Here is a 57,671-nt window from a genome sequence, read left to right as displayed (position 1 = left end):
GTACTCGAGCGGGACCTCGGTGGTACTGCCGTCCTCGTACTCCACCAGATATGCCCCGATGATGTTGGGGCCCAGGTCGAGGCTGTAGTAAGTCGGCGCGTGGACTGCCGGGATGGTGGTCGTGTGCAGGAAGCACAACGCCTCGGCCTCGGCGTTGATGGGCACCGGCGGCGTGGCGCGGATGTGCCAGTCCACGCTCGGCACACTGGCCTTGTCGCCATCGGGCAGCAGGAACGGCACGTCTCCGAGCGTCTGCTGGCCGACGGGCAGGAAGCGCAGATCGGCGCTGACGCCCTCGCCCAGGTACAACCCCCGCCGCCCGGCCGTGGTCATGTCTATGGGCTTGAACTTCAGCTTCGCCGGGGACTGGATGACGGACTTGAGCTGGCTGAGCTTCAGGCGGTCCTGCCGCATGACGGCGGCGATGTCGCTGACGATGCGCTCGCGCTCGGCGTCCGGGTCCACATCCGACCAGAGATCGTTCGCGCCCCACAGGATGTTGTGGAACGTCCCGTTGCGGCCGATGGAGTAGTCGTCCACGGCGCACCACAGCGAGGTCTCGCCGCCCAGCAGCGCCGGGTTCTGCCGGTGCTTCTGCCAGCCCTGGAAGCTCGGGCCATGGAAGTTGCCGTAGATCATCTGGTAGCCCATGTCGGCGAGCATCTGGGCGGACTCGTAGCTGAGGCTCCAGTACCAATCGAAGATGAGCACGTCGCGGGGGATGAGGTCCTTGCAGCGGTTGGTGGCGGGCTGGTGGAACTGGCGGCCGTAGCGCATCGTGTTGCGCTCGACCCCGCCGTACGTGTTGCCATTGGGATGGACGATGTTCAGCAGCTTGTCCCCCCAGATCGCCGTGCGGATGCCTCGCCCGGCGAGCCAGTCGTGGATCTTGGTGATGTCGGTCGCGTAGATCTCCGCCGCGTCGCGCTGCTTGCACCGGGGACAGAAGTTGAAGATGTACGCCTCGTCGTGGCCGATGTGGATCAGGCTCGGGTCGAAGACCTCGATGATCTCCTCGAGCAGCTCGAAGTACAGCTCGTAGCTCCTGGGGTTGGACGGGCAGTAGTTGTCCGGCCAGGGGTCTTCCTTGACCTCGGCGATCTCGGGGTGGGCCATGCACAGGTAGTACGAATGCGACAGGGACTGCACCTCGGGCATGACCGCGATTGCGTTCTCACGGCACCACTGGACGATCTGCCGGCACTCGTCCTGCGTCAGGAACGACCCGCCGGCGAGTTCGGTATGGGTGGAGTTCTTGGCGAACCACTGGCTGTCCTGCAGCGCGTCCGGCCCGCCGGGGTAGGCCAACGCTTCGCGGCAGAAGGCCTCCCACGCGCGGTTGACCTCCGGGTGGCGCCGGTACTCCATCCCGCCGCCGACTTCGAGGAAGATGGTGTTGATCTTGTGCCGGCCGAGCCACTCGACGAAGCGCTTGAAGAAGGGCAGGTTCTCGCGGGCGGGCAGGTACGTGTGGATCCCCCGGATGGGCTTGAGGGGGTAGTCGAGGATCGAGCATAACGGCAGCCGCACAGCCGCGCGTGTCCCCACGCGCGGAGCTTGGCCCCACGCCAACAGTTGCGCCAGCGTCTGCACCCCGTAGTACAGCCCCGCGTACGACGCCGCCCCGACGACCGCCCCGCTCTTCCCCACCTCCAGCGAGTACATCTCGTCATCGAGGCCCGGCTGGTCGAGGCGCACGAGGGAGACTGGGTAGCCGCCATCGGCGACGGGCAGGCCGAGAGCCTTCAACTCACGCTTCAGCACGCGGGCGGTGCGACGGGTGACGGCGTCAGCGGCGCGGATGGCAACCGCCTTGAGCGGCACACTGCCTCCGGCGAACTCCATCTCGCGAGGGTACGGCATGACAAGAGGCGCGGCAGAAGGCTTGAGCATGGGAGGCCCTCCCCTGGGTCGAGCGAGCGGGCTGCAAAGCCCGCGCCAACGTCAAGGCAGCCGGCTGGAGGCCGGCGCTCCTACGGCGCTACGGCAGCTTCGTCTCGATGGACAGGACCTCGAAGCGCTGCTGCCCGTTCGTCTCCATCTGGACCTGCTCGCCAACCCGCTTCCCCACCAGCGTCTGGCCCAGCGGCGCCTTGTACGAGACCACTTCGTGCCCGTACTGGCTGTCGCCTTCGCCCAGGATCCAGACGTTCTGCTCGTTGGAGGTGTCCAGGTTGCGCAGGCGCAAGAACTTGCCGACCCCGGCCACGCCCTCAGGCAGGTGCAGCTCCTCGATGGCCATGGCCGTCTCCATCTGCGCCAGAAGGCTGTCGTAGAGCGCCTTGGTGATGCCCTGGCGCTCGCGGGCGGCATGATACTCGGCGTTCTCGGCCAGGTCGCCCAGGGCCCGGGCCTTGGCGATCTCCTGCGGGATGTCCACCGCCAGCAGGCGCTCCATCTCCCGCAGGCGCTCGTTCTGCATCTCCAGCGTCGCCCGGGTCATCAGCGTGATGCGTGGGTCCAGCTCCGGCGGGCGCGATTCGTCCTCCGGCTCCTGCATGTTCATCGCCAGCATCTCGCTCGAGAGCTGCGGCTGGCCGATCTCGTCGAAGAACACCTGCAGTTGAAGCTGCACTTCGCCCTCGATGGGCCGGCGCCGGAAGGTGTCCAGCAGCTCGTTGGCCTCCTCATCCAGCGGTCGGTCCTTCAGGAACGGTGTGAGCGGGCCATTGGCCCGCAGGAGGCGGTGGGCCGTGCCGGCGCCGGCGCGGGCCGCCTTGCTGCCCACGACCGACAGCGCCGCCCGCATGAGCAGCCACGGGTCCACCGGCAAGTCGCTACCGTTGGCGTCGTCGCGAGTCAGCTCGCCCCGCAGGATCATGTCGGCCAGTGCCATCTTCTGCTGGTAGTGGCCCGGCATGGTCAGCAGGTCCTCGAAGTCCTCCCACAGCACGTCGCGGTCGCGCTCGCCGAGGGTCTGCAGCGCGCGCTCGCGGATGGACTGGAAGCGCGAGGCCAACGCGGCATAGGCGGCCTCCTTCCACACGCGCGTCTTGAGGCCCAGGTCCAGCAGCACCTGCTGGTCTTCCTCTGTGTTGGCGACGGTGAGCGCGGCCGAGGGCATGGCCTGCTCGGCGGCCGCCTGCCATTCCTCCTCGCGCTCGGGGTACCAGCGCATGAGCAGCGGGAGGGCGCGGATCCATTCGTCCATCTTGTGGGTGGCGGCGAGCCACTGGCGCAGGTCCGACCCGTAGTTCATGCGGGCGCGGTCGCTCACATGCGGGTGCTGGGCCAGGAGCTTGTTGAGGAAGGACATGGCGCCTTTGACGCCCTTGCGGCGATCGAGCGGCAGGAGCGGGACATCCACCTCCAGGCCCTGCTTCGCCTCACGGTACAGGTGCCGGAAGGCCTGCGAGCAGTCAATCCGCGGGTCCTCCTCCATGGCCTTGCGGGCGTTGCGCCACCAGCCGGCCCAGGCGCTCTCCTCGATGAGCCACGGCGACAGGCGCAGCTTGATGTCCGGGGTCACGATCTCCCCGCCACTCTCGACGATCAGCCGGTAGATGACCTCGGCAGGGGTGTCCTTCGCCTGTTCCTGCAGGGAGGACAGGTCCGTGGCGCGCTGGACCTGCAGGGAGTCGTGCGCCAGCGGCATGAGCACCTGCCTGGCCGGGCCGAGGGCCATCCGATGCGCCGGGTGGTCCTCGAAGTCCACGAAGAGGTCCTCGTCTTCCTTGCGCTTGATGAGGCCCACGCCCCACGAGCGGTGCATCACGTAGGCACCGGGGCTGAAGGCCGCCAACTCCCGGAAGGCCGCCAGGGCGTCCTCGACCGGTACGTCGGGGTTTGCCAGACCCGACTCGGCGATGGCCTCGTCGAGTTGGTCGCGATGGGCCAGCGGCCGGGCCACGGCCTCGGCATACAGGGCGCGGAAGCGGTTCAGCTCGGGCCGCCGCTCCAGCATCCAGGCCAGGGCCTCGGCCAACTCGTGAGGCATCCCGAGCGTGAAGAAGGTCTCCTCGGCCAGTTCGAGGGCCGTGGCCACCAGTTCGCACTGCCCGGCGTTTGCCATGCGGCGCAGGACTTGCAGGAGGTGGTCGTACGTCGCCCGTTCCTCAGTCGCCAGCACCCGCAACAGCGGATCCTCGGCGTGCTCGGGCTCCTTCACCGCCACGTAGCCTTCGAGCGCCGCGAGCGCCAGTTGCAGGGCCTGGGCGCCGTCGCCGTTGGCATCGGCCTCCTGGCTCTGCTCCCACAGCAGATCGGGGGAGTCGGCGCACTCCTCCTGCGCCAACGCCATGGCCGAAGTGATGTCCAGACTGTGCTCGCCTGCCCGGCGCACGATCCGCACGAGGCGATAGTCGCCGGTCAGCGGCATGGCCCGTACGGCCAGGTCCAGCATGCCCTCCCAGTTGCGTTGGGTGGCGCTGTGCTGCGCCAGTTGCAGGTACAGATTGCCGGCGACCTCCGCATGGCCCGACTGCTCCTCGATCAGCGCCCGGGCGAAGAGCCCCTGCAGGTGGCCGGCCTGCGCTTGCAGGACGCGGTCCACCACTGCGGCCAGCTCCAGCAGGTCTCCACTGGCGGCTTCGCCAATCAGGGCGGACAGTTCGTTGCGGTGTTCGGTTTCGAGGGCGGTGGCGGCGTCTGGCAACTCCAGAAGGCCGCGCAGGCGATCAGCTAGCTCCGACATGAACACGACTCCTTAGCAGCGTGGCAGAGAAGAGGACGGGACGAACCACGAGACTCCAGTATACCCGAAAACGGTGCAGAGGGGAGGACGTGTTCCCATGTTCGTCTGCAGGCGTCTCCACGCTCCGTGCAGGCCCCTAGCGCCGCTGCGGCGAACCAGCCACACAGACCATCCAGGGAGACTTCACACCATGGCAATCAGGATCGGCGCACAAGTGAACTGCTGGCCCGTAGGCCCCGACTTCGACGCGGAGTTGGTGCGGGCCATCCACGAGGCGGGACAGATCGGCTACGCGGGCATCGAGAGCAACTGGCGCGTCAGCCAGGTCTGGGCCGAGCGCAAGGAGGAGTTCGGCGGCGTCCTCCGCGACGCCGGGGTCGTGCTGGCGGGGCTGTTCTACATCGTGGGCACTCCGGCCGACGCGGCGGCCGCCCGCGAGGAAGTAGCCAACGCCGTCAGCACCGCGGCCTTCGTCAAGGAGTTCGGCGCCGGTCACATGATGGTCGGCGGCGGCACGTCCACCGACGACCCGGCCGCCTTCCGCGCCGCGTGTGAGCACTACAACGACCTCGGCCGCGCGGTCTACGAGCAGCACGGTGTCAAGGCCTGCTACCATCTACATGCCGGCGGCATCGCGGCCTCGCCCGACGAGATTGCCCGCATGATGGACCTCACCGACGAGCGATACTGGTTCCTGTGCCCTGACAGCGGCATCATGGTCAAAGCCGGACACGACCTGGTGGCCACTGTCGAGCGCTACTTCCCCCGCATCGCCTATCTGCACTTCAAGGACTACGACGGCGCCGAGGGCTGGACGATGCTCGGCGAAGGTGTCGTGGACCACGCCGGCGTCCTGCGCAAGCTCGACGAACTGGGCTATGATGGCTGGGTCGTGTCGGAGAACGAGTCCCGCAGGCAGGACCTGACACCCATGCAGCAGCAGGGCGCAGACCGGGAGCAGTTGCGGCGCTGGGGGTACTGAGCTCATCTAGGTGTGGGGCGGGGGCTTGTACCCCGCCCCCTCACGCCCGACAAGAGTGTCGGGTGTACCCGCGCCCTGCAGACGCGGCTGCCGGTTCTACAGGCTCCGCATGAACTCCAGGAACTGCCGGGCGTAGGCGTCCAGGTTCTCCAGCGACCCGCCGCCTAGCAGCGGGGAGCACATCTCGTAGGTGACGACGCCGTCGAAACCGCCGTCAGCCAGTGCGTTGAGGAACCCCCGGTAGTCAATCATCCCCTCCCCCATGCGCACCGCCTGCACGAGCGGCAGTTGCGGCTCGTAGTTCACATGCTGGGGCGAATACTTGAAGCGCGGGCGGTAGACGTAGTCCGCCACGGTCGTCTGCGCCGTCAGCGGGGCCATCTCGCGCGCGGCCGCCACGATGTCATCCCCGTGCAGAGTCGGCGCCCAGGCGTCGAAGGCCGCCCGGCAGTTCGGCTCGTCTATCTCCGCCAGCACATCCCGCAGCGTCTGCCAGTGGGCCGCGAAGTCGTGGTGGTTCTGCACCGCCAGCGCGCAGCCGTAGTCGGCGGCGCGGCGGGCGGCTTCCTTCAGGCACGACACGACGCGCTGGCGCACGGCACCCTCGGTGAGGGACGGGTGCTGGTACGCCGTGAACACCCGGATGATGCTGCCGCCCAGCGCCGCCGTCATCTGCGCCATGCGCTCGATGTAGCCAATCTGCAGCTCGTTGACCGGGATGTCGGAGTGCTCGGCATCCGCGCTGAAGTTGTTGTATCCCGCCAGGCACGCCACGCCGACTCCGGCCGCATCCAGTTCCCCGCGCACGCGCCTGAGGGTCTCGTCGTCGGTGTCCAGGACAGACAGGTGCGGGCGCTTGGCGGCGATCATGAGCGCGTCATACCCCAGCTCGGCGGCGCGGCGGATGATCTCGCTCAGGCTCAGCGCGGCCTGGCCGGGCCAGACCCCAGCATAGCTGATGGTGTGCAGGGCGGTCTTCATGCGCGGTTCTCCTTCGTCTGCCGTGGGGCAGGGCGTCGCTAAGCATTCGGGGAAATGACGGGCATGTCCTTCCTGCATCCGTGGCTGCTGCTCGGGGCCCTGGGGGCGGCAGTGCCGGTGCTCCTGCACCTCTTCGGCCGCCGCCGGCCCCGCCGGGTGCAGTTCTCGTCGCTCATGCTCATCCAGCAGGCCCAGCGCGAGCGCACGGCGCTCATGCGCGCCCGACAGCTCCTGCTCATGGTCCTGCGCGCCCTGGCGATCGTGCTGTTGAGCCTGGCCGCGGCGCAGCCGGTCTGGCGCGGACACGGGAGGCCTGGTCATCCCGTCGTGGTGCTGGACGATACGCCCTCCATGCGGGCAATGGACACGCAGGGGCTGTTCCCCAGGGCGAACGGGGACCCGCGCGCCGCGCTGCAAGGAGCAGTACGGCTGGTTCCGGGCGAGCCGCGCGGGGTGCTGCTCATAGACATGGCGTACCCGACTGGGGACGAGGCTGGGGTGGGAGACCGAGGGCGCTACAGAGCGGTGGACAATGCGCCGGTCCTCGCCGGAGCGGGTGCACGGGCCGGGGGCGACGACGAGAGCGTCGTCTTCTTCACCGACCTGCAGGCCACTTCGTGGCTCACCCCCGCGACACTGCTTCTGAGCCGACAGGTCGTCATCGTGGACTGCGGGCGCGACACGCCCAACCGCAGCCTGATCGGCCTGGAGACGCGAGAGCCAACGGCCATCGCCGGGCGGCCCACTGACATCGTCGTGACAGGGCGGGCCACTACAGGCCCGTCGGGGCCGGTGCCTGTCCGGGTTCTCGTGGACGGCCGCGAGATCGGCACGGTGGCGCTGAACATGGACGTCGAGCCGGCACAGGCCATCTGCGAGTGGCGGCCCGACCGCCCCGGCCTCAAGCGCGTCGAGGCCGTGCTCCCCGAGGATGCCATGGCCGGGGACAATCGCTTCTATGCGGTTGTGCCGGTGCGGCAGCGGCTGCAGGTGCTCATCCTCGGGGACGGTCCCGCAGAGCGCCTCATGCGGCTCGCGCTCGCGCCGACGGCGCAGTCGCCGGTGGCGGTGCGCAGCGTGGCCGCCCTGCCGGAGGCACTGGACGCAGACGCCATCGTCGTCAGCAAGCGCCCGACGGAGGACGAGACGAAGCGCCTGCAGCAGGCGAAGGCTCGGGGCCTCGGTCTCGTGCTGCTGACCCCGCAGCTCTCGTCGGCCATCGTGCAGGCGCTCACCGGCGACGCGGAGCTGGCTCTCGGGCCCGTCCGGCCTGGCCCACTGCACATCAGCGAGTTCGACGTGTTCCGCCCGCCGCTGCGGCCGTTCGCCAACCCGCAGGCCGGCGACCTGAAGCAACCTGAGTTCCGACACGTGCCCGATCTGCAGGTGCGACCGACGCACTGGCGGGTCGCTGCCCGCTTCGAGGATGGCTCGGCGGCGATGGCGGCGCGGGCCCATACCGTGCTCGTCAACCTCCCGCTGGACCCGCAGCAGACAAACCTGCCGCAGCAGACGGTGTTCGTGCCGCTGATGCATCGGCTGGTGGGCTTCGCCGCCGGGGACGATGCGCAGGCTGGGAGTGCGCTCGTGGGACAGGCGCTCGGGTCCTCCCCCGCTCCAGCCAGGCCGGGCTTCCAGCGCCTCGCAGCGGCGACCGGCGCGCAACGTGAGTCGGTGTATGCCGTGGACCTCGACCCGGCCGAGGGCGACCTACGCCGCACCACGCCCGAGCATGTCCGCCGCTGCCTGCAGGGGAATGTGATCGTCGTGCGGCCGGGCCCGGATGGCGCGGTGAAGCTGCCGCCCCTGACCGCCGCCGGTCTCCATCTGGCAGGCCCGTTGCTGGTGCTAGTATTCTTGCTGCTTCTGGCCGAACTGGCCCTGTCGCAGGGCCTGCGCTGGCCCATCTTCAGCCGTCGAGGGAAGCCATGACCACATGCGTGGCCGTCAACACCGACGCGCTCGCCCACAATGTCCGCGAGGCGCAGCGTCACCTGCAACCGACTGCGAAGCTCATGGCCGTAGTGAAGGCCAACGCCTACGGCCACGGTCTCGTCGAGACCGCCCGCGTGTTCCTGGCCGCCGGGGCGCAATGGCTGGGCGTGAGCAACGTGGCCGAGGGCGCGGCGCTGCGCGAGGCCGGCCTGGATGCCCCGGTGCTCGTGTTCATGCCCCCCCTGCCAGACGAGTACGAGGCGATCGTGCGCCACCGGCTGACGGCGACGCTGCTGTCCACGGCGCACGTCAGCGGCCTGGGCGACACCGCGAGCAGGCTCGGGCAGAGCGTCTACGGGCATCTCTATGTGGATGGCGGGCTGGGGCGTATCGGCTCGGATGACCCGCTGTGCGCGCTGCTGCAGGCCGCGACCGTCTTCCCGTCGCTGCACCTGACGGGGGCGTACACGCACTTTGGCCCGCCCGGATCGGGCCGGATGCTGGAGGAGATTGACACGCTCAAGGAGGGGGCCTCGACGAAGGCCTTTGCCGGGCTCGTGCGGGACGCGGTGGCGCAGGCGGCGGCCGCGCGCCCCCTGCTGCATGTAGCGGCCAGCGCCCTCTTTGTCGAGGACCGCAGCAGCCATCTCGACATGGTGCGCCTCGGGACGATCCTGTACGGCCAGTACCCCGACCACGTGCGGGAGCGGCCCCTGAACCTGCGCGAGGATACCTTCAGCCTGCGCTCGCGGGTGGTGGCCGTGCAGACGCTTCCGGCGGGGAGCCGCATCGGCTACGGTGGGGACTTCATATGCGCGCGCGACACGCGCGTCGCGACGGTGCCCGTGGGCACGGCACAGGGCCTCGGCATGGCGCCGCAGTCGGTCGGCGGGCGGCTGCGGTCGGTCGTCAAGGCGTGGCTGGTGAGCCGGGAAGGCCGCAGAGGACGCAGCGAGCACGCTCCGCGCGCGCATGCAGGCGATCTCGCCCTCCCGCTGATCGGCCGCATCTCCATGGACCAGTGCTGCCTCGACGCCACCGATGCCCCCGACCTGCAGGTCGGCGACGAGGTGGCGCTCCCGGTGCGACGGCTGGCCGTGGACAGCGCTGTGCCGCGCGTGTACCGCAAGGATGAAGCGTGAACGGCGAACGCGGAATGGTGAATCATGGGTGATGAATGGGGTGCGACACGGGGAGTGGTGCTTGCGGCCGTAGTGACTGACTAAGACCGAACCACGGCACACGACCTCGACCGGGGGCGGGCTGGAAGCCCGCACTACCCCCATCATCGGCGTCTGGCGCCCCCCCAATCCCCAATCCCCACTCCCCACTCCCCAATCCCCAATCCCCAATCCCGCCTCACGCCTCAGGCCAACACCCAGATCGCCCCGCGGCCCTTGAGGCCGTAAGGGCGCTGCTCCTTGCTGTACAGGTTCGCTACCGTTCCCGCGACCTCGACGATGATCTCGTTGCTGCCCCCGCGCGCCGCGCCGGAGATGTCTACCTCGTAGGGCGGCCAGAGGCGCGTGGCCACGAGCTTGCCGTTCACCAGCACCCGCATGCAGCCTGAGACCTCCCCCGGGTCCAGGATCAGCTTCTCTGCACCGAGGCCCTCGGGGATGTTCACGATCTGGCGGTAGCGGCCCACACCGGCGAAGTGCGGATAGCCCTGCTCGCTGAACAGTCCGCGGATGGTGCGCTGCGGCGCGAGCATGATGCTGTCGGCCACGCGGAAGTCGCCCACCAGGTAGGCCGGCTCACGCAGGCCGTGCATGGGCTGCAGGATCGAGATGGTGTGGATCTCGATGGTGTTCTCGCCCCCGACCAGCAGGTTGGTGATGTCAGTCCAGGCGTAGTCGGGGTCCTGCCATTCGGAGGGTGACAGCGGCGGGGCCTGGCGGCCGTTGACGTAGATCTCCAGGCTGCGGATGCCCGACAGGAAGCCAACATGGGCCGGGAGCCACTGCTCGGTGTCGTCGAGCACCAGGTGCACCTGCCCCGGCGTGCCCTCCACGATGAAGCTCGTGCGGTAGCTGTTGACCTTCTCCGGCACGCGCTCGGCGCGGCTGGCCTCCAGGTTGCGGGCAGTGAACTCCCACCGGTCGAGGATCATCACGTTCCCGCCCTCAGCGTCGAACTGCCAGGTCGGGCTGAGGTCAATGTGGTCCAGCACCGACGGCTCGGGCAGGTCGGCAATCTCCTCGGGCTCCTGGCCGGGTACGACCACCAGCAGGCGGGCCTCGGTGGGCTCGAATTCCAGCGGGGCCTGCAGCCCCCCCTCGGGCAGCAAGTGGCACACCGTCGGCCAGCGCTCGCCGGTCTCCAGCGACCACTCCTCCAACCGCCCGGCCGTGCGGCACGTGAAGACGCACGACTGCGGCCGCTCGCTGCGGTTCACCAGCAGGTAGCTCTCGAAGCTCTCGTTGGTCCGGTGGCAGCAGATGATCTCGGCGACGGCCTCGCCGTCGGCGTTCTCGATCGTGACATCCGGCTCCAGCACCTGGGGCAGGTGCTCGCGCAGCCAGGCCTGTAGGTCCTTGGGCCGGGCCGCCAGCGCGAGGCCGCCGGCCTCGCTCTCGTTGCGGCGCGAGCCGGTGCGGTCGGCCTTGCCGAACAGAGCGGCGGTCATCTCGGCGAGGGCCTCGTCCTTGCCGCGCTCGTCAGCCTCGGTGGGCACGTCGCCCAGGGCGATCACCTTGCCGCCCGCCTCGAAGAACTCCAGCAGCTTGCTCATCGCCGCCGAGGACATGATCCTGGCGCCCGGCAGCATCACCAGGCCGTAGGTCTCCTCGGACGCAGGGAACCTGAGGCGTCCGCCCTCCACGGTGGCCTGATGGAGCTGCGTGTCGTCCAGGTAGTCGTAGTCATAGTGCAGCGCCAGCATCAACTCGGAGAGCTGGGTGTGCAGCCGCTGACACGGCGGGTCCTTGATCGCCTGCCCCTCGTGGAACATGCTGACGTACATCGTCTTGAGAGGGTTGAGGATGGCTGTACCGGAGACGTGGTGGCCCTGCGCCTGGATGTACGACAGGCGGCCCAGGTAGTCGGCGAACGGCCTGTACATGCGCCAGTAGGGCTGGTGCAGGAACTCGGTGGGCGGCCAGTCGGTCTTGCGGTAGCCCTCGAAGGAGTAGTAGAAGGCGTGCGGGATGAACATGTTCACGCCCAGGACGGCCATGAAGTTCGCGTCCAGGCGGCGGTCGAGCAGCGGGTGCCCGTGGCCGCTGCCCCCGAAGGCCTCGCACATCACGCGCGGCTTGCCCTGGATGTGCGCGACCGAGGCGGCGCACTTGCACGATAGGATGCGCACCGGGCTGGCCGCAGTGCCCACGCCGTGCCCGAGGTAGTCCAGGCCGGGCCGGTCCATCAGCGATAGCACCCACGTCTGGTTGCCCTGGGTGCGCACCTGGTTGAACAGCGGCTCCTCGAGCGTGTGGCCGATGTACTCCAGGTTGCGCTCCCGGCACCAGAGGCTCAGGCGGCCGTGGTATATCTGGCTGTACCACAGGCTGATGGCGCGGAAGTAGTCGGCGCGGAGCTTGTGCGTGGTGGGGCCGATGTCATACAGCAGGCCGATGAGCAGCGGGCGGATGTCGTAGCCGCACAGCTCCCGGAACTTCGCCTCGAAGTCCCGCGTCCAGGCCAGCGCAATCCCCGGGAGGGTGCGCTGCAGGTTCTGGAGGGTCGTGCGCATGGCCTCGACCTTGAAGAACCCGTCATGGATCATCAGGCCCGGCTCGTCGGTGAACACGCCCTTGATGGTCTTGCCGTAGTCGGCGGCGAAGCGGTCGTGCGGCGTGTACGCCAGGTCGCGGAAGGCCGCGACGGCCTCCTCATTCATCGTGTCCAGGTAGTAGGCATCAAAGAACGTGACCTTCGCGGCCACAGGGCACTCCCAGAACAGGGACACGAGCCAGTTGCCCGGCGGGGCCTCCCAGCGGAAGCGCCCCTGCGCATAGTGCGCACTCACGTCACGCATCTCGGGGATGCCGGCCTCGCCGACGATGATGCGCCCATCGTCCCCGAGCCGAATGGCCTCCGCGCACAGCAGCGTGTTGTCGTCCACGTCGAGGGTGCTCTGGAAGGTGGCGCCGCCCACGACGCGCATCGTCTGGATGCGCAGATAGCGCATGCGGAACTCAGGATGGGGCCGCGTGAGCTTGCCGCCGAAGGTGCCGGAGGGCCAGTTGTCCTCGTCGTATAGCCAGGCTTCCATGCCCTGGGCGCGCAGCTCATCTACGCACACGCCGATGGCCTGCAGCCACTCCTCCGACATGTGCGGCGTCAGCAGGCCGTGGCGGGCGTGCAGGACGACGCCCCCCACACCCTTCTCCGCCATCTCGCGGATCTGGTGGCGCAGTCGTCCCTCCTCCAGCCGGTGGTTCAGGAACCAGAAGGGCTGGGGGCGGAACGAAGCCGGCGGGTTCTGGAAGTCGTGGATGATGTCGTCCATGTGGGTACCTCACGGGTGAACGACAATGGCGGCCTACCCCCTACCCCGTCCGGAGGCGCTACGCGCCTCACAGGGAGGGGGCAACGGCGACGGCGGCCTACCCCCGCCCCCCTCCCTAAAGGGAGGGGGTGACGGCGACGGCCGCGGCGATCGCCCTGATGTGCGCGACGGTCGTCCCGCAGCAGCCGCCGATGATCCGGGCGCCGACGGCCACGGCCTCGCGGGCGAGGGCCGCCGCGTCCTCGGGCGTCCCCGAGAAGCACGCCACCCCCCTGCGGACCTCGGGCACGCCCGCGTTCGCCTGCATCATCAGGGGCTTGTTGGTCACCTCGGCCATCTCGCGCACGGCGGCCACGGTCACCTCGGGCAGGCCGCAGTTGGCGCCGATGATGTCGGCTCCGAGGGCCAGCATTCTCTCCGCGGCCTGGCGCGGGGTCACGCCCATCATACTGCGGCCGCTCGGCTGCGAGAACGAGAACGTGATCGCCAGGGGCACGCTGAGCCCGGCGGCGCGGACGCCCGCCACGGCCGCCTCAAGCTCCTCAACAGCCTCGAAGGTCTCAAAGAGGACGAAGTCCGGCCCCTCGCCGAGCAGCACCCGGGCCTCGCGCTCGAAGATCGCTGACACTTCCTCCGCGGTGGCCTTCCCCAGCGGCTCAAGCAGCAGCCCGGTCGGCCCGAAGTTGGCCGCCACGTAGGCGTCGTCCCCGACGGCCTCGCGCGCCAGCCGAAAGCCGGCCCGGTTGATCTCATCATGCCGCTCGCCATAGCCGGCGTGGTCGAGCATCCGGGCATTGCCGACGAAGGTGTTCGACTGGAACACCAGTGCGCCGGCTTCTCGGTACTCACGGAAGATGTCTCGCACCGCGTCTGGGTGCTCCACATTGGCGACCGCAGAGTTGGCGAGGGTCAGGCCGCGGGCGGCGAGCGCCGTGCCCATCGCCCCGTTGGCGACCAGTACGCGGTCCTTCAGTACATCCAGCAGCGGCGCCTTCACGCGAATCATCCGTTCTTGGGTCGTGAGTCAATGCGTGTAGCGAGTTTAGAGAATGGCGGCGGGCAAGTCAACTGTGAGGGCGCAGCGACCCGACATGCAGACGCTGCGTAAGGGGGAGGGGCCGCCGGGCGACGGGGGCTGCCGCCCCCGCCTAGCATGAGCCGCGCCTCCGGCGCTAACAGCCTCCGCGCACCGCCAGCGTCGCCATCGTCCGATGCGGCACGCCCTTGCCGTCGGCCAATGCCCGGAGGGCCGTTGCCGTTGAGGCCCGGAGGGCCGACTCAATCCAGGCGGGGGCGGAAGCCCCCGTCACCCAGCGCGCCCCCCTCCCCACACCCATCCGTCCGTGCGCCGGGGGCGTGACTCAACTCTCCCCCTGCCACTGCCGCAGGTGACGCGCGGGGGGCGTGGCGAATAGTGGGCCATGTCTGGCCCACCTCCCCGCGATCTCGTCCTGGCCGCCCTGCGGCACGAAGAGACCGAGCGCCTGCCCTATGACTTCATGCTGTCCCCTCCCGCCCTGCAGAGGCTGCAGGAGCACCTGGGGCTCGGCGAGCATGAGGCCGAGGACTGGATCGGGTCGTGCCTGTACCTGTATGGATGCCGGGACAAGCCCCTCTACGCCCACCCCGACCGGTATGGACCGACCATCACGGACCAGTGGGGCGTCGTGTGGAGCACGTCGGAGACAGACCGGGGCTATCCGGTGGTGCACCCGCTCGGAGACGGCGGCGGGACGCTGGTGCTCCCGGGGCCGGACCCGTGCGAGCCGCGGCGCTGGGAAGGGGTGGCGCGGTCGGCGGACCGCTATCCCCATCTCTACCGCCTGGCGGTCATCGGCGACCTGTGGGAGCGGGCCCAGGTCCTCCGCGGCCTGGACCGGCTGCTGCTCGACCTGCTCGATCAGCCCCGGTTCGTTCATGAACTCCTCGACACCGTCTGTGAGTACAATCTGGCCACTCTCCGGGAGATGGCGCAGTTCCGGCCCGACGGTGTCTTCCTCAGCGACGACTACGGGCTGCAGCGTAGCCTGATGATGAGCCCGCGCGACTGGCGCACGTTCATTCGGCCGCGCCTGCAAGTGCTGTTTGCGGAGGCGAAGCGGCACGCCTTCACGATCATGCTGCACAGTTGTGGGAACGTCTCTGAGATCATCCCCGACCTGATCGGGCTGGGTCTGGACATCCTCCATCCCATCCAGCCAGAAGCGATGGATGGCGCCACCCTCAAGCGCGAGTTCGGGCGCGACCTCACGTTCTGCGGGGGCCTCAACACGCAGCAGTTGCTACCGCATGCGACGCCGGACGAGATACGGGCGGAAGTCCGCCGGTTGGGCGACGAGATGGGGCGCGGCGGGGGCTACATCCTGGAGCCGGGGATCACGGTGCAGGCCGACGTGCCTCTGGAGAACCTGCTGGCAGCGATTGAGGCGGCGCGGGCGTATCGGCGTTAGGGCTTCGTGCCACAGGCCGCCACAAACAATGAGACCTCCCGTTACCGGGAGGTCTCATTGCTGCTGGGAGCCTCTCCCCTGGCACTCCCGCACGCTCACACGGGCCGGTCTTTGACTTTGTGTACGCCAGGCGCTGGCTGGGCGGTCGCCACGAACTGCGCCATGCCACGGTGTTGCGTGTCCCCGTGTCCCTTCAGAATGCCTTCGACGATCAGGACCGATGTCAACTCGCCCCCGGTATATGCGCACACGAATATCTCGGCGGGCAGGTGCAACAGGTCCGCGAACACCACCTGGATCGCGCCGCTGACCATGCAGAAGATCCCGATCAGCAGTTGCCCCTGCCACGCGGCGGTGAACCCGACGATCAGGTTCACGATCCCCCACGACAGCAACCAGATTGACCCCGCCTGCCGAGCGCCCTCTGAGAAGCTCAGCAGGCCGATCCCGATGGCGAAAGCGATGGCCCCGCCCACCAGGAAGCTGACGTGGGCCATGTTCAGCATCGCCCCGCGCATCTGGTAGGCCATCAGCAGCATGAACGTCAGAGAGAACACGCCGCCGACGATGCACAGACTGGCAATGACCCGCAGGTTGGACCTGGCCGTCTCCAGCTTGTGCACAAACTCGGGCGCGACGCCGTCGGGCACGGTTTCGGCGACCATGGCTGTCTCCCGTTGGGCCCCGCCAGGGCGTTTGCTGGTGCGCCCCGCCAAGACCAAGTTTAGCGCGACAGGTCAAGCGGATGACAGGTCGGGCTCAGGGACTGCTCAAGAAGCGATTGGGCCCTGACCCTCGCTGCTATCGCTTCCGCATGTGCAGCGTCGTTTCCTTGCCGTTGTGCGGCAGATGCTTGGTCTCGAAGCCTTCATAGCACGCCTGCAGCACCGCCACTGCCCGCGCGACGTGCTGGCGGCGGTGGCGGCTGTTGAACTTGATCGTCAGAATGGCCTCTCCCCCCTCCCGCAGCAGGGGCGCGGCCTGGCAGAGCACCTCCGCCGCCACCTGTGACTCGACGTTCATGTCGCAGGTGACAAGGTCGAAGGGGCCCTGCGCCCGGGGGAGGTAGTCCTCCGCGCGCTGCTGCACGTGCGTGACGTTCGCCAGCGCCGTGACGCGCTCGTCAAGCACCGCCCGGTCTACGGCCACGACCTCGGCGCACACCTCTGCCAGCACCTTCGCCCAGCCCCCCGGCGCTGACCCCAGGTCCAGCGCCCGCGCGCCCGGCGGCAGCACGGGACGGAACTTCGCGAACGCCTCGCGCAGCTTCTTCTCCGCGCGGTTCAGCGGACGCTGTCCCGGCGGATGCTTGCGCATCTGGCTGATGTCCTTCTGCAGGCGCTCATCCGCAAATCCCGCGCCCAGGAGCGCCAGATCCTGGAAGATCTCGATGCTCACCACCTGCTCGGGCTCGTCCAGGTCGGCCTGGACGCCCCACTCGTCCGCCAGCCTGTCCCCCACCAGGTACTCCGCCTCGCGCGAGCCGAACTCGTGGTTACCGCGCCGGTTGCAGGTGACTCGGAAGGTGAAGCGGGGGTCCAGGCGCGGTAGCTCCAGAGCGCCCGCCACCAGCGTCTCCAGGCTGGTCCGGTGCTTCGTCACATCTACGCGCAGCGTTACCGGGATGACATGGCCTATCAGCCGCGTCTCGGCCTCCTCCAAGGCCGCCAGCACCTCGGCCTGAGCCCGCTCGGAGTTGGCCAGCAGGTTGCCGGGGAAAAACAGCTCGCGGCAGGTGAGGTCGGGCAGCAGGAGCTTCAGCTCGCGAATGGCCTGTCGCTCCCACGACGAGGGGCAAGTGATGACGAAGGTTGACAGAGCGAAGTGGTGGACCATGGCAGTAGCACGAGGCGGCGATTGGAGGGGCGGCGGCGAGAGCGCCCACCTACGTCTGGATGATGAAGGTCCCGCGCTTGGCCTGGCTCAGGGCATACGCCAACGCAACGAGCGATACCACCAGCAGCGGCCAGTCGCCCCAGAAGTGGTACACCGACAGGGCGTCCACACGCCGGACGACCGCAGTGGCGACGCCGTTCTGATAGCACGGAACCTCGGCCAGTGCGTTGCCGTACGGGTCGTAGATGGCCGAGCGCCCGATGCTGGCGGCTCGCACGAGGTACTTGCGGGCCTCCACGGCGCGGAACGGGCCAACCGCCGAATGGATCCGCACCTCGTTGTCGCCGATGGCCCAGGCGTCGCTGGTGATGATGACCACAAGCTGGGCCCCCAGGCGGCAGATCCGGCGCGTCTGTTCCGGGAAGATGCCCTCGAAGCAGATCAGGGGCGAAAGCGTGTACTCAGGCGCGGCGAACAGCGCGCGCATGCGGCCGGCGGTGAAGTCGAAGGGCCGGATCGGGTACCGCTTCAGGAATGGGAAGCGCTCGCGTCCCGGCACGTACTCCCCGAACATCACCAGGTCCATCTTGCGGTAGGTGCCCGCGATGGCGCCGTCGGGGCGGATGAAGTAGGCGCTGTTGTAGATGCGGTCCCGCTCCCGCTCCTGGGCCCCGATCAGCATGTGGGCTTGCTTCCTGCGGGCCAGCTCGCCGACCTGTCGCTGGCGGAAGGGGAAGCGGTTCAGGGGGCCGACGATGGCTGTCTCCGGCCAGACGATCAGGTCAGCCGGCTGACCCTCGGACAGCCGCACGTAGCGGTCCACCGTGTCCTCGGCACGGTCGGCGGCGGTCGTCGTCGCCTCCCCCTGCACCACAGCCACGCGCACGGGCGGCGGCGCGGTTGCCTCCGCGCAGCGCGTGCGGCCCATCTCCGCCGTGAACCGCCCCCACGTGTACAGGACGATCATCAGGAGGAAGCAGGCCAGTGCGACACGCCCGGCGTCTCGGTTGAAGCGCTTGAGGGAAGCAGCGCCTGCCTGCCCCGCCACGGCCGGGCGCAGCCATGTCAGCGGGAGCATCGCCGACAGCATGCAACTGACGCCGGCGCTGAGCAGCGCCATGGTGAAGCTGAGACCATAGTGGCCGCACAGGGAGGCCAGCTGGACGAAGGGGAGGTTCGCGCTCTGGCTGTAGGCCAGGTCGCCGAAAGTCAGGGACAGCGAGCCGCAGTGCCCCCGCAGGAACTCGACGAGGTACCAGGCGGCGGCGAGGGCGACCGCGCGACAGAGAGGCGGCGTGGTGCGCAGGGCCGAGCCCACCAGCCCGAAGAGACCATAGAACAGCCCCATGGCCAGCGCCAGCGCCGACCAGGGCAGCGCCCCGTAGGGGGCGACGAAGCTGACGATCCCGCCCATCAGGATCGTGCCGTACAGCCAGCCCAACAGGAACCCCTGGCGCGGGGGCACCTGGCTGAGCGCCAGCATCAGCAGTGCGGGCGCGACCCACGCCAGCCCGGACAGCTCATACGGCGGGAAGGCGGCCCACGTGGCGAACCCGGAGACCACCGTCAGGAGAAGCAGCACGACCCAGCGTCCCGGCGGGACGAGCTGTCGCAGATCAAGCGTCTCGACCGGAGCCTCCGTCAACTCTGCGCCTCGGACTTGAGCTCTGCGACGAACTCCGCCATCCGTTCCAGCGCCATCTTGAGATGCTCGCTACTGGTCGCGTACGTGCACCGCAGGTAGCCTTCGCCGCTGGCGCCGAAGGCCGTGCCGGGGACCGCGGCGACCTTCTTCTCAAACAGCAATCGCCGCGAGAACTCCTTGGCGGGCAGACCCAGGTGAGCGATGCGCGGGAAGCTGTAGAAGGCGCCCTTGGGCATGAAGCATGGCAGGCCGATGTCGTTGAGGCCCTTGACGAACAGGCGGCGGCGCTGGTCGTACTCGCCGATCATGCGCTGCATCTCATGCTCGCCGTTGTGCAGGGCCTCGATCGCCCCCACCTGCGCGCCGACAGGGGCGCAGAGCGCCGTGTAGGCGTGGATGCGGTTCATCGCGTCAATGATCGGAGCCGGGCCGCAGGCATAGCCCAGCCGCCACCCGGTCATGGCATAGGCCTTCGAGAAGCCGTTGAACAGCACCGTGCGCTCCGCCATGCCCGGCAACGACGCGAAGCAGGTGTGCTCGCCCTCGTAGGTCAGGTGGGCGTAGATCTCGTCAGAGAAGACCAGCAGGTTGTGACGCGCGGCGATCTCCGCGATGGGCCGCAATTCCTCGCGACTCATCGTCGTGCCCGTGGGGTTGTTCGGGTAGCCGATCAGCAGGCCCACCGTGCGCGGGGTGATGGCCGCCTCCAGATCCTCAGGCAGGAGCTTGAAGTCGTGTTCTTCGCGGGTGGGAACGCCGACGGCGACGCCCCCGGCCAGCTCCACGCTGGGCATATACGAGACGTACGAGGGCTCGGGCACGATGACTTCATCGCCCGGGTCCACGACGGCGCGCATGGCCAGATCGAGCGCCTCGCTGACGCCGATCGTCACAAGCACCTGGTCCTCCGCCTCGTAGCCGACGCCGTACCGCTTGTGCAGGTCGTCCACGATGGCGCGGCGCAACTCGATCAGCCCGGCGTTGCTGGTGTAGGAGGTGACGCCCCGCCGCATGGCGGCGACAGCAGCGTCGCAGATGTGCCAGGGGGTCGCGAAGTCGGGCTCGCCGACTCCGAGCGAGATGACGTCATCCATGCCGATGACGAGGTCGAAGAACTCGCGGATGCCCGAGGGCGCCAGATGGCGCGCCTTCTGGCTCAGGGGCAGGCTCCAGTCGCTCATGGTGACACCGCCAATCGGTGGTCATCCGGCCCCTCCCCCAGCAGGATGCCCTCCATCTTGTAGCTCTTGAGCACGAAGGACGTCGCCGTGGAGCGCACACCGGGGGTGGGTGCGAGCTTCTCGGCCACGAAGCGCGCGATCTCGCGGAAGTCGTCACCCTCCACGACCACCTGCAGGTCCGTCGAACCGGACATGAGGTACAGCGAGTGGACCTCCGGGAAGCGGCTGATGTACTCGGCGACCGAGTCGAAGCCCGTGCCGTGCTCGGGCACGGCCTCCACGCTGATGAAGGCGAAGACCTTGTTGTCGGAGCTGCGCTCCCAGTTGATCAGGGCGCCGTAGCTGACGATGATGCCATCGTCCTCAAGCTGCTTGATCTTGTGCCTGATCTCTTCGACGGGCTTCCCCAGCCGCGTAGCGATCTCTTCGGTCGTGATGCGGCTGTCCTGAGCCAGCAGGTGCAGTATCTCTTCCATGGGGATTCCTCACTTCTCGGCGAGGACCGCTGCCTTGTCGCGCAGAGCACAGGCGTCCGGATCGCGGGCATCGCTGGTGCGGTTCGGGCACTCCTCGCGAGTGCAGGGCTCGATGTGGATGGTGACCCGGGTGGCGGGCCAGTGCGCGCGCACGGCCTCCTCCAGGTGGTCGGTGACCTGGTGGGCCTCGGCCACCGTGACCCTCGGGCACGTCACCAGGTGCAGGTCAATCTGGCGTTCGCGACCGGCCTTCCGGGCGCGCAGCTTGTGGTACTCCATGAACAGGTCGTCATGCTCGGAGAGCGTGTCCCGGATGAAGTCCATTTCGTCGTTGGGCAGCGTGTGGTCGAGCAGCTGCTGCAGCGCCTCGCGCCCGATGCGCCCGCCCTGAAACAGGATGAGAAAGCCCACGAGCAGCGCGGCGGCCGGGTCCAGGAAGTGCCAGTCGGTGGCCAGGATCAGGCCGAGGCTGGCGAACACGCCCACCGAGGTCCAGACATCGGCGCGCAGGTGCCAGGCGTCGGCGCTCAGCGCGACCGAGTCATGTCGCTTGGCGATGCGGAACAGGTAGCCGGAGACGAAGATGTTCGTCAGGGCGGAGAAGCCCATGACGACCAGGGCGGGGCCGTGGGAGAGCTGCGCGGCCTCTCCCTGCATGATGCGACGGAACGCCGTCCACATGACACCGATGGCCGCCGCCACGATCAGGCCCGCCTCAAGGCCGGCCGACAGGCTCTCGTACTTGCCATGGCCGTAGAGGTGCTCCTCGTCCTCGGGCTCATTGGCCTTGCGGATGGCGAACCAGGCGAGCAGGGAGGCCACCAAGTCGTTGCCCGAGTGGATGCCCTCTGCCAGGACGCTCACCGACCCGGTGAGGAACCCGGCGACGAGCTTGAGGGTCGTCAGCACCGTGTTGCTGATGATCGAGAGCGTGGCGGCTCGGGAGGTCTCTAGCGCTGCTTTGCGAGTAACCATATCTGGCAGAAAGCCGGCGCCAAGGATGGGCGCCGGCCTCTGCATCACATCCTTGTTCGTATTCTAGAAGCGGCGCTTGCCCTTCCCACTGCGGCCAGCCTTGTCCTTGGACTTGCGCCGGGCGCGGCGCTCAGCGCGCTTCTCCTCCTGGGCCGCCTCTTCGGCGCGGGCCAGGGCTTCGTGAGCGCTGAGGCGGCGAGACGGCGTAGCCTCCTCGGCCTCCTCAGTGTCCTCTTCCTCCGCCTCGACGTCCTCTTCGACGTCTACCGAGGCCGTGCCGCCCATCAGGCGGGCACGCTCGCGCCGGCGCACGGCCGTCCCGCCACTGGCGGCCCGCTTGCGGGCCCGGTAGCGCTCCCAGACCACGACGATCTGGCTCGCGTTGAAGATCGAAGAGTACGCACCGCAGACGATACCGATGACCATGCCGATGGCGAACACCCGGATGCTGTCGCTGGCGAAGATCGCCAGGGCGATCAGGGTCAACAGGGTCGTGGTGACCGTGTAGATGGACCGGGCCATGGTCTGCAGCAAGCTGGCGTTCGTCGTGTCGGCGAAGTTCGCCCGCCGGTGCAGCTTGAGGTTCTCGCGCATCCGGTCGAAAATGACGATGGTGTCGTGGACCGAGAAGCCGACAACGGTGAGCACCACCGCCACGAAGGAGCTGTCCAGCTCCAGTCGCAGGAGCGCCATGAAGCCTATCAGGATGAAGACGTCGTGGACGAGCGCCACGACCGCGGCAACGGCGAACTTGAACTCATAGCGGAGCGTGATATACAGGAGAATCAGGAAACAGCCCAGGATCAGGGCGTGGATGGCTGACTGCCGAAGCTGGGCCCCTACAATGGGCCCGACGCTCTCGCGCCCGAGGCCGGTCACAGGGCCGTACTGGGCGCCGAAGAGCTGCTCGATCTGCTGCCGGACCGCCTGCTCCTGCACCATGGCCGCCTCGTCGTTGGCCACGGGGGGAGTGCGGACGATCAGCTCGTTGTTGCCGCCCACGAGCACCTGGGCGTGCCCCAGGTTCACTGTGCCCAGCGCCTGCTTGGTGCGCGAAAGCACTTGCACCTGCTCGTCGCGGGTGGCCGCGATGGGCTTGGCGAACTCGTAGCGGATCAGGCCGCCACCGGTGAAGTCAATGCCCAGGTTCAGGCCGAAGGTGGCCCAGGCGGCGATGCCGGCAACGAGCAGGATGCCCGAGAAGGTGAACCAGATCCAGCTACGGCCTACCAGGTCCCAGTTCTGTCTGCGGAAAAAATCCACGTCGTGAAGACCTCCTTAGGCCTCGGCTCGGCCGAGGCCGCGAAAGCGCCCGTATCAGCGCGGTCTTGGGCCGCGGCTACTGGATCGCGTCCTGGTGCACCCCGAACAGGTGCAGCTTCTGCCCCAGGTGGCTCTGCCCGACCATGGTCACCATCCACCGCGAAATCGTCACCGCGGTGAGCAGCGAGCAGACCACGCCGACGAACAGCGTAACGGCGAAGCTCTTGATCGAGCTTGTGCCCAGGAAGTAGAGCACGGCCGCGACGATCATCGAGTTGACGTTGGAGTCCAGGATGGCGGTCCAGGCGCGCTCAAAGCCGGCGTCAATGGCCGCGCGAATGGACTTGCCCGCCCAGATCTCCTCCTTGAGGCGCTCGAAGATCAGGATGTTGGCGTCCACCGCCATACCGATCGACAGGATGATGCCCGCAATGCCGGGCAGGGTCAGCGTCGTCTTGGTGAAGGTGAGCACCGCGAGGACAACGAGCACGTACAGGGCCAGCGCGACGTCGGCCAGCAGGCCCGGCAGGCGGTAGAAGACGATCATGAAGATGACGACCAGGCTCAGGCCGATAACGCCGGCCAGCAGGCTGCGCTGGATGGCGTAGGAGCCCAACGTGGCGCTGATGGTGCGGTTCTCACCGATCTCCAGCGGCACGGGCAGGGCGCCGGCGTTGAGCAGAAGCTTCAGATCGCCGGCCTGCTGGGCGGTGAAGTTGCCCTCGATGATGCCGCGGCCGGGGATCTCGCTCTTGATGACCGGGGCCATCTGGGGCTTCTCGTCCAGCACGATGGCCATCTTCTTCTGAATGTTGCGGCGCGTGAACTCGCGGAACGCTTGCTTGCGGTCATCGCGCAACTCGAAGTCAACCACCCAGTAGCCCGGGTGCTGGGAGTCGGGGCTCACGGTGGCATTGCTCTTGAGGTCGCGCCCGGTGAAGTCGGCCTTCGTCTCGGCCAGAACCAGCGCCCACGGAACGGTCTGCTGGGTCTGCTTGTCGCGCCACTCGCTGTAGTCGTCCTCGTCCGCCCCGGTCGCCTCATAGCGGTCCGGGACGACGCGGAACTCAAGCATGGCGGTAGACTTGAGGATGCTGACCACGCGCTCGGGCTCACTGACGCCCGGCAGCTCCACGATGATCCGGTCCATGCCCTGGGTCTGCAGCACGGGCTCCCGGATCTCGCTCATCTCGTAGAGGCGCTTCTCGATGATGTTCTTGACCTTCTCCCCCGTCTCGTTGTCCAGGAACACCGAGTTGGGCTCCTCCGACTTGATCGTCACGCCGGGGTAAGTTCGCTCGAGCAGGGAGGCGATCATGTCCCTCTGCTTGGCGGCGGTCTTGGCGTCGGCGGCCCGGGTCTTGACGACCATGACATGGGCCGCCGGAAACTCGATCTGAACGTCCTTCTCGCCCTCGATGCGCACACCGGCCTTCACGAGCACGTTGCGCACGCGGTCAGACAGCATCTCAGGGGTGTACGAGGACTCCACGACAGGCTTGGCCGGGGTGGCGGTCGGTGTCGCCGGCGTCGCGGCAGGCGTCGCCGGAGCGGCCATCTTCACCATCGGGCGGTCCTCCGGCGCCGTGAAGCTCATCACGGTTTCGGGCAGGGCCCGCAGCACCACGTGAGCACCACCGATGAGGTCCAGACCCAGCTTCACCTGGGGCGTGGGCTTGTACAGCGCGAAGGGCCCGAGCACAGCGAGTGGCTGCTCGCGGCGCTCTTCCTCGGGCAGGGCCATGGCCGTAGCGCCGGCGTACTGGGCCTTCAGCAGGTCCAGGACCTTCTGCCGGTCGCTCGCCGCCTGCTGCTCTTCCAGGGCGAAGGTCTCGACTTCAAGGACATTGTTCTCCTTGAACTCAACGCGATCAATCTCCGAGCCCATGCCCTTGCCGGACCGGTACTGATTGATCTCGGCTGCCTTGGCAGGCCACTCCGCCTCGGACTTCACCAACGGCGGGGTGAAGGTGTAGCGGTAGGTGCTGTTCACCTCGGCCGCCTTGGGCTTCAGCCGCAACGGCTGGAAGGCGTAGAGGAAGGACAACACGAAGAGCACGATGATGGTGATAATCCACCACTTACTGCGAGGCTGCATTGCAGCAATCTCCCTTTCCGGGGACTGTTGAGCCCAGTTGCCTACCAGGCGGCGCCTGAGGGTTTGGCGGGGGGCGGCAAAAGGCGGGCCGTGGCAGGCCCGCCCGGCTCAGTATAAGCCGGACCCGACCCTCTGTCAACGTCAACGCACCCGCTGACAGTCGTCGTTCCACAGACTGCCTGACCACGACTCCCGCAAGCAACATGCGGCGGCTGCTGCCGCCGCAAATCGTGATGAAATTGTACGTATGTTTGGGGTGCGTGTCAAGTTTGGGGGGCAAGTGTTCAGACGCCCGGCAGGGGTGTCGGGCGTATCGGCACCCGGGGACGCCGACAGCGGCGGTGGCGCGACGGGCGACGGCACGCTATAATCGCTGTCGATTCACCCCAACCCCTCCACAGGTGATGACCATGCGCCCCTGCGCCTCCCTCATGATGTTGGCTCTGCTGGCCTCGCTCGCTCTGGGAGCCGATCTGCCACTCCGCCCGTACTCATACCATGAGACGTTTGAGGACACGGCTCCGGCGGTCGCGCTGTGGGCCAGCCGGGGCAGCGCCCCGACCGTCAACTTCCTCGGCTTCACCGACGAGCAGGCTGCCGAGGGCAATAAGTCGCTCAAGCTCGACGTCACCTTCGGCGATAGCCCCTACTACTACTTCGGCCTGCCCCTGCGCGTGCCGATGGCCGGCAAGTTGACCATCTCCGCCCGGCTGATGCTGGGGGAGGGCAACCAGGCCAGCGTCGGCTTCGGGATCAACGCGGTGTACCCGCCGACCAGCCATTCGGGCTGCGGCAGCATCGAGGGCTACCGGGGCCGCACCGACTGGAAGCTTGTGACGGGAGACCTGGTGCAGATCGGGGCGGACGGGGCCGCCGGTGTCGTGCCCCGGTACGTCTACGGCGTCACCGGCAAGCAGACCGCGCCCATGCTCGACCGCTGGGCCATCTTCCTCAACGGCCAGCCCGGCCAGCGCGCCGTGCTCTACCTCGATGATGTGCGCATCGAGGGCGAGGTCCCTGACGAAAAGGAGTACCTGGCCCAGGCCACGGCAGCCTTCACGGCCGGGCAAGCCGTGTACCGCCAGGAACTGGCGGACTGGGGCAAGCAGCTCGAAGCCGCGATGCAGGTGGTCCCGCAGGCGGAAGCGGCGGTAGCCGACGCCCCGGCGCTCGTGCAGAGCGTCAAGCGGGCAGCCAGCCGGGGCCAGGAGCTGCTCGCGGCGCTCAACAAGGCCACCTACGGCTCCCCCCAGGACGTCCAGGAGCTGCGGCAGATCATTGTGACGCTCCAGGGCGCCCCCCAGACGCTGGAGATCGTCCGCCAGGCCAAAACCGCCGGGCGCAACTACGTGGCCTACCCCTGGAACCACCCCACAACCCTGTCACGCACGCAGGCGCCGGGCGGCGGCTTCACTGCGGCCGGAGGTTCCTCGCTCGAAGCGGCGGCATGCCCCGGCGAGTACGAGCCGGTCTCGGCCTTCGTCTACGCGTTCCAGAATCTGGCAGGGGTGACGGTGAGCTGTGGTGATCTGACGGGCAAGGCGGGTGTCATCCCGACCTCGGCCGTCGACATCCGCCTGGTGAAGGCCTGGTTCCAGGGCGCCTCCAACAACATCGGCTACACACCCAGGAAATGGCTCATCCCGGAGTTGCTGCTCAAGGACGATGCCCTGGTGCGAGTGGACGTGGAGAAGCAGACGAACTACCTGCGCAGCACCCGGGCCGACGGCACCCAGGAGTACCTTGTCTGCAGCGACCCGGATAGCAGCAATCTCAAGGACGTGCGGCCGGTGGACGCCGCGACACTACAGCCGATGGACGTCAAGGCCGGGGAGGCCCGCGAGGTCTGGATCACCGTCCACGTGCCCGCCAAGGCCAAGCCGGGCACGTACACGGGCATGGTCAGTTTCGCCTCGGGCGGCGGCAAGGCCCAACTCCCGCTCAACCTGACGGTGCGACCCTTCGTGCTCCAGCCCCCGCGGCTGACCTACTCGATCTACTACCGGGCCTGCCTCAGCGCCGACGGGCAGCCCCGCATCGATTCGGAGCGCCGCTCGGAGGAGCAGTACCGGGCGGAGATGGCGGACCTGTTGGCCCATGGCGTGGGCTACCCGACCAACTACCTGGGCTGGGATGAGCCGCTGCTGACCCGGCAGTTGCAGATCCGGCAGGAAGTCGGGATGCCCACCGGCCGCTTCTACAACCTCGGCCTGGGCATCGGCCCGCGCAAGCCCGAGCAACTGCCCGACCTGCAGAAGCAGGTGAAGCAGTGGCTGGCCTTCCTGAAGCCCTGGGGCTATGACGAGGTGTACTTCTACGGCACGGATGAGGCAACCGGGGACGCGCTGACCGCCCAGAAAGCCACCTGGGGCGCGGCCCAGGAAGCCGGGGGCAAGACCTTTGTGGCTTGCTACAAGAGGACCTTCGAGGCAATGGGGAAGCTGCTGAACACCGCGATCCTGGCCGGCGCGCCCGATCCCGAGGAGGCGCGGAAGTACCACTTCGTGGGCTCTGAGGCCTTCTGCTACGCCAACCCGCAGGTTGGTGTCGAGGACCCGCATGTGTACCGGCGCAACTTCGGCCTGGTGCTATGGAAGGCCGGCTTCGACGGCGCCATGGACTACGCCTACCAGCATGGCTTCCACCACGTCTGGAACGACTTTGACGACCGGAGCTACCGCGACCACAACTTCAGCTACCCGACGGTCAACGGCGTGGTGGACACGATCCAGTGGGAGGGATTCCGCGAGGCCGTGGACGACGTGCGGTATGTGACGACCCTCGAGCAGGCCATCCGGGCCGCGGCCCCGGCGAAGAAGCAGACGGCCGCGGCGGCGCGGAAGTGGCTGGACGACCTGGACCCCACGCGGGGGGACCTGGACGAGATCAGGAACCAGATGGCGGTGTGGATCGCGAAGCTGAAGTGAGGGCCGGGTGCCCCGAGCACCGCGACCGAGCCGAACCCGAGGCCCGTGCACGACAGCGTCCACGGGCTTCTGCCTTCCGCAAGGCGAATGCTGGGCAAGCCTCCTAACTAGCATTTCTCCATCTGCAAGGAGAAGGTATGTGTGCGTCGAATAATGGGTATGGATAGTGTGACTACAACACCACTTCTGCCACCGTACCCGCACAAAGGATGTGAGCACATGGCAAAGCGTGGCTTTACGCTCATTGAGTTGCTGGTGGTGATCGCGATCATCGCCATCCTGGCGGCGATCCTGTTCCCCGTCTTCGCCAAGGCCCGTGAGAAAGCACGACAGAGTAGCTGCCTGTCCAACGAGAAGCAGATCATGACCGCCGTGGCCATGTACGTCCAGGACTACGACGAGACGTTCTGCATCGCCTATATCTCTAACCCGCCTGCGGTCCGCTGGTACAATGTCATCGCTCCGTACGTCAAGAACACACAGGTCTTTGTGTGTCCCTCCATGAGTGGCGTGGGCTATTCGGGCGGCTACGGCTGGAACCTCCGCGGCTACAACCTCGCTGACGTGGACGGTTACGGCTACTACTATGGCGACTATGGCACCTGGAGTGGCGCTCCTGTGTGTCTGAGCGACGTCACGTACCCGGCCGAGTCCATCGTGATTGGCGACCCGGCCAGCAACGGCTACAGCGGCAACGGACTGTACCTGGTCCTCTACTCGTTCTCGTACCTCCCCGTGCTGCACAATGACGGCGGGAACTACGGCTACGCCGACGGACACGTCAAGTGGCACAAGCCGAGCGCCATCTACATGCAGCCGGTGTGCCAGGCGACACGCAAGTAGACGGCCTGAGCCCGTTCAGAGCCGCGACCGAGTCGAACCCGAGGCCCGTGGACCACAGCGTCCACGGGCTTCTGTCTTGCGCAAGGCGAATGCCGGCCAAGTGTACTGACTAGCATTGGGCAATCTACAAGGAGGATGTATGTGCGCGTCGAATAATGGGTATGCATAGTGTGGCCATAACACGACTTCTGCCACCGAACCGGCGCAAAGGATGTGAGCACATGGCAAAGAGAGGCTTTACACTCATCGAGTTGCTGGTTGTGATCGCGATCATCGCCATCCTGGCGGCGATTCTGTTCCCCGTCTTCGCCAAGGCCCGTGAGAAGGCGCGACAGACGAACTGTCTGTCCAACGTCAAGCAACTGGCCCTGGGGGCGCTGATGTACGCCCAGGACAACGACGAGACGCTGCCCTTCGCCTACTGCGGCGGCTACTACTGGGTCGTCATACTCCAGCCCTACCTCAAGAACACGCAGATGATCTACTGCCCGTCGGCCAGGACCACCTACCCGGGCTACGGCTGGAACTACCAGGGCTGCGGCTACCAGCCTGGTAACACGTGGTCGCCCGTTCGCACCGGCGCGATCTATGAGGGATGCAACCTGGGCATCTACAACAGCCCGGGCCCGGCGGAGACGGTGATGCTGGGCGACTCGTGGTACAATGGCACGTCATCATCATCGCGGTACTACATCTACCAGGCGCCCGCCTCGCATTCGCGCCGCCACAATGACGGAGACAACTTCGCGTTCGTGGATGGCCACGCCAAGTGGTACATGCCCGAGAAGCTCAACGTCACCGACATGTGGGACGCCGACTAGGCCAGCGTCGCGCCTCAGTTGCGGCCGCATGGGCTTGCCAGCCATCGAGCCCATGCAGTTGTGGCACGCCGGCTGAGCAGACTTCCGAGCCCGTGGGCGCCCATGTCCACGGGCTCTCCCCTGGCGCGGTTGGCGCCACCCCCCTCTCCCCCCGCTGTGCACGGTTGCGGCTCCGGAGGGGGTCCGCGTTTCGACTCACCGGCCTCACTGCCGCCGCCAGCAAGACGGCCCGTTGCCCGCAGGTGCTCGCGCACTCGGCGGGCAACTGTCTTTCCGACTGCCAAGGTCCGCAATGCAGAGGTGCTGTATGCCTGCCATCTACGTCGAGTCGCTCAGCTCACCCGAGTACCAGAAGCTTCTGCAGGTCTGTGATACGGCCGTCATCGGACTCGCCTCGATCGAGACCCACGGTCCGCACCTGTCGCTGTGCGCAGACCCGCTGGTAGGTGATGGCGTGCTGCGCCGGGCGGCGGGGCTGGTGGCCGACGAGGCCAACCTCGTGATCTTCCCGACCATCCCCTATGCCCTGGTCTGCCACCATGGCAACGACCGCAACCCGCAGTATCCCGGCATCATCGGCGTGACCGAAGAGACGCTCATGCGGCTGTTCCACGACATCGCGGGCTGTCTGGTGCGCGACGGCTTCCGCAAGCTGCTGATCTTCAACATGCACGGCGGCAACAGCATGTTCCTGCCAGTCATCTGCCACTCGCTGGAGCGCGACTACCCGGCCCTGCACTGTTTCCACTACATGGTCACAACCGGCATGGATTGGGGCCAGTTCGGCGAGAAGTCCTGTGGCCACGGCTGCGCGTCCGAGACGTCGCTGAACCTGGCCCTCAACCCCCAGTACACCTGGATGGAGACCCACCCGCCGGCCAACGAGGCCCGCAGCTACGCGCCTGAGGCCCCGGCGCAGTTCCGGCATTTCCCCGATTGGTGCTGGGTGACGCGCGGGATGGGCTATGTGGGCGATCCGCAGCTCGCCAACGCCGAGGCCGGCGAGCAGCTCATCGCCGGGGCCCTGCCGCCGCTGGTGGCAACACTGGAGCAACTGGCCCGGCTTGATGTCGCCGTCTTCGAGCCGGTAGAGAAGCCCAATGAGAGGCTGGTGTAGCGATGTCCGCGACCTGCAGGACGATGGCGTGCGCCCACCGGGGCGACAACCACTGCGCGCCGGAGAACACGCTGCCGGCGTTCGAACTGGCGATCCAGAAGGGCGCGCATCAGCTCGAGTTCGACCTGCGCGTCACCAGGGATGAGCAGCTCATCGTCATCCATGACGAGAAGGTGGACCGCACCACGAACGGCACGGGCAAGACCACGGACCTGACGCTCGCGGAGATCCAGGCCCTGGATGCAGGAAGCTGGAAGGACCCGCGCTTCGCGGGCACGCGCATCCCCACCTTCGCCGAGCTGCTGGCCATCGTGCCTCCCGGCCCGCTGCTGAATGTGCAGCTCTACCTCGAGCCTCGCTACGTGCCGCTCGTGGTGGCCGAGATGAAGCGCTACGGCAAGACTGACCAGGGCTTCTTCGCGTGCAACCAGGCGCATATCGAGGTGGCGCGGCAGATCGCGCCGGGGATGCGTTGGTGCAGCCTGGAGGGTCAACGCGGCCCCGACAGCGACTACCCGGACCGCACCATCGCCCTGGGCGCGCAGTTCATCCAGCTCTGGGGCTGGGCCGACTGCATGCCCGAAGTCGTGGACAAGCTCCATGCCCACGGCGTGACGGTGAACTACTTCGGCACCTCGGACGCCGCCGAGATGCGGCAACTGATCGGCGCCGGGGTAGACTACATCCTGACCGACCACCTGGACCTGATGCTGCAGGTGCTCGCGGAGTAGCAGCCCGGGGCAAGGGTAGCGACACGGCGCGGCACCACCAGAGGTGGGCCGCGCCGCTTTCCTTGCCTGTGAAGCAGGGGGCTCTCCCCCATCCCCTACCGCAGGACCCACGTGCCGAAGTTGTCGCTCTCCATGAAGCCGCTCACCGTCTGGCTCCAGCAGGTCTGCTCGCGGTCGGTGAGGCGCTGGCGGCAGATGTTGGCCCGCAGCTTCATGCCCGGCACCGGGCCGATCTTCAGGTCCTGCCACGGAATGGCGATCTCCGCCACCCATTCCTTCGCCCCGATCTGCGTGGCGCTCTTCCACGCCGGGTCGAAGCTCATGTCGTTGTCTGTGTCGAAGGCCGCATCCCACTGCACGTTCTTGGGGCTGAGGATGAAGTGGTAGTACGGGCTGCCGGAGGTCTCCTTGGTCAGGAAGAGGTCGAGGCTGTCCCCGTTCCACACCGCGTCGTCGTGCTTGCCGCCGACGGCCTGCATCTTCGCGATCTGCGGCTCCTCGGCGTGAACGCCGATGTACAGGGCGGCGGCGTCGTACGTGACGAAGGCCTGGGTCTTGGCCTTCAGGGCTTCGGGCTTGGTTCCGAAGTAGCCGATGAAGGGTTCCAGGGGCGTGGCGCGGCGCCAGGCCTCGTCGTCGAGCTTCCCATCGATTACCGGGATGGGCGCGCCGGTCAGGATCTTCACCTCGGCGGTTCGCCGCACGAGCTTGCTGGCGATCTCGGCCTTGCGCCGGTCCTCGATCGCCTTCATCCGGTCGCGCAGGTCGAAGCCCAGGCCGCGGTTCTCGGCGATGGCTTCCCGCGCCCGCACCATGGCCTCCTCCATGCCCGCCGGGACGTCCTTGTTCGTCCACCAGTTCATCTTCTCGGTGTAGCACCACACGTACTCATCGGTCGTCTTCAGTGCCCAGTAGACATTGTGCTCGAACCACTTCGCCTGCTCTTCGGGGGTCATGAACTTCGCGGGGATGTTCGGCCACGGCACCCGCGCAAAGACATAGTCCATGTAGAGCGCCTGCGAGGCCTGGGTGTTGAGTTGGAACTTCGTCACCAGCCCCGGCGGGATCAGCCCCAGCGCGCGCTGGCGCATCATGTGGTAGGCCGCGTAGAAGCTCTCGGAGTTGCCGTAGTAGTACGAGGGCTCGTTGCCGTCCGTGATGGTCATGCGCGGGCCGATGCCGTCGAGCATCCCCACCAGGAAGGGGTAGTACAGCCCGTACCCGTGCTGCTTGAGCCCCTCCTCACGCTTGGCGGGGTCCTGGACGTCCATCTGCCCGGCGAAGATGCTGAAGGTGAAGAACGTCAGCATCACGTTGTCCGGCAGAACCTTGCCGATGGCCTTGATGAACTGCCGCCCGCGCTGGCGGGCCTTCACGCTGTACTCGGCGAAGCTCTTCTCCTTGGCGTGCTTCTGCTCAGCGTAGTTCCACGGGTTCTTGCCGTACGGCTCGGCGTCGAACGCCAGGTAGCACCCGCCGGCCTTGGCGCACCGGGCCATGATCGCCACGTTGCTGAGCACATTGGCCCAGTCCTTGTCGCTGAACCAGTCCTGCTCGGAGGCGGCGTACATGATGAGGAAGTTATGCTTGAACTTGCCCCACTTGATGCTGGCCAGGGCGTCCATGTCGGCCTGGTAGTCCTTCGGGTTCCACTTGCCGCCGGAGAAGATGCTCCCCCGCCCCTTGCCGGCCACGCGCATGAGCAGGCCGTCAAACGGGCGCTTCTCCATCTCCGTGATGTTCTTGGCGACGAAGGCGGGATCAGGCACATCCCAGCCGTACTCGATGAGCTTCTTGGTGGCCGGAAGGCGGCCGGGCTGAGCGAGTACGGGGGCGGCGGTTGCGATCAGGATCAACAGGCGTGCAACGTAGCGCATCGGGGGCCACCTCTTCGTTATGGTCGTCGTCACTTCGCCACCGGTGCCGCGAGGTCCTGCTTCATGCCAAACCGTAGCAGGAGATGGCGTGCCCAAGGAGGAATAGGACACTGGCGCATGATCATGATGCGGATTACGGAACGCCTATGTCCGACGTATTCATCAGCTACTCCTTTCGTGACAAGCTGACCGCGGACGCCATCTGCGCCCGACTGGAGGGTCGCGGCATTCGCTGTTGGATCGCGCCGCGCGACATACTGCCCTCACAGACGTGGGCCGGGGCCATTGTCACAGCTATCCAGGCGTGCTCCGTCTTCGTGCTGGTCTTCTCCACACACTCGAACTCCTCGAGTGATGTACTGCGCGAAGTCCAGAGTGCGGCGGAGGCTGAGAAGCCCATTCTCCCGTTCCGCATCGAGGACGCGCCCGCATCCCCCGACATGCAGTACTACCTGGGCATACCGCACTGGCTTGATGCCCTCACCCCTCCGCTGGAACAACACATTGAGAAGCTGGCGCAGGCCGTCGCACGCGTGCTGGCTGGAGACACTGCTGCGGGGGCCGTCACGCTTGCCGGGCAAGGCGCGCCGCTGACCGAGGCCCCTTCTGATGTGCCACCGGCCTCCACATCGGTGCCTCCGCCGGTCGGCGTCGCGTCGCCGACTCCACCGGCAGCCAGTGCCGAGGCCGCAGGTGGCACGGCGCGTGGCCCGGTGGACCGGGCCGCCCTGCGACGACGCCGGCGGCGGGTGCTAGGCATCACTGTCCCGCTGGCCGCAGTCGTGCTGGTCCTGGCGGTGGGGCTGGCAATCCTGCAGCGCAACGGGGGTCTGGGGCTGTCAGTTCGGCCCGCGTTCCGTCCCCCCGTCACGGCACGCGAAGTGGATGACATGAGGCTTGAGGTGCTTGAGCTCGCGAACGCCTGCATGCAGGATCCTGCAGTCGTGGCTGGTCGTCAAACACAATTGGCCCAACTCGCAGCCAAGGTCGAGTCAAACCCACGCTATGGCGAGGAGGCGCCCGGCGAGACCGCTGCGCTCTACCGCATGTATACCGCTTCGTTGCTCTTCGCCCCGAAGGAGCGGCCCACGGATGCGAAGCTACGCCAGGGCCTGGCCGCACTGCGTAAGCTGCGCGCCATCAATCCGTCGGTCACCACGAACCAGGACCTCCTCGTGTGTGAGAAGTACTTCACGAAGCTGGCGGACGGCACCTCGGCCTCATACGACGCCTACGGAGCCACCCGACACGTAGTGAAGCTCGCGCTGTTGGGCAGCGCTGACGACAAGATAGATGAGTACACGCGCCAGATTGTTGATCGCGCGGCCAAGGAGAATGTGTACCAGATTGACGTGAATCCATAGGGACAGAAGGAGCTTGCCATGTGCCTCATCGCGCGCGACCGCAATGCTCTCGCTACCTCGCGTACCAGGATGGCAGCCAGTATCGGCGCGGCTTGGATTGCGGCAGCTCTTGTGCTGCTGGGGAGCGGCTGCGCGCGGCTTATGACCAAGCCCGTGCCTACCGAGGAGTTGGCCTCCTTCCGGAGCGAAGTCACCGCGATGGCCCAGGAGTGCTGTTCCGACACCACTGTCCTGGGCGGACTGGATGACAAGTTCAAACGGCTGGCGGAGCAGGCAGCCAGCAACGTCTCCTACGAGAGGCAGGCGCCGCGCCAGGCGGCCATCGCCTATCGGCTGTACGCAGCCCACCTGCTCATCCAGCCCAACGGGCGACCCAAGCAGAGCAAGATCAGGGACGCCATGCCCTGGCTTGACCGCGCGGTCAAGGTAGACAAGACGGTCGGGGACTTCGAGGACTTCAAGGCCTCGACGGACTTCTTCAGCCAGTTCCTTCAGGGCGAAGCCGAGCAGGCCGGCACAGAGGAGTATGTCTCGCACCTCATGAGAGTATCCATGGTGGAGGCCACACGGGAGCAGGTCGCCCAGGAGACGACCAAGTACACGGACGCGGTCGCCAAGGCCTTCGCGCCGTCCAGCACCGGCGGGGCATCCCTGTCGGAGGATGTGGACTACCTGGAGAACTACAAGGTCGGCGGCGGGGACATTAGCATGGGCCTGTTCGCCCTCCGCTTGCGGCTCATGCAGCAGTACCCCGGCAAGGACGTTGGCAGCGGTCAAGCGTCATACATCAACACGCTGCCGAACGGCAATACCTGCGTTCGGTACGAGTTCATGGGCGACAAGCCCCTCGTGGTCGAATTCGAGGTGAACAAGGCCAAGAAGCTCGTATTGCCTCGCAACGACCTCGCCAAGGCCATCCTGGACGCACTGAAGCAGTCCCAGTAGGCTGGCTGTGGTCGGGTGACTATGGTCTCGCCGTGCCTGGACAGGGCGGGCCCTACGCCTCCAGTTCTGCCCGCTCCTCTGTCGTCAACTGCCCCAACGCCTGCGCCATCACATCTACGCCGGTCAGCTCCGCCCAGCCCTGCAGCAGTTGTCTGGTGATCGGCCCCACCGTCCCGTCGCCAACGGGCAGACCGTTGAACTTCGTCGCCGGCATGATGCAGTACGGTGTGCTCGTGAAGAAGGCCTCGTCGGCGGTGTAGACATCATACGGCTGCAGGTCCGTCTCCAGCGTCGGGAGGCCCTGGCTCTGGGCGATCTCCAGGCACGTCTCGCGGGTGATGCCGGCGAGGGCCTGCAGCGTGCGCGGGGTCTTCAGCACGCCGTTGCTGACCACGAAGAAGTTGCCGCCCTTGTTTTCGGCCAGGTAGCCGTTGATGTCCAGCAGAATGCCCTGGGCATTGGGGTCCACCAGCTTGCACTCCAACTCCGCCAGCGTGTACGCCATGCGGCTGCGGTTCTTGATCTTGGCGTCCAGCGAGACCGCGGGCATGGCGCGGCTGGGAGGGGTGACGGCGTGGCAGCCCTGGACATAGAAGCGCGCCCAGTAGCGCAGGTCCATCGGGGCGGTGTGGATGACGATGGTGGCCTGGCGCTTGGTGGACTGGTCCCCGCTGGGCGGGTAGGCCCCGCGCGAGATGTTGTGCACCAGCCACAGGTCCTGGTCCGGCCCGTAGGCCGGGAGGTTGCGCTTCAGCACTTCGAGGCTGAGCGCCTCCATCTCATCCACGGTCAGGCCGCAATCGAAGCGGCAGATCTTCAGGGACTTGTACAGCCGCTCGACGTGCGCCCGCAGCTTGAAGGGCTTCTGGGCGAACGTGCGCGTGGACTCGGTGACACAGTCCCCGAGCTGCACGGCCGAGTCGAAGATCGAGAGCTTCGCTTCAGCCTCGGGGTAGTACTCGCCGCTGATGTAGACGAGGCGTTCAGGCATGGGAGGTCTCCTCGGCACGATGGAGCGCGGGCTTTCCAGCCCGCGACACGCGCTCGCGGGCTGGAAAGCCCGCGCTCCATCAATGGCTCTATCCCTTGCAGCAGCAGAAGCACAGCGGGCGGTACCAGATGTTGCGGAAGCGCACCAGGTCGCCGTGGTCCTGCAGTTCCAGCGGCAGCTCGGGATCGTGCGGCGCATAGGTCGTCAGCACGCGGTGGTTCGTGACGCCCAGGAGCTGCTGGCGATTCTGCATCACAATCCCGTTGATGAACACGGTCACGAAGGCCGGCTTGATGAGCTGCGGGCCGTTGAACACCGGGGCTTCCCAGACGATGTCGTAGGTGTTCCACTCGCCGGGCTTGCGCATGGCGTTGGCCAGCGGCGGGTACTGCCCGTAGATGCCGCCCACGGTGCCGTCAGGATAGGTCGGGTTGTCGTAGTTGTCTAGGACCTGGAGTTCGTAGAGGCCCATCAGGAAGACGCCGCTGTTGCCGCGTCCCTGGCTCTCGCCCTTGACAACCTCGGGCGCGGCGAACTCCAGGTGGAGTTGGCAGGAGCCGAACTTCGCCTTGCTCTGGATCTGCCCGGTACCCGGCACGACCTCCATGTAGCCGTTCTCGAGCTTCCAGGCGCAGGGCTCGCCATCTTTCTTCTGCACCCAGCCGTCCAGACTGGTGCCGTCGAACAGCACAACCGCATCGGACGGCGGGCAGGCACTGCACTTGCCGGGAGTCACAACCGGGGGCTGGGGGCGGGTGCCGTCATGCACGCGCCACTTGCCGCCGGGCAGGAAGGGGGTATCGTCATAGCCAAGGTTCGCCATCTCATGCCTCCAGCATTCCGGCGCTCAGGCCGGTAGTCACGCCCTGTGTTCCCGGCGGGCGAGTCGAACACCTCCCTGGCAGGCGCCCCGGAGCGAAAACGCGCGCGGCCACGGTGGCCGCGCGCGGTGCTGCTCCTGAGTCTGGATGGGGCTAGTGGTTCCAGAGCCGTTGCGTTGTGATGGCCGTCTGGTACTTCAGCCACTTGCCATGGCCGTCCACGAAGCACCAGTTGTTGCCATCATTGTGACGCCCCGGCCAGGCCAGGCCCCGGTAGTACGCCCAACTGATGGCGCCCTGCCCCCAGTGGAAGGGGCAATAGCACAGGTAGAGCGTACCGCTCCGGCCGGCTGCAGTGTTCTGACCCTCGGTCTCGGTCAGCATCCCGGTCTCTGCCGGGAACTGGATCTCCGCCAGAGGCTTGCTGGTGCCCACCCCACTGACGTGGTTGTACACCACGCCGTAGTCAATGCCGCCTCGTTGCGACGGGCAGGTCCAGAGTTGCTGGTTCTTCACATACGGCTGCATGATCTGGTACCAGGCCATCGTAGCGAAGTTGTAGTTGGTGTCCACGTACCACGGGAGCATCTCGTCGTAGTCCTGGGAGTACTGCAGGAAGGCCAGACCCATCTGCTTGACATTGGAGAGACAACTGCTCTGGCGCGCCTTTTCGCGCGCTTTCGCGAAGACAGGGAACAGGATCGCCGCCAGGATGGCGATGATCGCAATCACGACCAGCAGTTCAATGAGGGTAAAACCACGACGCATCGGACATTCCTCCTTTCAAGGTACATACAACAAAGAGTTATTCGCCGCCCGACCTCAGCAACCTGGCGCCGCACGCGGAACTTCCCGGAAGCTTTCGGCTCGCGCCAGCCTCACCAGGACCACTCCCCTCAAGACGAAAGGGCGCACCCCCTTGCAGGAATGCGCCCCGAGCCGTCGCCCGCAGTTGTCCCGATGCGCCGGGTTCGGCCTCTCCGGCTTAGTACCAGACGTTCGTTCCAGGCGGCGTGGCGTGTTCAGCGCCGTCCCGGAAGCTGATGCTCTTCCAGCCCAGCCACTTGGCGTGGCCATCGCAGAAGCCGATGTTGGCGCCGTCGTTGTGGCGGTCGGATACCGGCGCGGCATTGTCCGAAGAGGAGCCCAGCCGCGTGTCCCAGTCCATGATGTAGTACGAGGCCTTCCCGGCGTTGTCGTCGGCCGACTCGCCTATGCAGACGATCTCCGCCGGCCGCTGGATCGTCCCGAGGGCCACGCCGTACACGTAGGTGTTGATCCCATACCCGCCCGGGCTGCCGTACTGGCCGTAGTAGGTGTTGCCGTAGCTCGGACAGTTCCACATCTGCACGTTCTTGCAATACGGATGGAGATTGTGGTGCCACAGTTGCAGCGGGGGCGTGCCGGCTGGCGGATAGCCCGTCGCCATCATGCCTGAGTAGTTGACGGTGTTGCGCACGGTCACTTCGTCGTAGTCCTGGGCATATGCCACCCAGGCGGTCATCTGCTGGCGCACATTGCTCAGGCAACTGGTCTGCCGGGCCTTCTCGCGGGCCTTGGCAAAGACAGGGAACAGGATCGCTGCCAGTATGGCGATGATCGCGATCACGACCAGCAACTCGATGAGCGTAAAGCCACGACGCATAGGACACATCTCCTCCCGAGTGACGGTCAGAATGGGTCTTCAAGTGGTAACTTCGCCATCTCCCCCGGGGGTTCCTGCTGGCCTCCCCCGAACTCATTGCCCCCGCCGCCGCCCAGGCGCTATACTGTTCCTGCCTGACCATCCGCCAACTCCAGGTGATGCCATGACCGCTGCCCACATCGAGATCGCCGGCCTCGCCGACATCCCTGTCTACACCGTCCCGAACCTCATCATTGGGTCCGGCGCCGCCGGTCTCAACTGCGCCGAGCACCTGCACGAACTCGGGCAGGACTTTGCGATCGTGACCGACTGCCTGGGCGCCGGAACCTCCAACAATTCGGGCTCGGACAAGCAGACGTACTACAAGATGGGCGTGTTCGGCGACGTGCCCGACAGCCCGATGGAGTTCGCCCGGTCGCTGTTCAACGGCGGCATGTGCCACGGCGACCTGGCCTATGTCGAGGCCCTCGGGTCGCTGCCGGAGTTCTTCCACCTCGTGCGCAATGGAGTCGAGTTCCCCTGCAACCGCTATGGCGCCTATGTCGGCTACAAGACCGACCACGACCCGCGCCAACGCGCCACGTCGGCCGGACCCAAGACCTCGATGCAGATGGTGCAGTGCTCCCTGGTGCGCCTCCGGCAGGCCGGGGCGCAGTTCTTCGATGGGTACGAGGTGATACGGCTGCTCACTGTAGGGCGGGGGCTTGTACCCCGCCCTACAGCCCCACGCGTCGTCGGCGCGCTGGCCCTGAATCGCCAACGCCTCGACGCGCCGGACATGGGCCTGACGGTCTTCTTCGCCGACAACGTCGTCCTCGCCACGGGCGGGCCGGGCGAGATGTACGAGCTGTCGGTCTACCCACCCGGGCAGATCGGCAACCACGGACTCGCCCTGGAGATCGGGGCTCAGGCCAACAACCTGAGCGAGACACAGTTCGGTCTGGCGTCCACGGGATTCCGGTGGAACCTGTCGGGCACGTACCAGCAAGTCATCCCCAGCTACTTCAGCGACGACGAGAGCGGCAAGCGCTACGACTTCCTCCGTGACTACTACGAGACGCCTGAGCAGATCGCGGGAGCCATCTTCCTGAAGGGCTACCAGTGGCCGTTCCACGCCGCGCGGCTGCAGGAGTACGGCTCGTCGCTGGTGGACATCGCGGTCCACGAGCAGCGCCAGCTCGGGCGGCGGGTGTACATGGACTTCACGCACAACGTCGCGCCGGCAGAGGGCGCCGCGTGGGCGCGTGTGTCCTCACGCGCGCAACGGCGGCGGCGTGAGGACACGCCGCCCCACGCGTGGTCCCTCGCCTCCCTCCCGCCCGAGGCGCGGACGTACCTGGAGCGCTCGGGCGCGACCCAGGAGACCCCCCTGGGCCGCCTGCTGCACATGAACCCCCTCGCGGTGGACCTCTATCACGAGCACGGGGTGGACTTGCGCGAGCCGCTCGAGGTTGCGGTGTGCTCGCAGCACTGCAACGGCGGGCTGAGCGTGGACCTGTGGTGGCAGACGACCATCCCGCACCTGTTCGCGATTGGGGAAGTGGCCGGAACGCACGGCATCCGGCCGGGGGGCAGCGCGCTGAACTCCGGGCAGGTCGGTGGCATGAGAGCCGCGCAGTGCATCGCCGCCCATGGGCCGAAGACACTGGACCAGACGGAGCTGCTCGCCGTCACCCGCGATCAGATTGCCGAGGAGATCAGCCTGCTCAAGGGCCATCTGACGGCCACCACTCGGGCGCCGCGCTGTGCCGACGTGCGCCGCGAGATCCAGCAGCGCATGACCGAGGACGCGGCCTTCGTGCGGTCTCCCGAGCGCGTGCAGGAGGCCCTGGACGATGCCCGCAAGCTGCTCAGGCGTATCCGCTCAGGGATGCGCGTCGCCGGGCCGGAGCAACTCCCGGAGGCCGTGCAGAACCACCACCTGTGCCTGACTCATGTGGCCTTCCTGACGGCCATCGCCGACCTGCTGTCACGCGGCGGGGGCAGCCGCGGGGCGTACATGGTGCTGGACCGCGAGGGGAACCTCGTGGTCGAGACGGCGCAGGGACCGCGCCTGCCCCACCGGGCGGAGAATCTGGAGATGCGCCAGGAGATCATCGAGGTGCGGCTGAACGAACGCGGGGAGTTCGAGGCCTGGCCAACGCCGGTGCGGCCGCTGCCGGACGATGACTCGTGGTATGAGGCAACGTGGCGGGAGTGGCGGGAGAAGCGCGTCTACGACTGATCTGGACCTGTTGGCGGTCACTTGAACTTCTGCACGCGACGCTGCGTCGCGGCCAGCCAGTCCTCGTAGAAGGCGTCCACATTGCCGCCCCAGACGTCCTCCATCGCAGCGTTGAAGTTGCCCCCGTGCTTGAGGTTGTTCAGCACCTCGAGCAGGCCGTCACGCTGTAACTCCGACATGAGGAAGCGCACCATCGCGTAGGCCTGCGTGTAGGCGTACGGGGCGATCTGCTCGTCGTAGAAGGTGTTCCGCTCCGTCACGGCTCGCAGGGGCAGGATCTGCTTGGCTGTCCACATGCGCGTGAGCGCTAGATCATTGTCCTCGACTTCACGGTCGCGCACCAGGGCGCCGCAGTGCATCGCGAGGCCCTCATCCAGCCACATCGGCATCGCGGCGTTGCCCAGCACACGGTGGGTCACACAGTGGCTGTACTCGTGGGCGGTGCACTCGGGCAGTTGGCTCGGCGACTCGCGGTAGTCGTTGCCTGGCGCGTACGGACAGAAGAGCAGCATGCCGTTACCGCCGCTGGCCCAGGCCCAACTGCTCAGCTCCTGCCCCGTCAGGGTCTCGGCGAAGGCCGTGTGACGGTCCTGGTCGGCGAACACGAAGACGGCCGTCTCCACAGGTCTGATCCCGTAGAGATCGCATACAACGCGATAGGTGTCGTCGAGGGCGTTGAACAGAGCGCCGGTCCACTTGTCATCCTCATCGAAGTAGACCCGGAAGACCACCCGGCGGCCGGACACGACCTCCCGCACGTTCCGCGGAGCCAGCTCACGCGAGCGCCGGATCCGCGCCACGAGGTCAGCCGCCTGGCCCCATGCGCCGCCCTCACCGCGCGCGGCCAGGGGCGCCAGGTCCTCCTCCGCCTGCCCGAACCACGCGATGCGGAAGGCCGCCATGCCGCGCAGGTAGTGGTACGCCTCCGGCTGCGGCTGGCGGCTGTCAAGCGCGTCAGTCGCCAGGCGGATGACTTCCTCGTACTGGCCGCGCTGGTAGGCCTGCAATACGCGTTGCAGGCCGTCGGCGCCGGCGACGCCGGTGAGCGAACTCACGGTAACGCATAGAAGCACGAGAAGATGTCTGGGCATGTCAGTCTTCCTGAAGATGACGGGCGGCGCGGGCAGTCTCGCCCGCACACCTGAAGGGCAGACGCGCGGGGGGGTGGAATGTTCCCCCATACGGGCCCGACGACCGAGGTGATCCCATGTCAAAGCTCATCGCGCAGGCCGAAGCCGGCGCCGGCGTCATCCGCGTGCTGCAGGGCGACCTGACGCTGGCCGAGACGGACGCCATCGTCAATGCCGCGAACTCATGGCTGCAGCACGGGGGCGGCGTGGCGGCGGCGATCGTGCGCCGCGGCGGCCCGGAGATCCAGCGCGAGTCCGATGCCGCCGGGTTCGTGCCGGAGGGCCAGGTGGCCGTGACCGGGGCCGGGACGCTCGCCGCCCGCTATGTCATCCACGCCGTCGGCCCCCGCGGCGGCGACCCGGAGGGCGATGAGAAGCTCGCCAGCACAGCCCGACAGGCGCTCCTGGCCGCCCACGACCTGGGCCTGACGAGCATCTCGTTCCCCGCCATCTCGACCGGGATCTTCGGGTTCCCCAAGGAGCGCGCCGCCACGATCCTCATGGCCGCGGCGCGTGACTACCTGCAGCACACCCCCACCCCCACCGTCAAGCAGATAGACTTCGTGCTGTTCGACGACGAGACGACAGCGATCTTCGCCGCGGCGCTGTGATCACACGCTCCGGACCGCCAGCCTGATCTGCGCCGGGTCGCCGCAGCCCAGCCCGTAGGAGGCCGCCGTCGCGACATGCTTCGGCGGGCGAATGGCTTCACCCAGCGGCGGCAGATCGTGCTGCTTGCGGATCATGTCCAGCAGAATGATGATCTCCGTGTCCAGCGCCACCGGGTCACGTGAGGCGATGATGCTGCCGTAGTAGTCTACGTACGCCGCGTTGTACGACGGCCCGCCCTCGTACTGCAGGTAGATGCCGTCCACCACGCACAGGCGCTGCTTCTGGCGCAGGGCGGGGGCCAGGTTCACATCGGCCACCGCCGGGTTGCACCCGCCGATGTAGTGGAAGTCCTCCGGGTTGTGGATGCTGCCAAAGTGGTTCTTGAGGGCGCAGGTCATCCCGGCGAAGGTGTGCTGCTTGATGACCGGGATGTTGACGATGGCGGTGGCCTCGCGGGTGACAATCTTGCTCAGACAGAATGCCGTCTGGCCCTGCTCGGTGAAGCGGTCCTCATAGCCCGGGTTCTTGGTGGGGCCGACGGTGCCGTAGACCATCGGGCCCGGGCCAGTGGCGGTGCAGGTGTAGCCGGCGGCGGTCAGGTCGCGGTCCTCTTTGTCGAAGATGATGACGTTCTTCTTGTCTACTCCGGCGAAGGTCAGGGCTTCGACGACGGCGTTGACGACCGCCGGCTGTGGGGAGATCTCCGGCGCGATGCAGTTGAGCTTGAGGGCGACCACGTCGGTGGGCTTGAAGAGCTGCTTCACGGCCTCCTGCACGCTCGGCGCCTGCACAGCGTCGGCGATGGCCGTGAAGGTCATGCGGCGGATGACCTCCGCCGCCACCGCCTCTTCCATCTGCTCGAGGCCCGCGTTCTGCGCCACGGCCACGACCGCGCCGCCGGCGGCCTGCGCCGGGGTTAGCAAGCCTGGACCCAGCGACGCGCCCGCTGCCACCAGCCCTGTCTTCAGGAAATCCCTGCGGTCCATCCGAGACTTACCACTACCTTGCGGGGAGGAGCATCTACGTCCACTGCCCCGGTATCTTCATCCCACACTTCGTGCACTTGCCGCTTCTCAGGTCCAGGCCGGTGTTACTGACCTCGTAGCCCACGCGGCGGACGACCATCATGCCACACTTGGGGCAGTAGGTGCTCTCGCTGGGGTCGCCCGCCATGTTGCCCAGGTAGACGTACCGCAGCCCCGTGTCGTACGCGATCTTGCGCAGGTCCTTCAGCGTGTCGGTCGAGGTAGCCGGGACGTTACGCAGGCGGTAGGCCGGGAAGAAGCGGGAGATGTGCAGCGGGACCTGGTCGCCGAGCGTGATGGCGATCCATTGGCACATGAGCTTGAAGACCGCCGGGTCGGTGTTGTAGCCCGGCACCGCCAGGAAAGTCAGCTCCAGCCACACGTCGCTGCCGGCGACCAGCTTGGTGTTCTCGAGGATCGTGTCTATCTTGCAGCCCACCACATCGTCGTAGAAGCTGCGCGAGTAGCTCTTCAGGTCAATGTTGACCGCGTCCATGAGCCCGCAGATGTCTTTGAGGGGCCCGGGGTTGCAACTCGCCGAGGTGTGCATCGCCATCTTGATGCCGGCGGCGTGGGCGGCCTTGGCGGTGTCGGCCAGGTACTCCACCGCGACCATCGGCTCGCTGTATGTGAAGGTGATGCTGCGCAGGCCGTACTTACGCACCTGGGCCACCAGCTCGTCGGGGGGCAGGCTCTCGTTGTCGGTCTGTTCGGGGCGGCGCTGGGCGAACTGCCAGCTCTGGCAGTACATGCAGGTCAGGTTGCACCCGGCGGTGCCCAGGGCCAGCGTCTTGGTGGCGGGGAGGAAATGGAAGAAGGGGCCCTTCTCCATCGGGTCGCCATGGATGGCGGCCGGCTTGCCGTAGACCTTGGTGACGTAGACGCCGTCCACGTTCTCACGCACGCCACACAGGCCCCGCTCGCCGGGGCGGATCTGGCAGTGCCGGGGACACAACAGGCACTTGATCTCCTGGTTCTCAAGCGGCTTGAAGTAGCGTGCGGGGACGTTGGACACGTTGCCGACAGCGCCCATGGCCATCGGGGGCACGTCGGGCACGCGGCTCAGCATGGGCGCGATCCCCGCCGCCATACACCCCTTCGCGCAGGTATCGAGAAAGCCGCGGCGATCCATGGCACCCATGCTCGTGTCCTGACTGCTCCTTTGCGAGGTTCCCCCGCCATGCACGGGGCGCCTGGCGCGCCGTTCTGCTGCCGCGCACGGCAGTCAGAAGCGGGCTACAGACGCCCCGGGTTACTCATCTTGTCGCGGGCTTGGTCCCGCGCCCCTCCGCCCCGCCACAGTCCGGCCCATACCGCCCCGCGCCTGTGCTGGGGGGCCCTCAGTTCATCGCCGACCGAGCCGGCCCGAGCTTCCACTGCTGCAGCAGTTGCTCACACCCGCCGCCCAGGCAGCTATTGAGGGCTCCGGCCAGCCCTTCCGCGCCCCCGCCATCGCGCTTGAGGCTGGCGAACAGGTCCCTGAACGGTTCCCGGTCCACGAGCTTGCTGCGCGAGAAGCCGCGCGTGTCCAGCAGCGTGAACAGCATGCCGCAGGCCACCTCGGCGCTCACATCCTGGGGGCCCTTCTGCTCGCGCACATAGTCGGCCAGTGCCGCCAGCGACTGCTCGCGGGTGCGGAGCACTTCCTCCTGCGGCAGGGCCACGGCGGCGGCGCTGCCGATGGCGTCGCGGGTCTCGGTCACGAGGTCGTACTGCAGACTCGCGGCGGCGAATCGCGCCAGCCCACTGCTGAAGGTCTTCTCCAGCCCGCCCAGCTTGCCGCTGCAGGCGCTGGTCACGTAGCACCCGGCCAGTTGCTCCAGGCCCAGCGACCACTGGGGCGGATCGGCGATGCCGGCCGCGCTGACCTCGATCGTGGCCTTGTCCTTGGCTCCGGTGCCATCGCCGACGCAGACCAGGACCTTGTCACCCACTGTCTCGCCGGTCCAGTCGGCCATCAGCCCGGCCGCGTTCTCCCAGATGTTGGGCATGTTGTACTCGCGCATCTTCGCCGACACGGTGTAGGGGGCGAAGACGACGACCTGCTGGCCCACATAGCAGTCGAAGGCGCTGAGATCGCGCCCGAGTTTCTGGCCGGCGAGGTCGGCGTAGCGCTTCGCGTCCGCGCCGCCGGCGTTGAGCTGTGCCAGGGCCATCTTGGCGTCATCTGCCAGGCCGCTCCAGTCGAAGTCCGTCATCAACTTCTCATACAGGTTGGCGGCGGCATCCTTGCGGCCCAGCCGCTCCTGGGCCTGCGCCACCAGCCAGATGGCCGGAGCGCAGAAGTCGTTGCTGGGCATCTCACACAGCGGGCGCAGACGCTTCAGCGCATCCTGCGTCTCACCCATGCTCAGCATCAAGGCGCCGATGTTGAAGTCGGCGTCGTAGCACAGGTCGGTGGCCGTCATGTCATAGGGGATGTGGTGGTCGAACGACTCGAACCATGCGAAGTTCAGGTGCCGCGAGTAGGCCCCCATGAGCTGGTAGAAGGTGGTCTTGTTCTGTGTCAGCGCTTTGGGGAAGATCCCGGGGTACGCCTTGGACAGTCCCGGGTAGAACTGCTGGGCCTTGTCCCAGTTGGCGGGCTCCGCGTACCACTTCAGCATCCGGTAGAGGGCCTCGAACTCCTTGTCGCTGCCGGGGAAGCTGATGACCAGCTCCTGGTAGCTGACGGCCTCGTCAGCGGCCTTGCCGGAGTCCTCGAAGGACTTCGCGATCTCATACAGCGCGTCGTCGCGCAGCGGGCTGCCCGGCAGCCGGTCCACCACGACGGAGAAGGCGTCGGAGGCGCTGCGGACGGCCGAGAGCTTGTCCTTGGGTAGGGCTCCGTAGGCGCCGGTGGCGTCCTCGAACTCGGTCTGCCGCTTGAACAGCTCCTCGGGGCCCTTCGCCTTGTTGAGGTCCTCAAAGAGGATGTTCATCTGCTGGTAGCAGAAACCGATGTTGAACAGCGCGTCGTCATACTGGTCGGAGCCGGGGAAGCGGCCGGCGAATTCACGGTAGGTCTGAACAGCCGCAGCGTACTCGCGGTAGTTCTGGTGGTGCATGGCGATGTCGAAGAGGTCCTGGGCGGCTCGCCCGGTGTCCTCCTCAGTGGGTTCGTACAGCTCGCCTGCGATGCGGTGCCCGCTCCCGCGGGAGTTGCGCAGCAGCGTGTTGTACTCTCGCATCGCCGTGTTGACCAGCGAGCTACCCCTCATGCGGTCAATCAGCTTGACGTAGGCCTCCATGGCATCGGGGTTGCGGCCCTCGTGCCGATGGGCCTCGGCGATCCGCATGTAGGCGTCATCGGCGCAGTCCGCGCACGGGTACCGGCGGATCAGGTCAATCGAGGCCTTGATGGCGGCGGCGTAGTTCTCCTCCTTCATGTAGCTCTGAGCCAGGGCGTCCAGAGCCGCAGGGCAGTTGTCGCTGGAGGGGTACTTGTACGCCAGGTCGCGCAGTGCCCGCACCGCCTCGGGCTCGTCATCCACCTCGCGTAGCTCCCGCGAGAGAGCAAACAGGGCGTCATCGGCCCAGGCGCTGTCGGGGTAGCGGGTTACGAGGATGTTGAGCACCTCGATGGCGGCGGCGTGGTCCTTGTCGCCCATGTAGCACTGGGCCAGGCGCCAGGCGCCGTCATCGGCCAGGTCGCTGTCGGGGAACTGCTGGATGAGCATCTCCAGCGCCTCGACCTGGTAGCGGAAGTTCTTGCGCACCGAGTTCACGCGGGCGTTGTGCATGCAAGTGTCGTCGGAGTAGTCGGTCCGCGGGTAGCGCTCCAGGAAGGCGGCGTTCGCCGCCAGCGCCTTGCGGATCTGCTCCTCCTGCGATGGCTTGCAGCAGGTGTACGTCGCCCGCGCGGAGTCATCGTGCAGATTGTAGTACGTGAGACGAGTAGGGAGCAGGGCGATGTCTGAGAAGGTGGGAGTCAGGGTCTTGCCGATGTCAAACCCCTGGGCGAGACACAGGCCGGTACAGGTGATGAAAGAGGCCACGACAACGAGCACAAGTCTTGCCGGTAGGTGTGACATAAGTTCCACACTCCTCGCAGGTGAGGACCTGGAATCCTCGCACGCTGGCAGACTGGCGGAACCCCGCCTCTGATATTCCACGATGAGCATACCCCTCCGCCCCAATAAAATCAAGCAGAACCCGATAGCAATATGGCCCATCCGACCCATCTGCCCCCCCTGCGGCCGCCCTGGCAGGAACCCCACTGCTCCACCGGGAATACTCACCCTTCACCTGCGCCGTACCTGATCGGAGGCTCCCCCCATGCGCACCTGGCCACTTTGCTGCTACGCCCTCTTGCTGGCCGTCTCTGCCTACGCCGTCCCCTCCCTCGTCACGCCTGTGAACGAGGCCGTGACGGTCGTCCACGACGATACGGGCAACTGGGGCGGGCACATGAGCTACCATGTCACGCACCAGAACGCGCCGCCGTACCAGGCCAAGAAGCTACTGGACCTGTCGGACGTGCCCGCGGCCCTGTGGGACCAGGCCGCGACCGTGCGGCTGTCCATCTTCCTGACAGTTCACGACTACTCCTGGCACGAGCTACCGGCGGTCAACGGCCTGGACGAGGCCTTTGAGGTGCTCGTCAACGGCCACTCCCATGTCATCCGGACGGACGCCGGGGCCCCTGTGTATAGGCAGAATACCGCTCCGCACCCGGACTGGTACGACATCGCCATACCCAAGAGCGAAGTGACCCGCGGCGTCAATGAGATCATCATCCACAAGGCCCCCGGGAAGGTCGGCAACCCGGAGGCCAAGCCCGACGACTACATGTACCTGGGCATTGACCCCGTCCGCAAGCGCGGGAACAGCAGTGTCACCTTCGATGGCAAGACGTGGACCCAGGAGATGCTGACCATCCCGGGCGGCAACGGGGAGTACATGGTGCGCCTGTACCTGGTCACTGGCCAGGCGCAGGTCAAGGCCACCTGGCAGCCCGGCCGCACCCCGGCGCTGGAGGACCCGGCGAAGCTCGTCCTGTATGCGGGGGCCCGGGGCGTCACGCCCGGCCCACAGGGCCTGCAACTCGCCGCGGGGCAATCGGCGCGCGTGGAATGGACCGCCACTGCCTTCGACACGCTCGAGGCCCTGCAGGTCGCCGTCCAGGCCCAGGGCGCGCCCAGACTGCAGTGGCTGTCGTCCGAGGGCAAGGCCCTCAACGATCCGGCCCTCGCCGGCCTGAGGGCGGAGCTTCCCGCCGGCCGCCCCCTGCAGCCCTCCGGACTGGTCATCACCGCCCAGGCCCAGCCGGTCACGATCGCCGGCGTCACGCTCAGCGGCTCGCGCACGATCCACCCGCAGACCCCGCCCCCGGACATCGCTCCGCCCGTCGCCGCCACGCCCAAGGTGATCCCGCTCAAGCCGCAGTGCCGCGTGGACGCGCAGTCGGCGACCCTCAGCGGCGGCTACCTGCGAGCCGTGTTCGCCCGCGGGGAGAAGCTGACGCTGCGGTCGCTGAGCAACCTGCTCACGAAGTCCGAGATGCTGGGCCAGCCGGAGGCGTCGCCGCTCTTCCTGGTTGAGGTCAGCAACACCCGCTATGCCGGCAGCCGGGACTTCAAGCTGACGGCGCTCAAACCGGTGCCGAATGGCTTCACTGCGGCGCTGGAGGGGCCGCTACCGGGGTCGGGGTCGGTGACCCCTCCCACAACGGGCGCAGTGGGAGCGGTCACCGACCGCGACCCCACGGTGGCGCCCGCCGCTCCTGCAGCGCCCGTTCTGCGCGCCGCGCTCACGGCCACGATGACCGCCGAGGGCCTGCGGCTGGGCATGAACCTGACGAACACCGGGGGCGCGCCCGTGGACTTCAAGCTGGCCTTCCCGGTCATCGCCGGGGTGGCCGTCTCTGAGAAGCCCGCGGATGACTACTACTTCTTCCCCTCCGGCGGCGGGATCATCAGCACGCTTCCGGCGCTCATCCGGCGCGGCTATGGCGACTACGAGGCCATGTACCAGGTGATGGACGTCTTCAGTCCGGCTCGCGGCTGCGGGCTGTCCATCCGGGCGCTGGACGACCAGGGCTGGCATAAGGTCCTGGCACTGCGCAAGGTCACCGCGGGCCAGGCCGAGCGCAACGAAGAGCGGCTCACCATGAACCTGAAGCCGGAGTACAAGTGGACCAACCCGCTCGAGCCGGTGGAGGGGACGTCGGTGGCGTATGAGTACGAGCGGCGGACGCGTGCGCCGCTGGCGCGTGGGGCTGAACGTCCCGGGCAGCCCGGCGGCGCGGGCGGGGCCGCCCGCGCTACGGGTCTGACCGATGCAGCGGAACTGCAGAAGACGGCTTCGTTCGCGCCGTCGGATGCTCTGCTCACGGTCCACGCCGGGGACTGGCATGTGGCGATGAAGGCGTACGCGGACTGGGCGCACCGAGTGTGGACCTTCCGGCCGTTCCCCTCGCGCCTCCAGGGCATCCGCGACATGGAGTGTCCGGGCTGGGGCCACAACATCCTGTTCAAGGACGGCGCCTATCGCACCGACTTCATCAAGCCGGGGTATGACTGCGTGGAGCTGATGAGCTGGTGGGAGTGGTCGCCGCTGGGCCCGTTCAAGACGCCCTTTGACAAGCTCGACACGGTGTTGACCCAGGCGCAGATCAAGGGCTGGCAGCCGTACTTCGTCAAGGACCCGGTGACGGGCCAGATGATGTGGAACAACCAGCCGGGCGACTACAAGGGCTACAACGAGCGCTTCGGTGGGCTGCCCGCGTTCCGGAAGGCAGTCCAGACGTACAAGGACATGGGCGCGCTGGTGACGCTGTACACCGACCCGTTCCGTCTGGACAGCAACAACGAAATCGGCGGCAAGTACGGCGAGCAGTGGGGCGTCGTCGGCGTGGATGGCAAGAAGACGACTGCTTACGAGGTCTGGAACCCCTGCCACAACCTGGCGGAGGTGCGCCAGTGGGTGGCACAGACGATGGGCCGGGTCATGCGCGAGACCGGCGCTGACGGCATCCGGCTGGACGAGTACGGCCATCGCGGCTGGGGCTGCTACGACCCGACCCACAAGCACACCTTCCAGGAGCCCGGCATTACCCAGTGGAACAAGGCCGTGGCCGACGCCTGCGAGCAGATCCACGCCGAGATGGACAAGGTGCGGCCCGACCTGGTGCTCACGACCGAACACCCCGGGTATGACTACCTCTTCCGTCATATCGAGGGCTGCATCACGTATGATCTATCGGTGGTCGCCTCATCGCTGCGCCCGTTGGAGTGCAACCTGCAGCGGTTCTACTTCCTCGAGTGCAAGGCCTACGAGCTGGACCATCGCGGCATGGACGTCCTGAACCGCAAGAAGTTCTGGAATACCGTGGAGTCGTTTGAGCGCCCGTTCTCACCAGCCATGTACAACATCCTCAATGAGAACGAAGACGTGTACCAGGGGCGCGACAACACCCCCCTCTGCCCCACTCTCGCGCCCTTCGTCTACGGCAACCGCTTCGCCGGCGCGGGCAAGGTCATGGTCCACCTCTACAACGCCACCGGCCATACGTTCGAGGGCGAGGCGCTCATCGTGCCCGCAACGCTCCGCGGTGCGCACGTCATCGAGCTGCTCACCGGTCAGGAGCTGCCGGTCGTTGGCGGCAAGATCACCCTCTACCTGGACCGGGACGATGTCGCCTGCGTCGCCTTCCTGCCCCGCGTGCTGGCCCTGCGTCCGCAGGGGCAGGTGCAGATCAGGGACGCCAAGGGTGGGCAACTGGTGCTCGCGAATGCGAAGGGTGAGAACGTACTCACCCAGGACGCCAGGGGCGCGGCGGCCACGCTGGACCTGACCAAGCTCCCCGCCGACGCCAAGCCCGTCTGCCTGAAGCTGCTGCGGCTGGGACAGATGGTGGACACGGTGCCGTGGCAGTAGCGGCATCGCCGATCAAGTTGAGGGAGTGCTGACATGCGGGTGATGATGCTGACGTTGCTGGCCCTGGCGGCCGTGGTGGTCCACGCTGCCCCGACCGGGGATGCCGACGGATTGCTGCTGTACGACTTCGAGAACGCCGCCGATCTGGCGGGATGGTCAGTCCGGGCGCAGACACAGTTCGCGCAGACCACGGCCTGGGCGGCCCACGGCAGAGCGGCCGCGGCCATCACATACGAGCAGTACGCGCCCGGCAAGGAGCAGTGGCCGGCGGTCATCGCCACCGCGGCCAACGGCACGCTGGCCGTCTCGGACTTCACTCCCTTCGCCGCCCTGCAATTCACCGTGTACGACCCGCAGGACGCCCCCGCCGAGATCAAGGTCCATATCCGAGACAGCTCGGGAGCACGCTTCGCCATGCCGTTCTCGGTGGGGTCGAAGCAGGCGTCGGTGCTCAGCGTGCCGGTCAGGGACATCGCCGCCACGATCAACGCGGCGGCGGTAGCGGAGTTGCACTTCTACGTCAGCCAACCGGCCCGCACCTACACGCTCTATGTGGACGCGGTCAGGCTCACGCTGGACCTGCGGGCGCGGAGCGCCGACTTGGCGCGCGAGGCCATCGCGCTGCAGCAGCAAGTGGCGCTCCTGAAGCTGTCGCTCCAGGCCCTGCCGGCCGATCTGCGCGAGGGCGTCGTGACCCTCCCCCGACTGCAGGACCAAGCTGTGGCGCTGCGCGACCGCGTGGCCTCCGGGAAGATCGCGTCATACGATGAGGCGCTGGCGACGCGGCGGCGCGCGGACCGGCTGGCGCGGGAGCTGCAGGCCGTGCGCCCGCTGGTGCCGCGCCTGCAGGCGGCGGCGTATGCCCGGACGCAGCAGGCCGACCAGTTCGTGCTCGGCGTCGAGTCGCCGATGCAGAAGGTCTTCTTGGACAAGAGCCGGTTCGCCTCGCGTTTCGAGGGGACGCAGACGCTCAGCGCTGCCCGCAATGAGCACGAAAGCCTGCAGGTGATCGTGTTCCCGCTGGAAGGCGACCTCAAGAACGTGACCTGGCACCTCTCGCCGCTGGGCAACGGCAAGGGCGGCACGCTGCCCGCGACCGTGCGGGTCGTCGGCTATGTGGACTGCAAGCAGCCGTCGTACGGCACCCCCGGGCCGGGCTGGTACCCCGACCCGCTGCTGGACTTCATGTCCAGCGTGCCCGTGGTCCCGGCGGCGGAGGTGTTGCCGCTATGGCTGACTGTCAGTGTGCCCAAGGACGCCGCAGCCGGCGACTACACCGGCCATCTGACGGTCTCCGCCGACGGCGCCAGGCCCCAGGAGGTGCGCCTGCGGGTGCGCGTCTGGGACTTCATGCTGCCGGACCACTCCAGCCTCCGCACGGCCCTCTCGTTCCGGGGCCTGTCCAGCAAGCTCTACCCGGAGGACAAGCTGCCGGAGATGAACCGACGGTACGAGGACTGGATGCTGCAGGAGTACCACCTCAACCCCGGCAGCATCTACGGCCAGGTCCCCACCTGGGACGCCGCGCGCCTGCGCGAGCTGAAGGCGGTGGGCCTCAACGCCATCAACCTCAGCTACATCAACGCGCCCACCGGCAAGGACTTCAAGCCCGAGGCGTTCTGGCGCAAGCTTGACGAGCAGGCGGCGAAGATCGAGGACTACATGCGGGTCGTGACTGAGGCCGGGGTGCGCGACCTGTGCTACATCTACTGCTTCGATGAGCGCCCCACCAGCGAGCGCGACATCGTCTTCCAGACCGCCACGAGGCTCCACCAGCGCTTCGCCGGCATCCCGGTGATGACGACGGCGTACGACCCCAGCTTCGGCCTGGACCGGCCCGATGGCGCGGCCATGGACATCTGGGTGCCGCTGACGCCGAAGTTCGACGTGAACGCCGCGAAGGTCGCCGAGGCGCGGCAGGCCGGGCGCGACATCTGGTGGTACATCTGCATCGGCCCGCAGCACCCGTACGCCAACTGGTTCGTGGAGTACCCGGCCATCGAGGCGCGGCTGCTGATGGGCGCGATGACGGCCAAGTACCGCCCCGGCGGCTTCCTGTACTATGCCGTCAACCGCTGGCCGCTCAATGACACGCTCATCACTACCGGTCCGCGCACGGACTGGAACCCCGCCAGCTACCAGATCAACAACGGCGATGGCAGCATCATGTGCGCCGGCGTGAACGGCCCGCTGGCGACGATCCGCCTGGAGAACATCCGCGACGGCATGGAGGACTACGAGACCTACCTGCTGCTGCGGAAGCTGCTGGCGGAGGGGAAGCTGCCGGGCGACCGGGCCGAGGTGCCGGCAGCGCTGGTGCAGGACCTGACGCACTTCACCCGCGACCCGCAGGCGGTCGTGCAGGAGCGCGAGCGCCTCGCGAAGGAGATCCTGAGGCTCAGCAAGTAGCCGTTGCCGTAGGAGCGCCAGCTTCCTGCTGGCACGTCAGTTGGCAACACCCGTGCCAGCTGGAAGCTGGCGCTCCTACGGCCCCACCCATACTAACACTGGAGTAGACCTACACATGTCCCAACCCCTCACCACCATCATCGTCGGCGCCGGGCACCGCGGCGTGCTGTATGCCTCATACGCGCAGCGCCATCCGGACCAGTTCCGAGTCATCGGCGTCGCCGACCCTGATCCTGTCCGGCGCGAGCGCGCCCGCGAGCGCTTCGGCTTCCCCGAGGCCAACTGCTTCGAGTCCGCCGAGCAACTGGCCGCCCACGGCAAGATCGCGGACACGATCATCAACGGCACCATGGACGCCGATCATGTGCCGACGACGCTGCCGCTGCTGGAAGCCGGCTATGACGTGCTGCTCGAGAAGCCCATCTGCCCGACCAAGGCTGAGTTGCTGGCGCTGCTGCAGACGGCTCGCCGCACCGGCCGCGTCGTGTGCATCGGCCATGTCCTGCGCCACGCGCCGTTCTATGCCGAGATCCGCAAGCGCGTGGCTTCCGGGGAGATCGGCGACCTCGTGACCGTCAACACCACCGAGCGTGTGAGCTACCACCACATGGCCTCGTGCTTCGTGCGCGGCAAGTGGAACCAGAAGGCCACCAGCAACCCGATGCTGATGGCCAAGTGCTGCCACGACCTCGACCTGATCGCCTGGATGAAGAGCGGTATTCGCCCGCTGCGCGTGGCGAGCCTCGGCTCGCTCATGCACTTCCGCCCCGAATACGCCCCCGAAGGCGCCGGTACGCGCTGCACTGTGGACTGCCCGATCGAGCCCACCTGCCGCTACTCGGCACGCAAGCACTACCTGGAGCAGAACCTGTGGGGCACGTACATCTGGCACTGCCTGGAGTACCTGGGCACCCCTACCGAGGAGGACAAGCTCCGCTCGCTGAGTACCGACAACCCCCACGGCCGCTGCGTGTGGAAGTGCGACAATGATGTCGTGGACCACCAGTCGGTCATCGCGCACTTCGCCGATGGCTGCGTCGCCACCCACACCATGACCACCGGCACCGCCAAGCCCTGCCGCACCATGCACCTGGTCGGCACCCTCGGCGAGATCGAGGGCGAGATGGAGGAGGGCAAGTTCGCGATCCGCTACCCCGACGCCCGCGCGGGCCACGAGTACAGCGAGGACATCGTGGACATGAACGTGTCCATGGACATGCACGGTGGGGGTGACCTGCGGCTGGTGGGCGACTTCCTGGCGGTCGTGCGGGGCGAGGCGCCCTCGCTCTCCACGACGCAACTGGAGGACTCGATCTACGGCCACCTCATCGGCTTCGCCGCCGATGAAGCCATGGAGGGCCGGAAGGTCGTCGAGATCGAGGACATCGGGTAGGCTCCCGACACGCGTCCATCACTGAAGGGATAGCTCCTCAGTTCAGGGAACCTCACGGTGCATACGCTTCAGGAGGTTCCCATGCTCAAGGTCGGCTTTGCTCGCGCCAACATCACGCCCCCGCCGGGCTGTAACGTCCCCGGAGGGCATTTCCCGCGCGCCGGGACGCACGTGCACGATGGTCTGTACGCCACGGCCATGGTCGTGGACAACGGCGAGGAGCGGGTCGCGCTCGTCGGGCTCGACGCGCTGTCGGTCAAGCACTCCACGGTGCAGGCCGGGCGCAAGCTCGCCCACAAGCTCTGCGGCATCACAGCCGGGAACATCATGGTCGGCGCCAGCCACACGCACTGCGGCGGCCCGACGTGCGACTGTCTGGGCAGCCGCCCCGAGAAGTGGTACTGCGACTTCGTCGGCAAACAGATCGGCGCGGCCGTGGCCGAGGCTGACCGGGCCAAGCAGCCCGCCGTCATCGCCATCGGCAGCGGCCAGGAGGGCAGCGTCGCCTTCAACCGCCGCTTTGTGATGAAGGATGGCAACGAGCGCACCCACCCGGGGAAGATGAACCCCGACATCCGCAAGACCGCCGGGCCGACTGACCCGGAGGTGGGAGTCATCGCGGTCTTCGCGGCGGACGGCGTGGGAGGGGTCACCGACCCCGAACAGTCGCGGTCGGTGACCGCTCCCACACTGCTGGGCTGCCTGGTCAACTACACGCTCCATGGCACCGTCGGCGTTGGCGGCACGGGGTACTCGTCCGACTGGCCCCACTACCTGCGCGAGGCCATCAGCGGCGTGTACGGCCCCGAGGTGCTCACGGTATTCCTCAACGGCGCGTGTGGCGACGTGACGCAGGTGGACAACCAGTCGCCCCGTCCGCGCGAATACGGTGAGGGCTACGGCCGCTACGTCGGCACCACCGTCGCCGCCGAAGCGATGAAGGTCATCGAGCGGCTCTCCATCGAGGGCGAGAAGCACGAGGACGTGCCCCTCGCGGTGGCCGATGAAGTGATGCCCATCGCCATGCGTCCGGTGACTGCGGAGATGATCGCGCAGGCGCAGCAGTACCTCAAGGGGCACCAGGGAGAGCGCAGCGCCGACTTCGTGAACGCGGACGACATGCTGCGCTTGGCCGAGTGGATTAAGTCCGAGCCGGAGGTGCCGACCGAGATCCAGGCCATCCGCATCGGCCCGCTCGGGCTGGTCTCGAACCCGGCCGAGTACTTCTGCTGTTTCGGCCTGGACATCAAGGCCAAGTCGCCGTTCGCGCAGACGATGGTGGTGGAGCTGGCGAACGGCTGCGTCGGCTACGTGCCCGACGAGAAGGCGCTGGGCCCCAGGGGCGGCGGGTACGAGCCCCGCCACGCCTGCTCCAGCAAGCTCGTCCCCGAGGCCGGCAAGCTGATCGCCAAGAAGTCGGTGGAGTTGCTCAGGAAGATCCACTAGAATCGTCCGCTCAGGAGGCGATGTCTGATGGGGCTCAATGCCATTGAGATCATCATGGCACTCGAGGATGAGTTCCGCATTGACCTCCCCGACAAGGAACTCGCAGATGTGCGCACGGTAGGGGACCTGTACGAAGTGGTAATGGCGAAGCTGGGGCGGCCTGTGGGAGACGGTGTCTGCATGACCAGCCGGGTCTTCTATCGGCTGCGCCGCGGCCTGCAGGAGGTGACGGGCCTACGTCGCAGGGACATCACGCCTGCGACGCCACTGGCAGAGGCGCTGCCTGCCTGGGCTAGACGGCGGCGTTGGGGCACATGGAGCGAGAGCGCTGGCGTGGCATTGCCGCAACTGCAACTGCCCCGACCACTCGCTATCGCGGTCGGCCTGGCGACTTTGCTCATCTGCCTGGGCCTGGCCTGGAGCTTGTACCAAGCAGACATCGCATGGTACGTGGCATGGCCGCTCGTAGTGGTGTGGTGGCTGCCGGTCGTCCTCGTCGTGGCTGCCGTGCAGAAGCTCGCCTCGCCGCTGGCTGTTCTCTTCCCAACTGGTGTACGCACCGTGGGTGATCTCGCACCCGCA

Annotated in this window: 39 protein-coding genes and 1 pseudogene (1 of these 40 running past the window's edge); 18 read left to right on the top strand and 22 right to left on the bottom strand. The window is 67.2% G+C overall.

Annotation, left to right across the window (positions count from 1 at the left end; translation table 11 throughout):
• Both LLH23_22945 and LLH23_22940 read right to left on the bottom strand, forming a co-directional pair.
• Nucleotides 1-1,893, bottom strand: partial view of a beta-N-acetylhexosaminidase gene (locus LLH23_22945; GenBank protein MCE5241333.1) — the 5' portion only. It extends 267 nt beyond the left edge of the window; only the first 1,893 of its 2,160 coding nucleotides appear in the window; the start codon lies at nt 1,891-1,893; the stop codon falls past the left edge of the window.
• A gap of 88 nt (nt 1,894-1,981) precedes the next feature.
• Nucleotides 1,982-4,633 (bottom strand): GreA/GreB family elongation factor, encoded by a 2,652-nt coding sequence (locus LLH23_22940; GenBank protein MCE5241332.1) that lies wholly within the window; start codon nt 4,631-4,633, stop codon nt 1,982-1,984.
• Between the two features lie 190 nt (nt 4,634-4,823).
• On the opposite strand from LLH23_22940, the gene LLH23_22935 reads away from it, so the two are divergent.
• Nucleotides 4,824-5,615 carry a sugar phosphate isomerase/epimerase gene (locus tag LLH23_22935; GenBank protein MCE5241331.1) on the top strand — a complete coding sequence of 264 codons (792 nt, stop codon included), beginning with the start codon at nt 4,824-4,826 and terminating at the stop codon, nt 5,613-5,615.
• A 96-nt stretch (nt 5,616-5,711) separates the two neighbouring features.
• On the opposite strand, the gene LLH23_22930 is transcribed toward LLH23_22935, so the two are convergent.
• Nucleotides 5,712-6,596 (bottom strand): sugar phosphate isomerase/epimerase, encoded by an 885-nt coding sequence (locus LLH23_22930; protein ID MCE5241330.1) that lies wholly within the window; start codon nt 6,594-6,596, stop codon nt 5,712-5,714.
• Between the two features lie 63 nt (nt 6,597-6,659).
• Here LLH23_22930 and LLH23_22925 point away from each other — a divergent pair, with 63 nt between their 5' ends.
• Both LLH23_22925 and alr read left to right on the top strand, forming a co-directional pair.
• Nucleotides 6,660-8,528, top strand: a complete 1,869-nt coding sequence (locus LLH23_22925; GenBank protein MCE5241329.1) for a BatA domain-containing protein — start codon at nt 6,660-6,662, stop codon at nt 8,526-8,528.
• Nucleotides 8,525-9,673 carry an alanine racemase gene (gene alr / locus LLH23_22920; GenBank protein ID MCE5241328.1) on the top strand — a complete coding sequence of 383 codons (1,149 nt, stop codon included), beginning with the start codon at nt 8,525-8,527 and terminating at the stop codon, nt 9,671-9,673. The genes LLH23_22925 and alr overlap by 4 nt, the downstream gene beginning before the upstream one ends.
• Nucleotides 9,674-9,897: 224 nt before the next feature.
• Here alr and LLH23_22915 read toward each other — a convergent pair whose 3' ends face one another.
• Both LLH23_22915 and LLH23_22910 read right to left on the bottom strand, forming a co-directional pair.
• Complete coding sequence (locus LLH23_22915; GenBank protein MCE5241327.1) at nt 9,898-12,984, bottom strand: hypothetical protein; 3,087 nt, start codon at nt 12,982-12,984, stop codon at nt 9,898-9,900.
• Between the two features lie 115 nt (nt 12,985-13,099).
• Nucleotides 13,100-13,990 (bottom strand): homocysteine S-methyltransferase family protein, encoded by an 891-nt coding sequence (locus tag LLH23_22910; GenBank protein MCE5241326.1) that lies wholly within the window; start codon nt 13,988-13,990, stop codon nt 13,100-13,102.
• Nucleotides 13,991-14,405: 415 nt separating this feature from the next.
• On the opposite strand from LLH23_22910, the gene LLH23_22905 reads away from it, so the two are divergent.
• Nucleotides 14,406-15,434, top strand: coding sequence for a hypothetical protein (locus tag LLH23_22905; protein ID MCE5241325.1), 1,029 nt, complete (start codon nt 14,406-14,408; stop codon nt 15,432-15,434).
• A 95-nt stretch (nt 15,435-15,529) separates the two neighbouring features.
• Here LLH23_22905 and LLH23_22900 read toward each other — a convergent pair whose 3' ends face one another.
• The 8 genes from LLH23_22900 to secD form a co-directional block, all read right to left on the bottom strand.
• Entirely contained in the window at nt 15,530-16,099 is a 570-nt protein-coding gene (locus tag LLH23_22900; GenBank protein ID MCE5241324.1) for a hypothetical protein, read from the bottom strand.
• Between the two features lie 136 nt (nt 16,100-16,235).
• Nucleotides 16,236-17,270, bottom strand: a complete 1,035-nt coding sequence (locus tag LLH23_22895; GenBank protein MCE5241323.1) for a THUMP domain-containing protein — start codon at nt 17,268-17,270, stop codon at nt 16,236-16,238.
• Between the two features lie 49 nt (nt 17,271-17,319).
• The gene (gene lnt / locus LLH23_22890; GenBank protein ID MCE5241322.1) at nt 17,320-18,915 is read right to left on the bottom strand and encodes an apolipoprotein N-acyltransferase; all 1,596 of its coding nucleotides are present in this window, start codon (nt 18,913-18,915) and stop codon (nt 17,320-17,322) included.
• On the bottom strand, nt 18,912-20,096 hold the full coding sequence (locus LLH23_22885) for an aminotransferase class I/II-fold pyridoxal phosphate-dependent enzyme (GenBank protein ID MCE5241321.1): 1,185 nt from the start codon (nt 20,094-20,096) through the stop codon (nt 18,912-18,914). The genes lnt and LLH23_22885 overlap by 4 nt, the downstream gene beginning before the upstream one ends.
• The gene (locus LLH23_22880; GenBank protein MCE5241320.1) at nt 20,093-20,572 is read right to left on the bottom strand and encodes an Lrp/AsnC family transcriptional regulator; all 480 of its coding nucleotides are present in this window, start codon (nt 20,570-20,572) and stop codon (nt 20,093-20,095) included. The genes LLH23_22885 and LLH23_22880 overlap by 4 nt, the downstream gene beginning before the upstream one ends.
• Before the next feature lie 9 nt (nt 20,573-20,581).
• Nucleotides 20,582-21,547, bottom strand: coding sequence for a cation diffusion facilitator family transporter (locus LLH23_22875; protein MCE5241319.1), 966 nt, complete (start codon nt 21,545-21,547; stop codon nt 20,582-20,584).
• Nucleotides 21,548-21,610: 63 nt separating this feature from the next.
• Complete coding sequence (gene secF, locus LLH23_22870; protein ID MCE5241318.1) at nt 21,611-22,810, bottom strand: protein translocase subunit SecF; 1,200 nt, start codon at nt 22,808-22,810, stop codon at nt 21,611-21,613.
• Nucleotides 22,811-22,886: 76 nt separating this feature from the next.
• Nucleotides 22,887-24,908 (bottom strand): protein translocase subunit SecD, encoded by a 2,022-nt coding sequence (gene secD / locus LLH23_22865; protein MCE5241317.1) that lies wholly within the window; start codon nt 24,906-24,908, stop codon nt 22,887-22,889.
• 410 nt (nt 24,909-25,318) lie between these two features.
• On the opposite strand from secD, the gene LLH23_22860 reads away from it, so the two are divergent.
• The 5 genes and pseudogenes from LLH23_22860 to LLH23_22840 all read left to right on the top strand — a co-directional run bounded on the left by LLH23_22860 (nt 25,319) and on the right by LLH23_22840 (nt 31,347).
• A complete protein-coding gene (locus LLH23_22860) occupies nt 25,319-27,835 on the top strand; it encodes a hypothetical protein (GenBank protein ID MCE5241316.1) in 2,517 nt (838 codons plus the stop codon).
• A 219-nt stretch (nt 27,836-28,054) separates the two neighbouring features.
• Complete coding sequence (locus LLH23_22855; GenBank protein MCE5241315.1) at nt 28,055-28,678, top strand: prepilin-type N-terminal cleavage/methylation domain-containing protein; 624 nt, start codon at nt 28,055-28,057, stop codon at nt 28,676-28,678.
• 221 nt (nt 28,679-28,899) lie between these two features.
• Nucleotides 28,900-29,172: pseudogene (locus LLH23_22850) on the top strand (DUF1559 domain-containing protein).
• 634 nt (nt 29,173-29,806) lie between these two features.
• On the top strand, nt 29,807-30,616 hold the full coding sequence (locus tag LLH23_22845) for a creatininase family protein (GenBank protein ID MCE5241314.1): 810 nt from the start codon (nt 29,807-29,809) through the stop codon (nt 30,614-30,616).
• A 2-nt stretch (nt 30,617-30,618) separates the two neighbouring features.
• Nucleotides 30,619-31,347, top strand: coding sequence for a glycerophosphodiester phosphodiesterase (locus LLH23_22840; GenBank protein ID MCE5241313.1), 729 nt, complete (start codon nt 30,619-30,621; stop codon nt 31,345-31,347).
• A 95-nt stretch (nt 31,348-31,442) separates the two neighbouring features.
• Here the strand turns inward: LLH23_22840 and LLH23_22835 are convergent, their stop codons facing one another.
• Nucleotides 31,443-33,224 carry a hypothetical protein gene (locus LLH23_22835; GenBank protein ID MCE5241312.1) on the bottom strand — a complete coding sequence of 594 codons (1,782 nt, stop codon included), beginning with the start codon at nt 33,222-33,224 and terminating at the stop codon, nt 31,443-31,445.
• Nucleotides 33,225-33,370: 146 nt separating this feature from the next.
• Between LLH23_22835 and LLH23_22830 the strand changes: the two genes are divergently transcribed.
• Nucleotides 33,371-34,588, top strand: coding sequence for a TIR domain-containing protein (locus LLH23_22830; protein ID MCE5241311.1), 1,218 nt, complete (start codon nt 33,371-33,373; stop codon nt 34,586-34,588).
• Between the two features lie 18 nt (nt 34,589-34,606).
• Nucleotides 34,607-35,533 (top strand): hypothetical protein, encoded by a 927-nt coding sequence (locus LLH23_22825; GenBank protein ID MCE5241310.1) that lies wholly within the window; start codon nt 34,607-34,609, stop codon nt 35,531-35,533.
• Nucleotides 35,534-35,585: 52 nt separating this feature from the next.
• Here the strand turns inward: LLH23_22825 and LLH23_22820 are convergent, their stop codons facing one another.
• The 4 genes from LLH23_22820 to LLH23_22805 all read right to left on the bottom strand — a co-directional run bounded on the left by LLH23_22820 (nt 35,586) and on the right by LLH23_22805 (nt 38,990).
• Nucleotides 35,586-36,524 carry an aminotransferase class IV gene (locus tag LLH23_22820; GenBank protein ID MCE5241309.1) on the bottom strand — a complete coding sequence of 313 codons (939 nt, stop codon included), beginning with the start codon at nt 36,522-36,524 and terminating at the stop codon, nt 35,586-35,588.
• An 88-nt stretch (nt 36,525-36,612) separates the two neighbouring features.
• Nucleotides 36,613-37,347 (bottom strand): DUF1080 domain-containing protein, encoded by a 735-nt coding sequence (locus LLH23_22815; protein MCE5241308.1) that lies wholly within the window; start codon nt 37,345-37,347, stop codon nt 36,613-36,615.
• Nucleotides 37,348-37,498: 151 nt separating this feature from the next.
• A complete protein-coding gene (locus tag LLH23_22810) occupies nt 37,499-38,113 on the bottom strand; it encodes a DUF1559 domain-containing protein (protein ID MCE5241307.1) in 615 nt (204 codons plus the stop codon).
• Between the two features lie 217 nt (nt 38,114-38,330).
• On the bottom strand, nt 38,331-38,990 hold the full coding sequence (locus LLH23_22805) for a prepilin-type N-terminal cleavage/methylation domain-containing protein (protein MCE5241306.1): 660 nt from the start codon (nt 38,988-38,990) through the stop codon (nt 38,331-38,333).
• Nucleotides 38,991-39,153: 163 nt separating this feature from the next.
• Here LLH23_22805 and LLH23_22800 point away from each other — a divergent pair, with 163 nt between their 5' ends.
• A complete protein-coding gene (locus LLH23_22800; GenBank protein ID MCE5241305.1) occupies nt 39,154-41,214 on the top strand; it encodes an FAD-binding protein in 2,061 nt (686 codons plus the stop codon).
• A 17-nt stretch (nt 41,215-41,231) separates the two neighbouring features.
• On the opposite strand, the gene LLH23_22795 is transcribed toward LLH23_22800, so the two are convergent.
• Nucleotides 41,232-42,305, bottom strand: coding sequence for a hypothetical protein (locus LLH23_22795; GenBank protein MCE5241304.1), 1,074 nt, complete (start codon nt 42,303-42,305; stop codon nt 41,232-41,234).
• A 116-nt stretch (nt 42,306-42,421) separates the two neighbouring features.
• On the opposite strand from LLH23_22795, the gene LLH23_22790 reads away from it, so the two are divergent.
• Entirely contained in the window at nt 42,422-42,955 is a 534-nt protein-coding gene (locus LLH23_22790) for a macro domain-containing protein (GenBank protein ID MCE5241303.1), read from the top strand.
• On the opposite strand, the gene LLH23_22785 is transcribed toward LLH23_22790, so the two are convergent.
• From LLH23_22785 to LLH23_22775, 3 genes are all read right to left on the bottom strand, one after another.
• Nucleotides 42,956-43,942 carry a DUF362 domain-containing protein gene (locus tag LLH23_22785; GenBank protein MCE5241302.1) on the bottom strand — a complete coding sequence of 329 codons (987 nt, stop codon included), beginning with the start codon at nt 43,940-43,942 and terminating at the stop codon, nt 42,956-42,958. It abuts the gene before it with no gap.
• Nucleotides 43,943-43,976: 34 nt separating this feature from the next.
• The gene (gene amrS, locus LLH23_22780) at nt 43,977-45,122 is read right to left on the bottom strand and encodes an AmmeMemoRadiSam system radical SAM enzyme (GenBank protein MCE5241301.1); all 1,146 of its coding nucleotides are present in this window, start codon (nt 45,120-45,122) and stop codon (nt 43,977-43,979) included.
• Nucleotides 45,123-45,321: 199 nt separating this feature from the next.
• Nucleotides 45,322-47,994: a tetratricopeptide repeat protein gene (locus LLH23_22775; GenBank protein MCE5241300.1), complete on the bottom strand. Its 2,673-nt coding sequence runs from the start codon at nt 47,992-47,994 to the stop codon at nt 45,322-45,324.
• Between the two features lie 244 nt (nt 47,995-48,238).
• On the opposite strand from LLH23_22775, the gene LLH23_22770 reads away from it, so the two are divergent.
• From LLH23_22770 to LLH23_22750, 5 genes are all read left to right on the top strand, one after another.
• Nucleotides 48,239-51,841 carry a DUF6259 domain-containing protein gene (locus tag LLH23_22770; GenBank protein ID MCE5241299.1) on the top strand — a complete coding sequence of 1,201 codons (3,603 nt, stop codon included), beginning with the start codon at nt 48,239-48,241 and terminating at the stop codon, nt 51,839-51,841.
• A gap of 33 nt (nt 51,842-51,874) precedes the next feature.
• Nucleotides 51,875-54,250: a DUF4091 domain-containing protein gene (locus tag LLH23_22765; GenBank protein ID MCE5241298.1), complete on the top strand. Its 2,376-nt coding sequence runs from the start codon at nt 51,875-51,877 to the stop codon at nt 54,248-54,250.
• A 115-nt stretch (nt 54,251-54,365) separates the two neighbouring features.
• The gene (locus LLH23_22760) at nt 54,366-55,643 is read left to right on the top strand and encodes a Gfo/Idh/MocA family oxidoreductase (GenBank protein MCE5241297.1); all 1,278 of its coding nucleotides are present in this window, start codon (nt 54,366-54,368) and stop codon (nt 55,641-55,643) included.
• 81 nt (nt 55,644-55,724) lie between these two features.
• Nucleotides 55,725-57,089, top strand: a complete 1,365-nt coding sequence (locus LLH23_22755) for a hypothetical protein (protein ID MCE5241296.1) — start codon at nt 55,725-55,727, stop codon at nt 57,087-57,089.
• A gap of 27 nt (nt 57,090-57,116) precedes the next feature.
• On the top strand, nt 57,117-57,671 hold a 555-nt coding region (locus LLH23_22750), incomplete at its 3' end, for an acyl carrier protein (GenBank protein MCE5241295.1).

This window comes from bacterium, assembly GCA_021372615.1.
Lineage (GTDB): Bacteria > Armatimonadota > Zipacnadia > Zipacnadales > UBA11051 > JAJFUB01.
Note: the sequence above shows the minus strand (reverse complement) of the source record. Positions and strands in the feature narration are given on the sequence as shown.

Coding starts and splice junctions, on each gene's coding strand:
- LLH23_22860 (MCE5241316.1), top strand. CDS start 25,319: ATGCGCCCCTGCGCCTCCCTCATGATGTTGGCTCTGCTGGCCTCGCTC.
- LLH23_22775 (MCE5241300.1), bottom strand. CDS start 47,994: ATGTCACACCTACCGGCAAGACTTGTGCTCGTTGTCGTGGCCTCTTTC.
- LLH23_22820 (MCE5241309.1), bottom strand. CDS start 36,524: ATGCCTGAACGCCTCGTCTACATCAGCGGCGAGTACTACCCCGAGGCT.
- LLH23_22900 (MCE5241324.1), bottom strand. CDS start 16,099: ATGGTCGCCGAAACCGTGCCCGACGGCGTCGCGCCCGAGTTTGTGCAC.
- LLH23_22800 (MCE5241305.1), top strand. CDS start 39,154: ATGACCGCTGCCCACATCGAGATCGCCGGCCTCGCCGACATCCCTGTC.
- LLH23_22765 (MCE5241298.1), top strand. CDS start 51,875: ATGCGGGTGATGATGCTGACGTTGCTGGCCCTGGCGGCCGTGGTGGTC.
- LLH23_22935 (MCE5241331.1), top strand. CDS start 4,824: ATGGCAATCAGGATCGGCGCACAAGTGAACTGCTGGCCCGTAGGCCCC.
- amrS (MCE5241301.1), bottom strand. CDS start 45,122: ATGGGTGCCATGGATCGCCGCGGCTTTCTCGATACCTGCGCGAAGGGG.
- LLH23_22795 (MCE5241304.1), bottom strand. CDS start 42,305: ATGCCCAGACATCTTCTCGTGCTTCTATGCGTTACCGTGAGTTCGCTC.
- LLH23_22845 (MCE5241314.1), top strand. CDS start 29,807: ATGCCTGCCATCTACGTCGAGTCGCTCAGCTCACCCGAGTACCAGAAG.
- LLH23_22925 (MCE5241329.1), top strand. CDS start 6,660: ATGTCCTTCCTGCATCCGTGGCTGCTGCTCGGGGCCCTGGGGGCGGCA.
- LLH23_22810 (MCE5241307.1), bottom strand. CDS start 38,113: ATGCGTCGTGGTTTTACCCTCATTGAACTGCTGGTCGTGATTGCGATC.
- LLH23_22910 (MCE5241326.1), bottom strand. CDS start 13,990: ATGATTCGCGTGAAGGCGCCGCTGCTGGATGTACTGAAGGACCGCGTA.
- LLH23_22885 (MCE5241321.1), bottom strand. CDS start 20,096: ATGAGCGACTGGAGCCTGCCCCTGAGCCAGAAGGCGCGCCATCTGGCG.
- LLH23_22755 (MCE5241296.1), top strand. CDS start 55,725: ATGCTCAAGGTCGGCTTTGCTCGCGCCAACATCACGCCCCCGCCGGGC.
- LLH23_22835 (MCE5241312.1), bottom strand. CDS start 33,224: ATGCGCTACGTTGCACGCCTGTTGATCCTGATCGCAACCGCCGCCCCC.
- LLH23_22875 (MCE5241319.1), bottom strand. CDS start 21,547: ATGGTTACTCGCAAAGCAGCGCTAGAGACCTCCCGAGCCGCCACGCTC.
- LLH23_22880 (MCE5241320.1), bottom strand. CDS start 20,572: ATGGAAGAGATACTGCACCTGCTGGCTCAGGACAGCCGCATCACGACC.
- LLH23_22830 (MCE5241311.1), top strand. CDS start 33,371: ATGTCCGACGTATTCATCAGCTACTCCTTTCGTGACAAGCTGACCGCG.
- LLH23_22895 (MCE5241323.1), bottom strand. CDS start 17,270: ATGGTCCACCACTTCGCTCTGTCAACCTTCGTCATCACTTGCCCCTCG.
- LLH23_22825 (MCE5241310.1), top strand. CDS start 34,607: ATGTGCCTCATCGCGCGCGACCGCAATGCTCTCGCTACCTCGCGTACC.
- LLH23_22840 (MCE5241313.1), top strand. CDS start 30,619: ATGTCCGCGACCTGCAGGACGATGGCGTGCGCCCACCGGGGCGACAAC.
- LLH23_22790 (MCE5241303.1), top strand. CDS start 42,422: ATGTCAAAGCTCATCGCGCAGGCCGAAGCCGGCGCCGGCGTCATCCGC.
- LLH23_22785 (MCE5241302.1), bottom strand. CDS start 43,942: ATGGACCGCAGGGATTTCCTGAAGACAGGGCTGGTGGCAGCGGGCGCG.
- LLH23_22855 (MCE5241315.1), top strand. CDS start 28,055: ATGGCAAAGCGTGGCTTTACGCTCATTGAGTTGCTGGTGGTGATCGCG.
- LLH23_22770 (MCE5241299.1), top strand. CDS start 48,239: ATGCGCACCTGGCCACTTTGCTGCTACGCCCTCTTGCTGGCCGTCTCT.
- alr (MCE5241328.1), top strand. CDS start 8,525: ATGACCACATGCGTGGCCGTCAACACCGACGCGCTCGCCCACAATGTC.
- LLH23_22905 (MCE5241325.1), top strand. CDS start 14,406: ATGTCTGGCCCACCTCCCCGCGATCTCGTCCTGGCCGCCCTGCGGCAC.
- LLH23_22815 (MCE5241308.1), bottom strand. CDS start 37,347: ATGGCGAACCTTGGCTATGACGATACCCCCTTCCTGCCCGGCGGCAAG.
- LLH23_22930 (MCE5241330.1), bottom strand. CDS start 6,596: ATGAAGACCGCCCTGCACACCATCAGCTATGCTGGGGTCTGGCCCGGC.
- LLH23_22805 (MCE5241306.1), bottom strand. CDS start 38,990: ATGCGTCGTGGCTTTACGCTCATCGAGTTGCTGGTCGTGATCGCGATC.
- secD (MCE5241317.1), bottom strand. CDS start 24,908: ATGCAGCCTCGCAGTAAGTGGTGGATTATCACCATCATCGTGCTCTTC.
- LLH23_22915 (MCE5241327.1), bottom strand. CDS start 12,984: ATGGACGACATCATCCACGACTTCCAGAACCCGCCGGCTTCGTTCCGC.
- LLH23_22760 (MCE5241297.1), top strand. CDS start 54,366: ATGTCCCAACCCCTCACCACCATCATCGTCGGCGCCGGGCACCGCGGC.
- LLH23_22940 (MCE5241332.1), bottom strand. CDS start 4,633: ATGTCGGAGCTAGCTGATCGCCTGCGCGGCCTTCTGGAGTTGCCAGAC.